This window comes from Fibrobacter sp. UWEL, assembly GCF_900142535.1.
In the GTDB taxonomy this organism is placed as follows: Bacteria; Fibrobacterota; Fibrobacteria; order Fibrobacterales; family Fibrobacteraceae; genus Fibrobacter.
On sequence record NZ_FRBE01000005.1, the window covers coordinates 115,343 to 173,013 of the forward strand.

Annotated in this window: 51 protein-coding genes and 2 tRNA genes (2 of these 53 running past the window's edge); 20 read left to right on the forward strand and 33 right to left on the reverse strand. The window is 49.6% G+C overall.

Translation table 11 applies throughout. The features are described from left to right. Both ispG and putP read right to left on the reverse strand, forming a co-directional pair. A protein-coding gene (gene ispG, locus BUB59_RS04920; RefSeq protein ID WP_073226383.1) for a (E)-4-hydroxy-3-methylbut-2-enyl-diphosphate synthase crosses the window boundary here: on the reverse strand, positions 1–631 show its start. Its footprint begins 1,109 nt before the window's first position; the window shows 631 of its 1,740 coding nt (coding positions 1–631); it begins with the start codon at positions 629–631; its stop codon lies beyond the left edge, outside the window. An 84-nt stretch (positions 632–715) separates the two neighbouring features. Continuing rightward, on the reverse strand, positions 716–2,260 hold the full coding sequence (putP, locus tag BUB59_RS04925) for a sodium/proline symporter PutP (protein WP_073226558.1): 1,545 nt from the start codon (positions 2,258–2,260) through the stop codon (positions 716–718). 100 nt (positions 2,261–2,360) lie between these two features. On the opposite strand from putP, the gene tsaA reads away from it, so the two are divergent. Next, complete coding sequence (gene tsaA / locus BUB59_RS04930) at positions 2,361–3,098, forward strand: tRNA (N6-threonylcarbamoyladenosine(37)-N6)-methyltransferase TrmO (protein WP_073226386.1); 738 nt, start codon at positions 2,361–2,363, stop codon at positions 3,096–3,098. On the opposite strand, the gene BUB59_RS04935 is transcribed toward tsaA, so the two are convergent. Both BUB59_RS04935 and BUB59_RS04940 read right to left on the reverse strand, forming a co-directional pair. Beyond that, the gene (locus BUB59_RS04935) at positions 3,055–3,939 is read right to left on the reverse strand and encodes a radical SAM protein (protein WP_073226388.1); all 885 of its coding nucleotides are present in this window, start codon (positions 3,937–3,939) and stop codon (positions 3,055–3,057) included. The genes tsaA and BUB59_RS04935 overlap by 44 nt on opposite strands. A 17-nt stretch (positions 3,940–3,956) precedes the next feature. After that, complete coding sequence (locus tag BUB59_RS04940) at positions 3,957–4,823, reverse strand: NAD(P)/FAD-dependent oxidoreductase (protein WP_073226391.1); 867 nt, start codon at positions 4,821–4,823, stop codon at positions 3,957–3,959. A 77-nt stretch (positions 4,824–4,900) separates the two neighbouring features. Here BUB59_RS04940 and BUB59_RS04945 point away from each other — a divergent pair, with 77 nt between their 5' ends. After that, on the forward strand, positions 4,901–6,013 hold the full coding sequence (locus BUB59_RS04945; RefSeq protein WP_073226394.1) for a glycosyl hydrolase family 8: 1,113 nt from the start codon (positions 4,901–4,903) through the stop codon (positions 6,011–6,013). Between the two features lie 17 nt (positions 6,014–6,030). Beyond that, complete coding sequence (locus tag BUB59_RS04950; RefSeq protein ID WP_073226396.1) at positions 6,031–6,945, forward strand: FISUMP domain-containing protein; 915 nt, start codon at positions 6,031–6,033, stop codon at positions 6,943–6,945. A 273-nt stretch (positions 6,946–7,218) separates the two neighbouring features. Here BUB59_RS04950 and argJ read toward each other — a convergent pair whose 3' ends face one another. Next, positions 7,219–8,436: a bifunctional glutamate N-acetyltransferase/amino-acid acetyltransferase ArgJ gene (gene argJ / locus BUB59_RS04955; RefSeq protein WP_073226399.1), complete on the reverse strand. Its 1,218-nt coding sequence runs from the start codon at positions 8,434–8,436 to the stop codon at positions 7,219–7,221. A gap of 101 nt (positions 8,437–8,537) precedes the next feature. On the opposite strand from argJ, the gene greA reads away from it, so the two are divergent. After that, the gene (gene greA / locus BUB59_RS04960; RefSeq protein WP_073226401.1) at positions 8,538–9,002 is read left to right on the forward strand and encodes a transcription elongation factor GreA; all 465 of its coding nucleotides are present in this window, start codon (positions 8,538–8,540) and stop codon (positions 9,000–9,002) included. 9 nt (positions 9,003–9,011) lie between these two features. Then, positions 9,012–9,977: a DNA polymerase III subunit delta gene (holA, locus tag BUB59_RS04965; RefSeq protein WP_073226404.1), complete on the forward strand. Its 966-nt coding sequence runs from the start codon at positions 9,012–9,014 to the stop codon at positions 9,975–9,977. 98 nt (positions 9,978–10,075) lie between these two features. On the opposite strand, the gene BUB59_RS04970 is transcribed toward holA, so the two are convergent. The 9 genes from BUB59_RS04970 to pyrR all read right to left on the reverse strand — a co-directional run bounded on the left by BUB59_RS04970 (position 10,076) and on the right by pyrR (position 19,864). Continuing rightward, positions 10,076–11,629, reverse strand: coding sequence for a secretin N-terminal domain-containing protein (locus BUB59_RS04970; protein WP_234979943.1), 1,554 nt, complete (start codon positions 11,627–11,629; stop codon positions 10,076–10,078). Continuing rightward, the gene (locus BUB59_RS04975; protein ID WP_073226407.1) at positions 11,629–13,566 is read right to left on the reverse strand and encodes a hypothetical protein; all 1,938 of its coding nucleotides are present in this window, start codon (positions 13,564–13,566) and stop codon (positions 11,629–11,631) included. The genes BUB59_RS04970 and BUB59_RS04975 overlap by 1 nt, the downstream gene beginning before the upstream one ends. Beyond that, the gene (locus tag BUB59_RS04980; protein ID WP_073226410.1) at positions 13,566–14,165 is read right to left on the reverse strand and encodes a type IV pilus inner membrane component PilO; all 600 of its coding nucleotides are present in this window, start codon (positions 14,163–14,165) and stop codon (positions 13,566–13,568) included. The genes BUB59_RS04975 and BUB59_RS04980 overlap by 1 nt, the downstream gene beginning before the upstream one ends. Before the next feature lie 2 nt (positions 14,166–14,167). Then, entirely contained in the window at positions 14,168–14,773 is a 606-nt protein-coding gene (locus BUB59_RS04985; RefSeq protein WP_073226413.1) for a PilN domain-containing protein, read from the reverse strand. Continuing rightward, complete coding sequence (gene pilM / locus BUB59_RS04990; RefSeq protein WP_234979944.1) at positions 14,773–15,906, reverse strand: pilus assembly protein PilM; 1,134 nt, start codon at positions 15,904–15,906, stop codon at positions 14,773–14,775. The genes BUB59_RS04985 and pilM overlap by 1 nt, the downstream gene beginning before the upstream one ends. A 113-nt stretch (positions 15,907–16,019) precedes the next feature. After that, a complete protein-coding gene (locus BUB59_RS04995; RefSeq protein ID WP_073226418.1) occupies positions 16,020–17,042 on the reverse strand; it encodes a PilZ domain-containing protein in 1,023 nt (340 codons plus the stop codon). A gap of 3 nt (positions 17,043–17,045) precedes the next feature. Beyond that, positions 17,046–18,359 (reverse strand): dihydroorotase, encoded by a 1,314-nt coding sequence (locus tag BUB59_RS05000; protein WP_234979945.1) that lies wholly within the window; start codon positions 18,357–18,359, stop codon positions 17,046–17,048. Beyond that, positions 18,346–19,305: an aspartate carbamoyltransferase catalytic subunit gene (locus BUB59_RS05005; protein WP_073226423.1), complete on the reverse strand. Its 960-nt coding sequence runs from the start codon at positions 19,303–19,305 to the stop codon at positions 18,346–18,348. Before BUB59_RS05005 ends, BUB59_RS05000 begins: the two co-directional genes overlap by 14 nt. Position 19,306: 1 nt before the next feature. Beyond that, the gene (gene pyrR / locus BUB59_RS05010; protein ID WP_073226428.1) at positions 19,307–19,864 is read right to left on the reverse strand and encodes a bifunctional pyr operon transcriptional regulator/uracil phosphoribosyltransferase PyrR; all 558 of its coding nucleotides are present in this window, start codon (positions 19,862–19,864) and stop codon (positions 19,307–19,309) included. A 236-nt stretch (positions 19,865–20,100) separates the two neighbouring features. On the opposite strand from pyrR, the gene BUB59_RS05015 reads away from it, so the two are divergent. The 4 genes from BUB59_RS05015 (at position 20,101) to BUB59_RS05030 (ending at position 22,783) form a co-directional block, all read left to right on the forward strand. Next, entirely contained in the window at positions 20,101–20,307 is a 207-nt protein-coding gene (locus BUB59_RS05015; RefSeq protein ID WP_073226430.1) for a helix-turn-helix transcriptional regulator, read from the forward strand. Beyond that, positions 20,300–20,620, forward strand: coding sequence for a HipA N-terminal domain-containing protein (locus BUB59_RS05020; protein WP_073156338.1), 321 nt, complete (start codon positions 20,300–20,302; stop codon positions 20,618–20,620). Before BUB59_RS05015 ends, BUB59_RS05020 begins: the two co-directional genes overlap by 8 nt. Further along, positions 20,617–21,657 (forward strand): HipA domain-containing protein, encoded by a 1,041-nt coding sequence (locus BUB59_RS05025; RefSeq protein ID WP_234979947.1) that lies wholly within the window; start codon positions 20,617–20,619, stop codon positions 21,655–21,657. The genes BUB59_RS05020 and BUB59_RS05025 overlap by 4 nt, the downstream gene beginning before the upstream one ends. Before the next feature lie 214 nt (positions 21,658–21,871). Next, complete coding sequence (locus tag BUB59_RS05030) at positions 21,872–22,783, forward strand: AAA family ATPase (RefSeq protein ID WP_143160231.1); 912 nt, start codon at positions 21,872–21,874, stop codon at positions 22,781–22,783. 481 nt (positions 22,784–23,264) lie between these two features. Here BUB59_RS05030 and BUB59_RS05035 read toward each other — a convergent pair whose 3' ends face one another. From BUB59_RS05035 to BUB59_RS05050, 4 genes are all read right to left on the reverse strand, one after another. Then, positions 23,265–24,185, reverse strand: a complete 921-nt coding sequence (locus BUB59_RS05035; RefSeq protein ID WP_143160232.1) for a fibrobacter succinogenes major paralogous domain-containing protein — start codon at positions 24,183–24,185, stop codon at positions 23,265–23,267. 39 nt (positions 24,186–24,224) lie between these two features. Then, positions 24,225–24,854 (reverse strand): hypothetical protein, encoded by a 630-nt coding sequence (locus BUB59_RS05040; protein ID WP_143160233.1) that lies wholly within the window; start codon positions 24,852–24,854, stop codon positions 24,225–24,227. A gap of 136 nt (positions 24,855–24,990) precedes the next feature. Further along, positions 24,991–26,883 carry a fibrobacter succinogenes major paralogous domain-containing protein gene (locus BUB59_RS05045; RefSeq protein WP_234979948.1) on the reverse strand — a complete coding sequence of 631 codons (1,893 nt, stop codon included), beginning with the start codon at positions 26,881–26,883 and terminating at the stop codon, positions 24,991–24,993. Then, positions 26,834–27,814 (reverse strand): hypothetical protein, encoded by a 981-nt coding sequence (locus BUB59_RS05050; protein ID WP_073226441.1) that lies wholly within the window; start codon positions 27,812–27,814, stop codon positions 26,834–26,836. Before BUB59_RS05050 ends, BUB59_RS05045 begins: the two co-directional genes overlap by 50 nt. Before the next feature lie 232 nt (positions 27,815–28,046). Here BUB59_RS05050 and BUB59_RS05055 point away from each other — a divergent pair, with 232 nt between their 5' ends. The 3 genes from BUB59_RS05055 to BUB59_RS05065 all read left to right on the forward strand — a co-directional run bounded on the left by BUB59_RS05055 (position 28,047) and on the right by BUB59_RS05065 (position 30,938). Further along, positions 28,047–28,592 (forward strand): peptidylprolyl isomerase, encoded by a 546-nt coding sequence (locus BUB59_RS05055; RefSeq protein ID WP_073156333.1) that lies wholly within the window; start codon positions 28,047–28,049, stop codon positions 28,590–28,592. A gap of 125 nt (positions 28,593–28,717) precedes the next feature. Beyond that, positions 28,718–28,790, forward strand: a tRNA-Ala gene (locus BUB59_RS05060). Positions 28,791–28,958: 168 nt separating this feature from the next. Beyond that, on the forward strand, positions 28,959–30,938 hold the full coding sequence (locus BUB59_RS05065; protein ID WP_073226444.1) for a M23 family metallopeptidase: 1,980 nt from the start codon (positions 28,959–28,961) through the stop codon (positions 30,936–30,938). Positions 30,939–31,203: 265 nt separating this feature from the next. Here the strand turns inward: BUB59_RS05065 and BUB59_RS05070 are convergent, their stop codons facing one another. The 4 genes from BUB59_RS05070 to BUB59_RS05085 all read right to left on the reverse strand — a co-directional run bounded on the left by BUB59_RS05070 (position 31,204) and on the right by BUB59_RS05085 (position 35,809). Continuing rightward, on the reverse strand, positions 31,204–31,785 hold the full coding sequence (locus BUB59_RS05070) for a 50S ribosomal protein L25 (protein ID WP_073226447.1): 582 nt from the start codon (positions 31,783–31,785) through the stop codon (positions 31,204–31,206). 38 nt (positions 31,786–31,823) lie between these two features. Continuing rightward, positions 31,824–31,895: transfer RNA gene (locus BUB59_RS05075), tRNA-Gln, on the reverse strand. A 34-nt stretch (positions 31,896–31,929) separates the two neighbouring features. Continuing rightward, a complete protein-coding gene (gene ispE, locus BUB59_RS05080) occupies positions 31,930–32,817 on the reverse strand; it encodes a 4-(cytidine 5'-diphospho)-2-C-methyl-D-erythritol kinase (RefSeq protein ID WP_073226449.1) in 888 nt (295 codons plus the stop codon). Between the two features lie 109 nt (positions 32,818–32,926). After that, the gene (locus BUB59_RS05085; RefSeq protein WP_234979949.1) at positions 32,927–35,809 is read right to left on the reverse strand and encodes a DNA translocase FtsK; all 2,883 of its coding nucleotides are present in this window, start codon (positions 35,807–35,809) and stop codon (positions 32,927–32,929) included. 278 nt (positions 35,810–36,087) lie between these two features. On the opposite strand from BUB59_RS05085, the gene BUB59_RS05090 reads away from it, so the two are divergent. After that, entirely contained in the window at positions 36,088–39,252 is a 3,165-nt protein-coding gene (locus BUB59_RS05090; protein WP_073226455.1) for a CHASE2 domain-containing protein, read from the forward strand. Between the two features lie 60 nt (positions 39,253–39,312). Here BUB59_RS05090 and panC read toward each other — a convergent pair whose 3' ends face one another. The 3 genes from panC to folK are packed head-to-tail and all read right to left on the reverse strand — an operon-like array spanning position 39,313 to position 41,325. Further along, positions 39,313–40,164 carry a pantoate--beta-alanine ligase gene (gene panC / locus BUB59_RS05095; protein WP_073226457.1) on the reverse strand — a complete coding sequence of 284 codons (852 nt, stop codon included), beginning with the start codon at positions 40,162–40,164 and terminating at the stop codon, positions 39,313–39,315. Next, positions 40,164–40,814 carry a deoxynucleoside kinase gene (locus BUB59_RS05100; protein ID WP_073226460.1) on the reverse strand — a complete coding sequence of 217 codons (651 nt, stop codon included), beginning with the start codon at positions 40,812–40,814 and terminating at the stop codon, positions 40,164–40,166. The genes panC and BUB59_RS05100 overlap by 1 nt, the downstream gene beginning before the upstream one ends. Position 40,815: 1 nt before the next feature. Next, positions 40,816–41,325, reverse strand: coding sequence for a 2-amino-4-hydroxy-6-hydroxymethyldihydropteridine diphosphokinase (gene folK / locus BUB59_RS05105; RefSeq protein ID WP_073226567.1), 510 nt, complete (start codon positions 41,323–41,325; stop codon positions 40,816–40,818). Positions 41,326–41,638: 313 nt separating this feature from the next. Here folK and rho point away from each other — a divergent pair, with 313 nt between their 5' ends. The 3 genes from rho to BUB59_RS05120 all read left to right on the forward strand — a co-directional run bounded on the left by rho (position 41,639) and on the right by BUB59_RS05120 (position 46,044). After that, complete coding sequence (gene rho / locus BUB59_RS05110) at positions 41,639–43,618, forward strand: transcription termination factor Rho (RefSeq protein ID WP_234979950.1); 1,980 nt, start codon at positions 41,639–41,641, stop codon at positions 43,616–43,618. A gap of 150 nt (positions 43,619–43,768) precedes the next feature. After that, complete coding sequence (proC, locus tag BUB59_RS05115; protein WP_073226463.1) at positions 43,769–44,575, forward strand: pyrroline-5-carboxylate reductase; 807 nt, start codon at positions 43,769–43,771, stop codon at positions 44,573–44,575. 116 nt (positions 44,576–44,691) lie between these two features. Continuing rightward, complete coding sequence (locus tag BUB59_RS05120) at positions 44,692–46,044, forward strand: sigma-54 interaction domain-containing protein (protein WP_073226466.1); 1,353 nt, start codon at positions 44,692–44,694, stop codon at positions 46,042–46,044. Between the two features lie 6 nt (positions 46,045–46,050). Here BUB59_RS05120 and BUB59_RS05125 read toward each other — a convergent pair whose 3' ends face one another. Genes BUB59_RS05125 through BUB59_RS05140 form a run of 4 tightly spaced genes read right to left on the reverse strand, consistent with a single transcriptional unit; the run spans position 46,051 to position 49,543 of the window. Beyond that, entirely contained in the window at positions 46,051–47,055 is a 1,005-nt protein-coding gene (locus BUB59_RS05125) for a TraB/GumN family protein (RefSeq protein WP_073226469.1), read from the reverse strand. Further along, entirely contained in the window at positions 47,052–47,786 is a 735-nt protein-coding gene (locus tag BUB59_RS05130) for an ABC transporter ATP-binding protein (protein ID WP_083540178.1), read from the reverse strand. The genes BUB59_RS05125 and BUB59_RS05130 overlap by 4 nt, the downstream gene beginning before the upstream one ends. Then, positions 47,786–48,745: a FecCD family ABC transporter permease gene (locus tag BUB59_RS05135; RefSeq protein WP_073226472.1), complete on the reverse strand. Its 960-nt coding sequence runs from the start codon at positions 48,743–48,745 to the stop codon at positions 47,786–47,788. The genes BUB59_RS05130 and BUB59_RS05135 overlap by 1 nt, the downstream gene beginning before the upstream one ends. A 15-nt stretch (positions 48,746–48,760) precedes the next feature. Next, positions 48,761–49,543 (reverse strand): hypothetical protein, encoded by a 783-nt coding sequence (locus BUB59_RS05140; RefSeq protein ID WP_073226475.1) that lies wholly within the window; start codon positions 49,541–49,543, stop codon positions 48,761–48,763. 71 nt (positions 49,544–49,614) lie between these two features. On the opposite strand from BUB59_RS05140, the gene nspC reads away from it, so the two are divergent. Next, on the forward strand, positions 49,615–50,742 hold the full coding sequence (gene nspC, locus BUB59_RS05145) for a carboxynorspermidine decarboxylase (RefSeq protein WP_073226478.1): 1,128 nt from the start codon (positions 49,615–49,617) through the stop codon (positions 50,740–50,742). 2 nt (positions 50,743–50,744) lie between these two features. Further along, positions 50,745–51,152 carry a tRNA (adenosine(37)-N6)-threonylcarbamoyltransferase complex ATPase subunit type 1 TsaE gene (gene tsaE / locus BUB59_RS05150; RefSeq protein WP_073226481.1) on the forward strand — a complete coding sequence of 136 codons (408 nt, stop codon included), beginning with the start codon at positions 50,745–50,747 and terminating at the stop codon, positions 51,150–51,152. Between the two features lie 62 nt (positions 51,153–51,214). On the opposite strand, the gene BUB59_RS05155 is transcribed toward tsaE, so the two are convergent. From BUB59_RS05155 to BUB59_RS05165, 3 genes are read right to left on the reverse strand one after another with little or no spacing between them, the layout of a single operon-like run. Beyond that, positions 51,215–51,739 carry a hypothetical protein gene (locus tag BUB59_RS05155; RefSeq protein ID WP_073226483.1) on the reverse strand — a complete coding sequence of 175 codons (525 nt, stop codon included), beginning with the start codon at positions 51,737–51,739 and terminating at the stop codon, positions 51,215–51,217. 8 nt (positions 51,740–51,747) lie between these two features. Then, the gene (locus BUB59_RS05160) at positions 51,748–52,206 is read right to left on the reverse strand and encodes a SufE family protein (protein WP_073226488.1); all 459 of its coding nucleotides are present in this window, start codon (positions 52,204–52,206) and stop codon (positions 51,748–51,750) included. A gap of 18 nt (positions 52,207–52,224) precedes the next feature. Next, positions 52,225–53,421 carry an NAD(P)/FAD-dependent oxidoreductase gene (locus tag BUB59_RS05165; protein WP_073226490.1) on the reverse strand — a complete coding sequence of 399 codons (1,197 nt, stop codon included), beginning with the start codon at positions 53,419–53,421 and terminating at the stop codon, positions 52,225–52,227. 127 nt (positions 53,422–53,548) lie between these two features. Here BUB59_RS05165 and BUB59_RS05170 point away from each other — a divergent pair, with 127 nt between their 5' ends. Further along, positions 53,549–54,961 carry a pentapeptide repeat-containing protein gene (locus BUB59_RS05170; RefSeq protein WP_234979951.1) on the forward strand — a complete coding sequence of 471 codons (1,413 nt, stop codon included), beginning with the start codon at positions 53,549–53,551 and terminating at the stop codon, positions 54,959–54,961. Positions 54,962–55,053: 92 nt separating this feature from the next. Here the strand turns inward: BUB59_RS05170 and radA are convergent, their stop codons facing one another. Continuing rightward, positions 55,054–56,448, reverse strand: coding sequence for a DNA repair protein RadA (gene radA, locus BUB59_RS05175; protein WP_073226493.1), 1,395 nt, complete (start codon positions 56,446–56,448; stop codon positions 55,054–55,056). A gap of 305 nt (positions 56,449–56,753) precedes the next feature. On the opposite strand from radA, the gene BUB59_RS05180 reads away from it, so the two are divergent. Next, a protein-coding gene (locus BUB59_RS05180) for a fibro-slime domain-containing protein (RefSeq protein WP_073226497.1) crosses the window boundary here: on the forward strand, positions 56,754–57,671 show its 5' portion. 858 nt of this gene lie beyond the right edge of the window; only the first 918 of its 1,776 coding nucleotides appear in the window; it begins with the start codon at positions 56,754–56,756; its stop codon lies off the right edge, out of view.

Genomic DNA, 57,671 nt, shown 5'->3' on the forward strand with positions numbered 1-57,671 from the left:
GGACCACCTGGTCAAAATGTTCAGCTTCGCAAACAGCCAAGTATTCAATGGCACTTTCCACCATGCCTTCCACGGTGTCGCCATAGCGGTAAATCATACGGGCAGAAAGAGAACCGTGGTTCACGCCAATACGGATCACACGACCCAGGCGCTTTGCTTCCTGAACGAAAGGCGTAAACTGTTCGGCAACCTTTTCCTTGCCTTCGTCAAACATAGCATCGGTCTGCTGTTCCAGGGTCAGGATACCAGTATCCACGAAGTTACCCGGATTGATGCGAACCTTTTCAACCCACTTAAGGGCTTCGAAAGCGGCCTTAGGCTGGAAGTGGATGTCGGCGGAAACCGGAACCTTGCAACCAGCGGCGCGGATACGCTTCATGACTTCTTCCAAGCCAGCTGCGTCTGCAAAAGTGGGAGTAGTAATACGGACAAGACCGCAGCCCACCTTGGCAAGATCCAAAGTTTCCTGGACGGTCTTTTCCACGTCCTTGGGCTTGGTGGTTGTCATGGACTGAACTAAAATGGGGGCACCGCCCCCAATCAATGCATCGCCAACACGAACCTGTACAGTTTCTCTACGGACTGCATTAAAGCGGTCAGCTACATACGGAAATTCAGAAAACTTAGTCATGCCCCAAATGTAAAAAATTAAGCGAAAAAAAAGAGCCCCCGACCATGCAGTCGAGGGCTTTAAATCCGTATTTAAAACTCTTGATTAGAGCTTCATGTCAGAAAGGCGAGTGTGTTCCACTGCGTCAAATTCGTCCTGGATTTCCTTGCTGGGCTGCTTGGTCAAGAGGCTAACCACAACGATGGTGGCAAAGCTAAAGACAAAGCCCGGAACCAGTTCGTAAATCTGGAAAATTTCGCCGCTAAGGCCAGAGAGATAGAACTTCCAGACGAAGGTGGTGATACCGCCCACCAGCATACCAGCAATGGCAGCAGGCAGAGTGGTGCGCTTCCAGAAGAGGGCGAGCAGAACCAGAGGACCGAAGGTAGCACCAAAGCCACCCCAGGCGAAGCTCACCAGGCTCATAACCACATCCAGGAAGCTCTTGCCTTCCTTAGCAACACCGTCTGCGGAAGGTGCGCCCTGGAGAGCGACGAGAACTGCGATAATTGCGATGACTGCCACAACCACACGGCTCACCCACATCAGTTCCTTATTGGAAGCATTCTTGCGGAACAGGTGCTTGTACATGTCGTTACTGAAAGCGGAAGCAGAAACCAGGAGCTGGGAGTCAGCAGTACTCATGATAGCGGCAAGAATTGCTGCCATCAGGATAGAAGCGATTGCCGGATGGCAGAGAGCCTGGCAGAGAACCATGAAGATACGTTCCGGATCCTGGAGGGTAAGGCCGTTAGCACTTACATAGTAGCGACCCAGCAAACCAATCATGATCACAGCGCCCAGGCAGATAATGACCCATGTCATGGCAATACGGCGAGAGTGCTTGATTTCTTCGGCATTCTTGATGGACATAAAACGCACCAGGATGTGGGGCATACCGAAGTAGCCAAGACCCCAGGAAAGGCTGGAAATCAAAGCAACAAAGCCGATAGCCTTACCGCTAGAAGCATTGGTAAAGAGGCTCATGAGGTAGGGATTCTGACCGTTCACGGCATCCATAGTAGCAGCAAAGCCGCCACCGGAAACGCAGATGATGGTAGGAATCACAAGTACTGCAACAAGCATCATGGAAGCCTGAATAAAGTCAGTCCAGCAAACGGCGAAGAAGCCGCCCATAAAGGTATAGCTCACCACCACCACAGCACCGATGATCAAGCCGGTAGTGTAATCCAAACCGAAGATGGTACCGAAGAGCTTTGCACTAGCAACGAAGCCAGAAACGGTGTAGAACAGGAAGAATGCCAAAATGAAGAAGGATGCAATCACGCGGATGACGCCCTTATTGTCGCGGAAACGGTTAGAGAGGAAGTCCGGCAAGGTAATGGAATCGCCACAGAAGTGAGAGTACTTACGGAGACGACGACCCACAATCTTCCAGTTGAAGTAGGTACCAATCACCAGACCGATACCAATCCAAGCTTCAGAGAAACCGCTGAGATAGATAGCGCCAGGAAGGCCCATCAGCATCCAGCCACTCATATCGGAAGCCTGGGCGGACATAGCCACCACCCACTTATTCATGCCACGATCGCCCAGATAGTAGGCGTTCAGGCTGTTTGCCTTTTTGGAGAAGTAGGCACCAATGCCCAGCATCATCAGGAGGTAAAGAATAAAGACTACAACAGTCATTTGTTCCTCTTCATTGTTATGGCGGATTCCCTTGGGGGAACACCCACCGATGTTAAAAATTCCACGCCCCAAGATAGAAATTTTTATATATGGTCATACCATGACAAATCCCGCTGAATACAATTTCAAGGTCATCGCAAAAATCAAGAGCGACTTTCCCGACAAGTTCGGCATTCCCCGCCAAAGCGGGATTCTCAAGGGCTTGCGTTCCGCCATCCGTTTTGAACCCGAATACAGAATTGCAGATGCGCTCCGCGGCCTTGAAGGCTTCAGCCATCTATGGATTCTCTGGATTTTTTCAGAAAATGTAAGACTTGACGAAAACGGAAAAAACAGTTGGAGTCCTACCGTACGCCCGCCCCGTCTAGGAGGAAACAAGCGCCTGGGTGTTTTTGCAACCCGCAGTAGTTTCCGCCCTAATCCTCTGGCCATGAGCTGCGTAAAAATCGAAGAAATTCATCTGAGCGTTACCGACGGAGATTACAGCGGTCCCGAAATTATTGTGAGCGGCGCAGATTTGATGGACGGCACTCCCATCATCGACATAAAGCCCTACCTGCCCTACGCCGACAGCATTGAAAATGCCACAGGCGGATTCGCTCACGAAGTCCTGAATAAAGGCGTCCAGGTGGAAATTCCCGACGAACTGCGCCAGAAACTTCAAGACGAAGGCGCACTCACCCAAGAGCAAATGAACGCGCTGATCCAGATTCTAGCGCAAGACCCGAGACCCGCCTATCAGAAGGATCCCCAACGAGTCTACGGTTTTGGATTTGCCGGCTATGAAATCAAATTTAAGGTCGAGAACGATATTCTGACCGTTCTGGATATTTCATAAAGCAGTGAGCGCACTGGGCAGCAGGTGCATCAGGATTTCCAAATCGTCTTTCCGGATTGGGACATTTCTGTTCGCTCCCATCAGGCAAGATCCATATTTCCCCATCAAAGGGGCACTCCCCCGCGGCACCATCCGCCGTTGAACCTGCAGGGTTCTGCGGGAAATACAAGCTCCCCCCGCATTTCAATTTCGTAGAGGTTAACGTTTCCCGCAGGATCTCGACGTCCCCCTCTTTCAAGCCATATTCCGCCACCAGCGATGGAGGCGCTACACTCAGGAATACAACCGGATTCCACTTAATGCGGTGAACGCCAACCGCTTCCGCCCAATGTAATAAGCCAGCAGCCTCAGAAACATTCTTCCCGTGAAGTGTAACCTGCAGGGAAACTGAGGAAAGGTCCCGCATTCCTTGGGATTCCAACATCCGGCGGCAATTCAGCAATCGCTCCACGTTCAATTTCCATTGGGCTTTATTCAAGTTCACGTTCTCTTCAAATGCTAGAGCGCTTATCTTGATGTCACTGCAAGAACAAAGAAGCAATTCCATTCCAGAATCAGTTTTCCACTTTCCAGGAAACGTTCCGTTGGTGGTCAAGTTCAGGCGAACGCCCTTCCCCCGACAAAAGTCAAGAAGATTATCAAATTGAGAATAAAGTAATGGTTCACCCATGGTAGAAGGAATCACTTCCTTCAATCCATCGCCGTACTTTTCAATAGCTGCGATTGCAACATCTAGGGGCATCTCTCCCCTATCCAGAGAATGTCCTCTCTGCTGTAAGAAGCAAAGAGGACATTTCAAGTTACACTTGTCCGGATTGGTCAGGAGCGTAATGCGACGCACGGGGCTTACACCAAAAATTATTCGCGATGTTCGCGCAAGTACTTAATGGCAGCAAGGCCTGCACGAGCACCTTCACCAACCGCTACAGAAATCTGCAAGGTACCGCCGGTGCAATCCCCAGCAGCGTAAAGACCCGGAATGGTAGACTGCAGGTCACCATCCAAAACAAGCTTACCTTGGTCAAATGCAGCACCAGCCTTCAGGGCAAGATCCGTTGCATTGGCACTACCAAGAGCAACGAACAAACCATCAAAATTCTGTTCAGCGCCATCTTCGAACTGGACGCCCTTAAATGCGCCCTCACCCACCAGGCCCTTCAGCTTGCGGGTTTCAATCTTAATGCTTTCCGGGAAAGCAGCAGTCAAAGGAGCACCGTTGGTCAGAAGGGTAACACTATTCACCACCTGCAAAAGTTCAGTAGCCTCGTGAAGGGCATATTCACCAGAACCCATCACAGCCACGTCCTTCTGCCTGTAGAAGAAGGCGTCGCAAACGGCACAATAGCTCACACCGTGACCTTCCATTTCTGCCATACCAGCAAGAGGCTGTTTCTTTCGAGCGGCACCTGTAGCCATAACGCAAGTCTTTCCGCGGTAGACGCCCTTCAAGCCTGTAGCCACAAAGCCGGTTCCATCAAACATCAGGTCCGTCACTTCGTCATCTACAATCTGGGCGCCAAGCTTCGCTGCCTGTTTCCTACCCACTTCCATCAGCTGTTCGCCTGTGAGGGGCGTTTCCAGACCATAATAATTTTCAATGAGATGTGCTTTCTGCAATGCACCCCCATCCTTACCAATCAAGGTAACCTTTAATCCTGCGCGCAAACCGTACAACGCAGCAGAAACACCTGCAGGACCATAACCTAAAATCAACATATCATTCATATAAACCTCACTACAAAGATACGAAAAAAGTTATCTTAAAAAAGGGTTGTGTGAAGCATCTAGTTTGAGGTTATTCTATGGAACGATATAAACCAAGGGATCTTTTCGTCGAAGTTGGGTACGGTCCCAATTTTGCACGTCAGCTTATACAGAATGGCTATAACAAGCTATTTGAAGGAGACCCCATCGACGACCGCGTCTGCTTCGATGCATCGGACGACATGTCCTACATCATCGACATCGGTCACGACGATATCCGTTCCGAAGGCATGAGCTACGGCATGTACATCACCGCACTCATGGGTAAGGAAAAACAGTTCGACAAGCTGTGGAATTTTTCCAAGCGTTACCTCCGTAACGACGACGGCCTCCATCAAGGTTATTTCGCCTGGCAGGTTTCCACCGCAGACTTTTCCAAGATGGATCCCGGTGCAGCTCCCGATGGAGAAGAATACTTCGCCATAGCCCTTCTCATTGCCGCAGAAAAATTTGGACGCCCCGACCTGAAGAAGGAAGCCATAGACCTTATCAACCTCATGCGTCACAAGCCCGAGAACGAACTGGTCGTCCCCATTATCGATCCAGAACGACTGGCCGTCCGCTTCTCCCCCGTAAGAGGCAACGACTTTACCGACCCCAGCTATCACACCATTGCTTTCTATCGCGCCTTTGCAGAAGCAACTGGCGATGAAACATGGAATACCATTGCTGACAACAGCGTAAAATACTTGAACAAGGCTGCTCATTACGAAACGGGCCTTTGCGGGGACTACTCCGAATTTGACGGTACACCCAAACGCATGGAATGGAACAAGGAAAGTGATTACTTCAGCGGCGACGCCTGGCGAGTCGCCTTGAATCTGAGCCTAGACTACACCCTGTTCCGCGGCGACGAAAGTGAAAAGGCCATTTGCGAACGTCTGCTGTTCTTCTTTGAAAGCCGCCGACCCTACCTATCCGACTACGCCGTAGATGGCGGTCCCTTCCCCAGACCAGGACGTGAAGCAACCCCGGGCATAATAGCCATGAACGCAGCCGCCACCCAGGTTCTGCCTCCGGGCGATTCCCTCATTAAGCCCTTCGTCAAGGACTTGGCCGGTCTTTCCGTACCCAACCGCCTGTGGCGCTACTACGACGGCATGCTGTATATGATTGGTCTTTTGGCCACCGCCGGAAAAATAACCTTCTAGTATTTTTGAGAAACATTATGAAGAAAATTCATCTTGTAGCAGGGGCAGTTCTTTCTACCCTCCTGTTCTGCGGTTGTGAAGACATCCGCACCGAGAAATATCCCAACGGGAATGTCCGTTTCGAGACCACCTACGTGGATAACCTTAAGAATGGCATAGAACGGGAATACTACGACAACGGAACACTCAAGAGAGAGACCAACTACGTAAACGACAAGCGCCAGGGTCTTTCCAAGGAATTCTACAAGGACGGAACTCCTGAATCCGAAATCAATTACGAAAACGGATTGATGGAAGGCACCATCATCCGTTATCACAAGAACGGCAAGATGGCATCTAAGGTTCCCTACAAGCAGAACAAGCAGGCTGCCTTCGGCGAATACTTCGATGAAAGTGGCGAACCTGCCACCAGCGGCGGCTACAAGGACCCTCGCGACAATTACGCCTACGAATGGATTCGCATTGGAGAACAGCTCTGGATTGCAGAAAACCTGAACTACGCAACCGCCAGCGGTTCCGTTTGCCAGCAGTGCAACAACTGGGGCAGACTCTACAATTTTGAAAATGCCCAGAAGGCCTGTATGGAAGGATTCCACATGCCCTCCAAGGCAGAATGGCAAACCCTTCTCAACTTCGTAGGAGACAAGCCCGGCGTAAAGCTGAAAGCAGGCTTTGGCTGGGATCCTCTGAAAAATTCCCTGCAATTCGGTAACGGCAAGGATGACTTCGGCTTTGGAGTCAAGGCTGGTGGAGCCCACTTCGCCAAGAGCGACGTTGCCTTAAAGGACCGCAAGTTCGATGGCGCCGGCCAGAAAGCCTACCTCTGGACCTCCGAAGGCGAAGTACTGGTATTCTTCTACGACAAGAACACAGTCAAGTTCGAGAAATTCAATCCCGAACACGGCGCAAGCCTCCGCTGCCTAAAAGACTAACAGCAACCCCTACAAGCTTATACAAACAAAAAGACCTCGGCTATAAACCGAGGTCTTTTTTCACCTTCAATCACCCGAGATTTGCGCAACGCCACCCGAGTGTACGCTCTAACAACAAAGCATCCTGAGAGTACGCGCTGTATTCCTGCTTGTAATCCGAGCGACCGGAGGTTTTATGTTCCAACGAACAACAAATACTCCCGAGTGTACGCTCTGTTCTCTCGATGGTAATTTTTGTGACCGGAGGTTTTACGTTCTAACGAACGACAAAAATTACGTTGTATACTCAGCGTTGATCTTCACGTAGTCATAGCTCAAGTCGCAGGTGAATGCGCTAGCGCTTGCATGACCAATGTTCAGAACTAGAGTCACCTTGTATTCGCGCTGGCGAACAACAGCGTGAAGAGCATCCTGCTTTTCCTTGGAAAGAATCACCGGGCGACCGCCATCCAGAACCTGAACGTCACCGAAGAACAGGTCCGTATGTTCAGCAATCATGTTGCAGCCACTGGAACCAGCGGAACTCAGGATACGACCCCAGTTAGGATCTTCACCGAACATAGCGCACTTGGCCAAGTTACTAGTACCAATGAAGCGAGCCATCTTCAGAGCTTCTTCGTGAGTTTCAGCCTTTTCGATGGAAAGCTCAATAAGCTTAGTAGCACCTTCACCATCGCGGACGATGTCCTTAGCAAGTTCCTTCATCACGAGCATCAAGGCGGCGCGGAATTCACCCTGTTCAGACAAGGTCAAGTCTTCGTACTTAATGCCACTCATGCCGTTTGCCAGCATGATGCAAGTGTCGTTGGTGCTGGTATCGCCATCAACGGTAATTGCGTTGAAGGAGTCTGCGATGTTAGCGCGGAATTCAGCAAAGAAGTCAATGGGCAAAGCCAAGTCAGTGGTAATGAAAGCCAGCATGGTAGCCATGTTGGGATGAATCATGCCACTACCCTTGCAGGCGCCACCAATAGTGACAATACCCTTTTCGGTCTGGATTTCAACAGCGTGAGACTTCAAAGCAAGGTCGGTAGTAAGAATTGCACGGCCAAATTCTTCGGAAGCATCTGCATGGAGGCCTTCCACCAGGCGAGGAATACCAGCTTCAATCTTGTCCATAGGCATCAAGTGGCCAATCACACCGGTGCTGCAAACCAGGACACTCTTGGGAGTCAGCTTCAAGGCTTCTTCGGTAAGGGTAGCCATGCGTTCTGCATCGGCCAGGCCCTGTTCACCCGTACAGGCGTTTGCGTTACCACTGTTGACCACAACAGCGGTTGCAAAATGAGCGTGTTCCAGGGCAGCCTTATCGTACTGAACCGGAGCAGCCTTCACCTTATTGGTGGTAAATACAGCAAAGCAACGTGCAGCCTTTTCGCTCTTGAGCAAAGCCATATCAGCATTGCCACTAGCCTTGATGCCAGCACAGATACCGGAAGCGGTAAAGCCCTTAGGAGAGCAAACGCCGCCTTTTTCCAACACAGTGTACATATTAACTCCTATTGTTTTTTACGCGCTAAATATACAACAAAAAAAGCGACTAAGCCACCCCATTCCTAATTTAGTCCCCCAAAAAATTCTAATTTAAGGCCATGGCAAAAACACCCTGTACTCAAGAAACTTACGACAAGCTGGTTGAACGCTACAACTTCCTCAAGAAGATTGAACGTCCCCGCGTAGTCGACGAAATGGAAGAAGCCCGCAAGCAGGGCGACTTAAGCGAAAACGCTGAATATCACGCCGCAAAGGAAATGCTGGCACACATTGACTTGGAACTGCCCAAGCTGGAAGACCAGATTTCCAATGCTATCATCGTAGAATTTGATGCAAATTCCGACACCGTCCGTTTTGGCGCCACCGTTACTGCAAAGAACCTGGCCACCAAGAAGGAAGTGGTTTACCAGCTGGTAAGCCCCGAAGGTGTGGATCCCATGAACGGAAAGATCAGCTTCAAGAGCCCCATGGGCGCTGCATTCATGGGCAAGAAGAGAGGCGAAACCGTAGAAGTTGTTACCCCCAGGGGCAAGAACAAGTTCGAAATCGTCGACTTCAAGTAAGCACTCTCTATGATTCTCGCCACCGTCGGTAAAGACCAGTTCACCAAGGACAGGATTACTGAAAAGTTCCTGAAGGATTCCCTAGGTGACCGCATTGACGACCCGCTGTCCAAGCAGGTGGTCTTTGCCAGCGATACGAACATTCCGTCCATTGCAGGTTTCATTATGGAAAGCTGTGGGTCGGTCTCCATGTTCGCACCGGAACAGGTGGTTGTGGTCCACAAGGCCGATGCAATCAAGGCTGACGAAGCCAAGGCTCTGGCTCGCTGGCTGAAGGACGCCCCCGATTGCAAGCTCCTGCTGGAATTCGATGAACTTCGCGCTACCTCGGAACTGTACAAGGTTCTGGCCAAGGTGGGCAAAATTGAAAAGTGCGAGGAACCTAAATCTTACAAGATGGCAGACTGGATTTCCGCCATGGTTCCCTCACACTTCCATAAGGCAATCGAAGCAGAAGCAAGCTTCTATCTGGCAGATGCTTTAGGAACCAACACCCGCCTGGTAGCTGAGGAAGTGGAAAAGGTCATCCTCTACAATCCCCAGTGCACAAAGATTACCAACGAACTGGTAAGATCCCTGGTGGTTCCCCAGCGAGAAATCCCGCCTTACGAAATTTGCAATTCCTTCGGCATGCGAGACGCAAACACTTACACCCGCATCCTCCATAACATTCTCTATGGTGGCGGTGAAGCAATTTCCTTGACCAACGCGCTCTACAATCATGCGGTAGACTTGCTGAACTTCAAGTCTCTCACCTCCAAGGGCATGGGCGCCGAAGAAGCCTGTCAAAAGCTGGGTAAGAACTTCTTCCTCTTCTGCAAGCAAGGCAACGCAGCCAAGTGCTGTACTCTCTGGCCCACACCGGTTCTCTGCCGAGTCATCCGTAGACTTGCAGACTTGAACTACGAATTCAAGAGTTCCTCCTGGAGTGTTACAAGCCAGGAACTCGCTCTCGCCGCACTGGTAGTGCGATAACTCCATCCTATTTCTGGAATAAACGCACTTTGAGTTTATTCTGCATATAAAAAGACCTTGCTTTCGCAAGGCCTTTTAAACATTCGGTATTTAACGAATTACCATTCGTCGTCTTCGCTTGCATCCGGTACGGGAGGAGCTGCAGGAGCTTCTTCTTCAGCAGGAGCAGAGTATGCCGGTTCCTCTGCTGGTTCTTCATAAGCAGGTTCTGCAGGCTGAGCCACGGGTTCTGCAGCGGGTTCTGCAGCAACAGGCTGTGCTTCAGGAGCAGATTCAGACTTCTTGGCTTCGGGAGCTTCATCAGTAGACTGTTCGCGAGTCGGTTCGGAAATGTTCACGTTACCGATGTAGTTGCGGATAATACGCGGGGTAACGAAGATAACCAGGTCCTTCTTCACCACAGACTTACGAGTATACTTGAAGAGGTTACCCAGCAGGGGAATATCCTTCAGGAAAGGAATACCACTTTCGGATTCCTGAGTTTCATTACGGGTAAGGCCACCGATCACCACAGTTTCACCATCAGCCACAACAGCCTTGGTTTCTGCTTCCTGCTTACTAATCACGATTTCACCCTTGGAGTCGTAATCGTAAGAGTTGTTTTCCGGATGGAGATCCAGTAAGATGCGGTTGTCGCCAGAAACGTGCGGAGTAACAGTCAGCTTAATACCAGTTTCCACCATCTTGGTAGAAGATTCACCACTGTCGTCAATCACACGAATAGAAACCTGGTCACCCATAAACACCTTTGCTTCGGTATTGTCCAGAGTAGAAACCTGGGGACTAGCAAGAACTTCAGTAGAAGCATCACCCATCAAGTTACTAATTGCAATCTGGAGGTTGTTATCCAGAAGGCTTGCAGAAATTGCGGAAGTTGCACCGCTAACAGCAGGTGTTGCCCCACCATGAGGATAAGACTGAATAGCAGCGCTGGTACGAGATGCGCCTGCACCACCAGTGCCACCGCCAGCGGTACCCGGAGTAAGGGTAGAAGAACCCATAGAGGCACTCCAGTCTACACCTAATTCACGAGCACGTTCGCTGTTCACCACCACCAGCTTTGCGGTAATCATGATCTGGAGAGTTTCCACATCAAGTTCAGTCAAAGCCATTTCCATCTGTTCGATCTTTGCATCAGTATCGTAGACGATGATGGAGTTGGTACGATCCACAGTAGTAATCTTACCGCGGCTGGACTTCATGCTTTCCAGAACCTTCACCAGTTCATCTGCCTTAGCATGCTGAATCTGGAAGTTCTTACGAACCAGAGGAGCGTTGTTTTCGGCCTGAGACTCTTCGTCAGCAAGCTTCTTCTGCTTAGCCTGGTAAGTAGCCAAACGCTGGATAGTAATGTACTTATCCTGAATGACCCAGGTAAGATCATTCATGTTACAAATGATATCCATGGTTTCCTGCCATGTCTTCTTTGTAACACGGAGAGTCATCTTGCCCTTTACATCCGGAGCAAGCAAGATATCTACGCCTGCAATGACAGACACAGAACGGAATACAGCTTCGTAATCCATGTTGACGAAGTTGAAATCATACAACTTCTTGTTGGGGGCAATGGATCCTTCGGCAGGAGCGCTCCAGGCAAAGGCGATGCCAAAGACAAGGAGAAGTACAGTTAGGATTTTAGTCATATTTTTCATTACTTGTTACCCCCAAACTTATCGGGCAGACCCATGGAGTAGCGACGGCTCACACCAAATTCCTGAATAAGGAAGAGCACATCAGTTTGTGTAATTTTAAGAACTTTACCGTTGAGAATCTTATCGCCTTCCTTAACGGTATAGGAAATGGTAGGATCCTTGGACTCAACCAGGATAGCCATAGGTACTTCGGATTCCCAGATAATACCCATCAATTCCACCTGATCCACGTTAATGCCTTCTTCAACAAGGCCCTTAATGTTCACAAAGGGATCTCGACGACCAAAAGAGCTGTAAGTTACACGGTCTTCATACAAGGCATCCAGCTGACTGCCAGCAACGGCAGTAGCAGAACCATTTTCAGTACCGCGATCCTTATCCACCTGTTTCAAGCGTTCAGCCTGTACAGAAGAAAGTTCGTCAAAGAAGCTTACCGCACGCTTATTCACATAGCCAATGCGATTGCCAGTCTGAACCTTTCGATAAAGGCCATTGATATCGAGACTAACCAGACGATCGCCAAAGACGAGACGCTGGAGCACCTGCGCATTTTCATTGGGAGCTGCATAGAACTCAATTTCATCAGCAACAACAATCAGTTCACGCAGCACCGGGCGGAGATGGAAAGACTGGGAACTAGAAACAATCTTCTTGCTCTCCCCTTCCCACTTCTTGACAAAGGCATCAAAGTCAGGCTTTTCTTCGGCGGACTTCATCCAGTCTCTGGAGAAAATTCCCTTGGGCTGCGCAGACCAGAAAATGAAGCCATCCTTCTTAATAGCAGTTTCAGCAACCTGAAGAATCAAGGCGCCTTCCTGAACCAGCATCACAGGGTTCACACCCTGCTGCAACTGGATGCGGATGCCATTTGCAGTCCATGTCACAGCCTTTACTAGGGAACCGGCGCCGACCTTAAACAACGGAGACTTCTTGGGGCCTTCAATACCGATGGTGATTGCAGAAGACTTGTCAGGTCCGGAGACCTTGCTCAAGGTAATGGGAGATTCAGTCACTATACGGAACTGTTCCATGCCAGAGCCAATCAGGACAGTCATTTCCTTAATGCCCGGAAGCAATGCGGAAGCACCACCTTCCTTCAAAGCCTTATCCAACTGCTTCTGCATTTCTGCGATACGCTTTTCTTCTTCGATAGCAGCCTTTTCAGCAGCTTTCTTTTCTGCAGCCAGACGCTTCTTTTCTTCGAGGGCAGCCTTTTCTGCGGCCTTCTTATCCAGGATAGCCTGCTTTTCTGCAGCCTTCTTTTCTTCGGCCAGGCGTTTCTTTTCTTCAGCAGCAGCCTTTGCAGCAGCCTTCTTGTCTAGAGCGGCCTGTTTTTCAGCAGCCTTCTTATCAAGAGCAGCCTGCTTTTCCGCGGCCTTCTTGTCCAGAGCAGCCTGCTTTTCAGCAGCCTTCTTCTCTTCGGCCAGGCGCTTCTTTTCTTCAAGAGCAGCCTTTGCTTCAGCCTTCTTGTCTAGAGCGGCCTGCTTATCAGCAGCCTTCTTTCGATCGGCAAAGATCTTGGACATGGTCCAGGACTTTCCACCCTTTGACTTCAGGGAAACAACGAAATCAGACTTGTTCATGGAAATGGCGTTCTTATCGGAATTGATAGAAGCACCCACGTCCATTTCAAATTTCAGGAATCTAGATCCGCGGAAAGTCTCAGAAAAGACTCTCATGGATTTAACGAACTTGGAACCTTTTTCAATGTCAAAGGAACCTTCACCAAGAGCAAAGGATGATTCAGAGAAAGCAAGTGTCAGTTTACCGCTCTTGGCATCATACTTCTGGAAGAATGTGGGCAGATCCTTTTCGGAAGCAAAAGCAAAAGCCATACGACAACCCTTGCTGTCGCAGGTAAATTTCACATCCTTAATCTGGGCAGCATAGCTAGACACTGCAGCGATCATGAAAATAAGAAGGAACTTAAGCTTCATTAATTGCCTGCCTTCTTAGATGTGTAAGTGGTCAAGTTGAAGGTCACGGACATGGTAATGGGAGTCCAGCCATGAGTTTCTGCTTTCTGGATTTCGTTAGCGATACCGGAATAGCGATTCAACTTCAAGTTACTAATTGCAGTGGGATAGTTGAAGTTTGCAATTTCTGCAAGCAAATATCCCAACATGTGATAACCGGAATTTACCGCAATGGAGTAGCGGTTTTCAATAAAGTGTTCACGTTCGGAACGGCCTTCCGGATTGAACTTCTGAATCTGAACGCCGGAGCTGCGGAGCACAGAATAAAGGTCCTGCAGACGCAGAGGAACCTTTTCTTCTTCCGGGAACATTTCCTTCAATTTTTCGAAGTCCTTTTCTGCCTGAACCAGCTGCATTTCCAATTCCTGGACACGATGCTTCTTGGCATTGATCTTATCCAGTTCGGCCTGAGCGGAACTTAGGTCAGATTCCAGAGAGGCGCGCTGGGCATCAAACGGATTCCAGACGTAATCCCACATGTAATAGGCCCCAAGCGCGATGATTGCAACAATCACGAGGGCGTATATGGTCTTTTTGTCTTTAAAGTCTATCTTACCCATAATTACTTCTCCCCAAGGTCTTGGTTCATAACCATCTTGATGGTGAAACTATAGGCTTCTTCCCCATCGACCTTAGTCGTGGCGATAGTAACCAGGGAAACTTTCTGCACGCTAACTTGCTTCTCCAATTTGACCATGTATTCAGCCACTTCGGAGAAATCAAATGTGGTACCCTTCATTTCCAGATCGGAATTACCAATCTGGTTAATGCTCGTAATCCACATGTTAGGCGGAAGGACGGAGGAAATGTTTTCGAACAGAACCACCCATCTCTTCTTGCTCACCTGAATAGACTTCAGGGAGTTAATCTTCGTATTGACAACGCCCTGTTTCTTTTCAAGATCACCAATCTTGGTAAGCAAGGGGCGCTGTTTTTCCACTTCGCTACGGACACGTTCAAGGTCGTTATTCAACTGTTCGATCGTAGTATCCACGAAGTCCATCACCATGACTGAGCAGATAATTGCAGCAATAAGTGCAATGGTCGTCCAGATGGTACGGCGATCGGTAAGCCAGGAGAAATCCTTCTGCTTCTTACGGAACTCCGTAGGCATCAAGTTGATGGAAATCGCAAGGGCGCTTCTCTGTGTAGTCTTCTTTGCAGCCATTAGAATTTCCTCAATGCAAGTCCCAGTGCAGGGGCGTAGATGTTGGACAGGGCTACAGAAATTCCGTTAGCGCCCAGGACCTTGGCATCACATTCCACAAGGCTGAAAGGATTAACTGTTTCTACTTCAAGACCCGTACGTTCCGCAATAAATTCCTTGAGGCCCGGAATTGCGGCGCCACCACCGCCCAGGAGGATTCGATTCAGAGACTTGGTATCTTCAGCAGAAGAGAAGTAACGAATACCGAAATCGATCTGAGCCATCAAGTCTTCGTAAGCATCCTTCAATGCAACTTCAACTTCGGATTCGGAGAACCCATCCACCACAGCCAGATCGCCGGTATCAAAAATTTCATGACATTTGTCTGCATTGATTTCCAGGTTAGCACAAGTCTTGCGAATCACCATATCCAGGGACCCGCCAGTCATGGCACGCATGGAATGGAACTTTCCGTCCTGCATAAAGGCTACGCTCATTTTCTTTTCGCCAATGTTGAAGATGGCGGTCGTAGCATTCAGGTCGTCTTCCTTTGCAGTTGCGTAAAATGCGTTAATTAAGCCAAAAATATCGACATCCACCGCCGACGGACGGACGCCACGACGAATGAAGAACTGAATCCAGGATTCCAGAAGGCCACTCTTTGCAGCCACAACATTCACCTTTACTTCTTCATTTTCGCGAGAAACGACTTCGTAGTCCACCACGTTGTCCTGGTCGTCGAAGGGCGGACGGGACTGGGCGGTCTGAAGGATAATTGCGGCTTCATTTCCATTTTTAGGAACTTTTACAGCCAGACGGTCCATAAGGACACCACCTGCGCCAGCGCCGCAGTTTACAGAAACCACCACATCACATGATTCTTCAATGGGATGTCTCAAAAGGAGCTTATTCAGGGCATCAGCCAGGAGTTCTGCACCATCCTTCTCGGACTTGTTTCCATCACCTTCAGAAGATTCGCCATCGCGAACCTGAATTTCACCATTGACGACAGAACCATCCGGAACCCTTTCCAGGTCGGCATCCACCACAATCTTTCCACCGCGGGAATTATGCAATACCTTAACAAGCTTGATGCTGTAGTGTCCAACATCAATGCCCACGGTCTCGCGTTCACCACGAATTTTCGCAATCAATCCTAAAGCCAAAATAAACTCCGATTGGAAAACATTACACCTAAATTCTACCTTTATAAAAGCCAAATGTCAAGCGAGAAATATCCCTAACTCGTTGAAAATGAACTAGTTAGCTAGCTTTTTCCACCTTTTTCACGAATTTCCTTGTTCTTTCTTTCCTTGCTCACTTCAAAAAGGTATTGAAGCACTCGTTCCTGGGTCCAACCAAACTTACCCGTAAATGAGGCTGTCAAACAGAAGAAATCCGGATATTCACGGCTCTTGTTACCAAGATTACGCAAAATCTCGATTTCCACATTTTCAGTTCCAAAGCTGGGCAATTCAAATTCAATATGGAGATGCTGCCCCGGTTCGCATGCCACAGGCAGCCCAATCATAATACCGCCTGCAGAAAGGTCTATCAGGGCACCGCCAATGGAAGCTCCATCGGGGAACGTTGCCTTCACGGGGAAAGACACCTGTTCACGGACCCAACGACGGAGCTGACGCTTATCCAGGTCGGAAGAATGGGGCAGAACAAGAGAATCTCCAGTGCAGGAACGAACCGCAAGAGTCGTTGAATAAACGGCATCCCCGGGACGAGTCCAGCGAACCAACACATCCTTATCAATAAAGAAGTTTGCAGGCCCGCAGGAACCATCGTAAGAAATAGCCCATTCCTTTTCGGTGCGCCAGACGATTTCTGAATGTTTAAACACGCGGCCACCATCCAGGAACAAATCAATGCGGTCGCCCACATCGAACTGTCTTGATGAATACACTTCCGTCAGGGGATTCTTTGCAGTAAAATCCATCTTGTTTCGAATACTTTCTACAGCGGAAAGCGTTTCTTCGCGAACGGAAAACACATCGCGATAATCATAGAAGTTCGTAACCGCCTTTTCGAAATGGCTGGATGAATTAATAACTGCATCCTTATTTTCAAAGGAAGACGCTCTGATCATCTTCTCAAGAGTCCTGCGTTCTTTGTCAGTAAACAGGAAGGCCTTCACCTTCTCATCGAAGGCGTCCGTCCCGTACATCACGTCATTTTCGCGCTTGTAGTTGATGCGATGGATTTCAATCAGCACCAACAACACGAGAAATGAGATTACAAAGAATGCAATCCAGACTAATTGAAGAGGATCAGGCAGCATAGGCTAGAACTCCGTCCAGACTCCGTTTACAAAAGTTCCCACGATGGATGCGGAAAGTTCCTGACCCATCAGCGGAGTATTGCAGACATGTCCAGCAAAATCCTTACGGGAAACCACATGGGTCTTGGAAGGATCCAGAACGACAACGTTAGCTTGTTTGTCAGAGCCGACTTCATAGGCAGGTTCTGCTTCAACCAACTTGGCAGGAGCAGTAGAAAGAAGTTCAATTGCACGAGCTTCACCCACGCGTTCCACAAGTTTGTTCCAAATTGCGGGAAGAGCAATTTCCAGGGACAGGGCTCCCGGTACGGAATCTTCAAAGTTCACATCGGCATCCTGACGGAGCACCGGAGTGTGGTTCATGCTGATGGCGTTTACGGTACCATCGGCAATGCCAGCCCACAGAGCTTCCTTGTCCTTTACAGAACGGAACGGCGGCAGAACGTGATAAGCGGAATCCAGAAGTTCCAGGCAGGAATCATCGAACAGCAAGTGATAGATGTTCACGTCGCAGGTAACATCCATACCGTTCTTGCGAGCGTTACGGATCAAGTCCAGAGTTTCGCCGCAGGTGACTTGCTTGAAATGAACAGGCACCTGAAGGAAACGAGCGGCTTCAAGAACCGTAAATGCGGCGATGGTTTCTGCAATGCGAGGAATGCCCTTCATGCCCAGCATGTCGGAGTAAGCACCTTCGTGAACGCAACCGCTCTTGCGAAGGGTCTTGTCCATGGGCTGGAAGAAGAAACGCTTGCCAGTCATCTTGCCGTATTCCATAGCGAGACGGAGGAATCGGGAATGAGGAATAGCGCCGTTGCCATCGCCAAAACCAGCTACACCTGCTTCTGCAAGTTCCATCATTTCGGCAAGGCTATCAGAGCCAAAGCCCTTGCTGTAAGCGCCCAGGAACTTCACATCGAAGTCGTTAGCGTTGCACTGTTCCTTGCCACCCACTTCAAAACGATTCACCATGGCGGTAAACTTGTCTGCATCATCAATGGGATTAGCGGAACTTTCGTAAAGACCACCGTAGAAACCACCCTTACGCATTGCTTCAAAGCCATCTGCGAAAGTGTAAACGTCATCGCGGAGCGGTTCCTTGAAGTCAAGTCCCAGACCAAACAAGGCGGGCATTACCAGAGCGCCGTTACAATCCACGACCTTGGCAGAAGCGGATACGTCACTGACAGCAAAGCCCTTCTGGCTATCCAGAACAAGCTGGTCGCGGGATTCAAACTTAGAGCCATTCCAGAACTTGACGTTCTTCAGCACCACCTGACTGCAGGTGTAATAATCACGATGATTAAGCATTTTCATTGTTGCGACCTCCAGCGAGAAGGAAGAGCACGGCCATACGGACAGCGACGCCGTTGGTCACCTGATCGAGAATAACGGAATGTTCTCCGTCGGCGATATCGGAATCCAGTTCCACGCCGCGGTTGATGGGACCCGGATGCATGATGATCACCTTGTCCTTGCAGCAAGCGAGAACCTCTTCGGTAATGCCAAAGAAGTTGCGGTATTCGCGGGTGCTAGGCAGGAGTGCGTCGTCCATACGTTCGTTCTGCAGGCGAAGAGCGATAACGGCATCGGCGTCGGCAACAGCCTTCTTTACATCGGTTTCCCAGCTGACGGAGCCCGCCAGTTCGGGATACTGCAGCAGTTCGGTATTGCGGGGAACCAGAGTGCTGGGGCCGCAAAGGGTCACGTGAGCGCCCATGGTGGTCATGCCCCAGATGTTAGAGCGGGCCACGCGGCTATGGCGGATGTCACCGATGATTGCCACCTTCTTGCCTTCGAGAGTGCCAAGCTTTTCTTCGATGGTGAGCATGTCCAGAAGACCCTGGGTAGGATGTTCGTGGGCGCCGTCGCCAGCGTTTACCACGATGGCGTTGCTGTGTTCAGCCAGGAACTTGGGAACGCCTGTTCCCTTGTGGCGGACAACCACGATATCAATCTTCATGGACTCAATGTTGCGAAGAGTATCCACCAGAGTCTCGCCCTTCTTCACGCTGGAACTTGCGGTAGTGAAGTTCACGGTATCGGCGGAGAGGCGCTTTTCGGCCAGTTCAAAACTAGTGCGGGTTCGGGTACTGTTTTCGAAGAACAGGTTCACCACGGTCATACCGCGAAGGCTCGGAACCTTCTTTACTGGGCGTTCCAAAATTTCACGGAACTGTTTTGCATGGTCCAAAATAGTGCGGATGTCCTGCTTGGACACGCCCTGGAGCCCGAACAAATGCTTGATTTGCAAAGCGCTCACTTTAAGCCTCCACTTCTACGAGAGTAACAGAATTTTCTTGATCAATAGGTTCAATCTTCACGCGGACTTCCTGATTCTGGGCGGTCTCTACGGAGAAGCCCACACAGTCAGGAGCAATAGGCAGTTCACGATGACCGCGGTCCACGAGAACGCAAAGGCGAATGGCAGCCGGGCGGCCAAGGTCCAGAATGGCTCGCATGGCAGCCAGAGTGGAGCGACCAGTATAAAGAACGTCGTCCACCAGAATCACGGTCTTGCCTTCCACGGAAGCAGGCATTTCAGTAATACGCATCTCGGTGGAAACGTGGTTGCGGTAATGGAAGTCGTCGCGGTAGAAAGTTGCATCCAGGCTACCGAATTCCACGGAGCCGCCGAACTTTGCGTCCAGGCGTTCCTTCAGTTTCTTTGCCAGAGGGATACCGCGGCTAGCCATACCGAGGATGACCAGGTCATTTGCGGAAGGATGGATCTTTGCGATCTTTGCAGCCATCTCGTCCAGGGCAAATTCCATGGCCTGGGCGCTGAGCAGTTCACGAATAATCTTGCAGTTGTCTTTCATATACAGGTACGAGGCCGGTCGCTTCGCTCCCTTTGAGGTTTGAGGTCGCTCGCGAGGCTCGCTTTGAGGTTACTTTTTCATGAAATTAGCATTTTCGGGAGGTTTTGGCGGGTTATGTTTGGGAAAGAGAGCTTCCATCTGCACAACCGCAACAACACGCAACATATTGCACATTCATTGACAAAGCCAGTGCATTTTTATATTTTGCAACTTAATTAAGCAATATATTGCACTTTATGGATAAAATTTTTGAAAATCTACAAAGACGACGGGAGTCCCTTGGATTAAGCCAAAGGGATCTTTCGGAAATGTCCGGAGTTTCACTGCGGACCATCAACGCCATCGAAAACGGCGGCGCAAACCCGTCCATCGAGGTACTTTGCAAGCTTGCGGAACAGCTGGGATTGAAACTTTCCTTAACAGAGAGAGTCGTCAATGGTTAAGCAGGCATCGGTTTTCTACAACGGCTTTCTAGCCGGGGCCTTGACCAAGACTAGGGACAGTTTCATTTTCACTTACGACGAAATCTACCTTGCGTCCAGGCGCCCTGCCATTGCACTGACATTGCCTAAGCGACAGGAGCCTTACAAGTCCAAAGAGCTTTTCCCGTTTTTTGAGGGTTTGCTGCCTGAGGGCGAAAACCGCAAACTTTACTGCATGTCCTTGAAGATAGACCCCAGGGATTCCTACAGGCTGTTGCTGAAACTTGCGGGAAAGGAAACCATCGGCGCCATCACCGTGATGGAGGACGTATGACAGGCGCCACCTCCCCCACCATGCAGAACCGTTGCCACAGCTGTCTCAAGGAGACGACCCGTGACTTTTGCCCGGCCTGCACCAAGCGGCTCTTTGGCGTAAAGAAGTTTAACGCCACGCTGGATTTTTCCTTACCCGAAATCAAGTCCAACAAAGGTTCCATTCGTAGGATTTCCATTTCTGGCGCACAGCCCAAGTTTTCGCTAATGGTGAACGAAGGCCGGCTGGAGCCTACCGAAAATGGCGGTACCTTCATCTTAAAGCCCGCGGTAGAAGGGCTGTTCGACAACACAAAAGACATGCCCGCCAACGAGCACCTGACCATGCAAATGGCCCGACAGATTTTCAAGATTGACGCAGCAGACAATGCGCTAGTTTATCTTAAAGACGGCACACCCGCCTACATCACCAAGCGATTCGATGTTCTACCCGACGGCAACAGAATCTGCCAGGAAGACTTTGCCCAGGTGGCTGGCCTCACCCCAGGCGAAAAAGGTTCCAACTACAAATACGATTTCAGCTACCAGCAAATTGCCGACCTGATGAAGCAATACGTAAGCACCTACCCTACCGATGTGGAAAAATACTTCAGGCTGATTCTGTTCAACTATCTGGTCTGTAACGGCGACGCCCATGTCAAGAACTTTTCCATCTATTCTCCAAATGCAGATGGAGTTTACAAGCTGACCCCCGCCTACGATTTGCTGAACACATCATTGCACGTTCAAGAACTTGGCCGAACCGCATTGGAGCTGTTCAGCGAAAACTCAGCTACAGACGATTCTCGCGATGATTCCGGCGCGGACTTTGAAACCGAATTTTTCAAGGTCAACGGATTCTACGGCAAGCCAGATTTTATGGAACTGGCCCGCCGCATCGGCATCAAGGAAATCCGTGCAGAACGCTTTATTGCAGAAACTTGCAGCCATTTAAGGGAAATGAACGCAATGATCGATCGGAGCTATTTAAGCGAGCCAAGTAAGGCGTTGTTCAAGGCACAGGTGAGAGACCGAGCAAAGGCCCTGGAGATGAGGTGAAAAAAGGCTACCATTCCGCGATAACGAGAAAGTATTGAACATCCCCCCACCTTAATGAACTGATGGGGGCGATTTTTTAAGGTCACCGAACTTGCTGAAGTGGGCTAAAAACATAGAAATTTAAATTTTTACACAATTTGCGTCACGCATTTTGCGTAACCTACACGCCTTCAACAAAATAAAGGAGCAGAACAAAAATGCAACCTGCTTCTATATGGATATTTTTCCGACAAGGTCCCTGGAGCAATTTACCGCTCTGTTCGGGAAAACTGTTTTAGGAACGTTGGACAGTCTCGGAAAGAAAGCGTTGAACACGGCAATCCAGGCGTTCAAAAGTTGCAAAGTTGTTGTTTCCGCAGACCCCATTACAGGGAGTCCTCAATCTGCCCTTGAATTCCTGCCTCAGCAAACCAAAAATACTTTAGATGAAATTTTTTCGTACCTAAAAAATTCAGACAAGGAATGCTTTATCGCCATTGACGAATTTCAGCAAATCGCAGAATATGACGACGAAAATGTAGAAGCATTGCTTCGCTCCAAAATTCAATTTTGTCCCAACGTGCATTTCATCTTTTCTGGCAGCAAGCATCACCTGATGTCAGAAATGTTCAGTTCCGTCGAGCATCCGTTCTATCGCAGCACCGAAATTGTCAACCTTCACGCAATCACTGAAGAAGCCTATTACGAGTTCGCAAATCACTGGATGAAAATAGCCGGAATCAAATTTCCTCGCGAGATTTTTTCAGCCTTATACCAGCGCCTCGAAGGCCACACCTGGTACATGCAAAGCATTTTAAACCGGCTCTATGAAATGCGTCCAGAGGAAATTTCGCAGAAACACATCAACGACTGCATTTTGCGAATCATCAACTCCGAAACGGATTCTTACCAGCGCTTGTTCAGTTCACTTACGGCAAACCAAAATCACTTGCTGACGGCAATCGCTCAAGAAGGAACCGTCGCAAACATCAACGCAAGTGCATTTATTGGCAAATACAAGCTCAAGGCAGCAAGCAGCGTAAACCGCGCTTTGGAACACTTGCTAGACAAGGAATTTGTGATGGACACCCCCAAAGGGTATGTTGTCTATGACAAGTTTTTTACCCTTTGGCTCAAGGGATTGTAAAAAGCAAAGGGGTGTTCAACATTCCCCTTTACGGAATTGGTGCGTTGATGAAGTGAATCACGCACAAAATACTTTGCGCATTGTTGTATGTTTCAATACATTTTACTCTGCGCACTATGCTGATAGATGGTGCGCGTCGAATTGGCAGAAGCTATGTCCTCGAAAAATTACACAACCACATCTCTACATGATTTCAAAAAGAAATTCGGAATACGAATCGGGCAATGCTAGATCATCCATCCGAAGACCTTCTCCAAAAGGAAAGATGGAATCATTTGCATTCCCCCATACATGACCATGTGCCTATAGAAAACGCCCCAGGGGATTGTTTCCCTGGGGCGATTGTTTTCAAGGCTTTGCTTCGCTAAGCCTTGGCTAAGATAACGCAGAGCGCTTCCTTAGTTAGAGGGCGCCAAGGCGCCCACGCTCATGCTCGGACATATAGACAAACAAGTTTGTCTATGCGTCACTCGCCATCGCTTTAGTCCTGGAGACAACGAACAGAGAGCGCGTGGGCCTTGTAGAAGTCGTAGAAGTCCGCGCCGTCGCCGCTGATTTTCAAGATGTAGGCGCCGCCGCTGCTGCTCTCCGTAGAAGACCAAAAGTAGGCGCGGCTGCCCATCCAGCGGGAATCCCCCTCGAATCTCCAGCCTGCAGGGAGCGCGGAGAAGCCGTAGGCGTCCGTTCCATTGCCATTTTCATTCCAATCACCAACAGATTTCAATTTAGTTCCTGCAACATCAGAACCGCCAACGGCATCTATAAGTGTTTCAAATTCAACCATGCTGGGCAAATGCCATCCTTCAGGACAAGCAACCAATGCGGCATTCCATTCATACAAACGACCATACATATCGCAGTTGAAAGCGTAATCAGCATAGCAATAAACCGATGCGTAATTCCATTTATACAGGCAACCATACTTGTCGCTGTTGGCCGCGTCATCTTCATAACAATAATAACTGATGTCAATTTTGTAATTTAAGTTCTCCGCCATCCAAGTTTGTTTTCCAATCTTTACGGTCTTGTAAATCCGACCATCACGAGAATCCTTAAGTTCCCCATAGCCGATGTTTTGCTGGACGGAAGAACCTCTGGAACTACTAGATGCCCCTCCTTTTTGACTAGAACTTGACTTCACTATATCCACAGCCTCATCATCACGGACCCAGTCGCCGCCTTTACAAACATAGCCTTCACCACTTTCAACAACAAAGCCCGTGGCGCCCTCCTTCTTTGATGTACAGTGAGGCAAATCTTCAAAATCGTCCGCCTCGTAGTCGGCATTGCTTATCGGGCCAGTCGGCTCGTTATCGGTTGCCTTGGTAGAATTGTCGTCACCACAGGCAACGAACAAAATGGAAACAGCAGCTGCCATTCCTATTTTCTTGAAAATTCCCATATTTTACCTCAGAAGACTTTATTTTATTTATCTTTTGCGCTATTTCACCAACACCGTTTCGACAAATTGCCAAGCATATACTTTCAACCGATAATCGCGGTCAACACCAGTAATCGAGGAAGGAATCTGAATATTCGACAGGATCGTCTTCATAACAAGCTGGCTTTTCTTAAACCAGGAATCACTTTTCTTAAAAGAATATCGAGACAAGAAATTTTCATCAACAAGCAACTCTAAAAAACGATTCATCAGGCCCGGAGAATAGATGTTGAAAAGATCGTTGTTGAAGACGCTGGTAAAGCGATTTGTACGAGCATAAAAATGCTTCCCGTATTCATCGCCGACAGCAGCTGTAAGAGATTGCCAATTTGCTTCAGAGGGATCATTAGCAACTTTTTTCAGGAATGGAAAACTCGAAGATTTTGTAGTCATTGGGCGATCTTTTGTCGGGAAACAATCCGCTTGGATTTTGCCACCCATAACCGTATCCTGGTCATTCCACAAAGCGAGCAGGTCTGCATCAGAAAGATTTTTTGCAGATATGTTACCCACAAGCGCAACATAGTTCGGTTGCACTTGTCTATAGAATGGTTCTGCAGCCCAGCAACCAGCAACCATATCGTCAAATAATTTTTGAAGATCCATTTTACATTCCTTTGTATTTTTCATCCTTGATCCTCGAGTTGAGTACACTTGGCCAAGGGCTGTGATTTATTTTACGCCTTTCCTTTTGCGCTATGCGCTTGGGGAAAGGCGGGTTTAAGCGCCCGCTGCTGCAGGCGCTTGCTAGTGGCGCTACGCGCCCCTAGTTAGAGTCCTGGAGACAACGAACGGAGCGACCGCAGTACTTATCGTAGTAGTACATGCTGGCAGTCTCGTAGCCGTAGTACAAGCGCATGTAATAGGCGTAGTAGCTACTGTCCTCGCTAGCAGACCAGAAGAGGGCGTAGTCGCCGGCACCGATGAAATAGCCATCGTCGTACCTGTAGCCCGCAGGGAGCGCGGAGAAGCCGTAGGCATCCGATCCGTTGCCATTGCTGTGCCAGCCAGTGGTGGACTTGAGAACCTTACCAGCAGTACTGGAACCACCAACGGCATTTCTTAGTGTATCAAATTCAGCCTCACTGGGCAAATGCCATCCTTCAGGGCATACACCTCGAACAGTTCCGCTAATAATACAAGTTTCTTTGTAGCCACAGGCCTTGCCTGCGGTAGAGAATACCGCCGCAGAATCTATTGCCGCAGACCAGGTATATAAGCGACCATACTTGGCACATGAATCCGCACTGTTATTATAGCAATAGCTACTGGCTGAACCCTCATTGTATTCATACCTCAAGTTCTCCGCCATCCAAGTTTGGGCTCCAATGGTAGTCATCATATATACTCTTCCATCTCTGGCATCAACAAAGGTTTCATGGGTAGAAAGAGTTCGAATAGAGTCCAAAGCATTCGCCACTCTAAACGAGTCTGCATCACACACATAACTCTTAACTGCGGTTGAATTTCCATACAACATCGCACTAATTTTTCCATCCTTGGTACAATTACCAAGTACCCATGCTTTGTCAACATTCCATGAACCATTAGAACAAGTGTATGTATGGATAGCATTTTTGAATTCAACTGAATTTCCGTCCAAATAGCTAACGCACGCCGTCCCCAAAGCACTATCCAAAGGAGTTGCTCTTACAAATTCATTGTTTGTGAATTTATAGAGTTTGCCATCGCTGAACTTTACGATTGATCCATCTTTATAGATCCAAGTTCCATTTTCACAAGTGAGAGAAATGTCTTTCAATTTCGATTCAACGCCATCCAAATAGCTAACACACCCCTTTTCTACAAAGGTTTCGAATTCGCTAGCCTCTCTAAACTTGTCTGCATCACACACATAGTATTTTTCATCGCTGAACTTGTTCAGTTTGCCATCGGTTGTGCATTCCGTGTAATACTTATCCACTTCGATATCAGTTGCTTCACGCCAGAGTAAATCACGAGAATTACGAGGATCAGTTGCACAGATGTAATACTTGTCCTTGTCAATATTTCCCGGGATAATCAAGCCTTCTACGTCGCAAACTTGGTTGCGAGTATTACGTTCAAACTCGTCGATATCACGCCAATAATAAACCTTTTCCGCATAATAATCCCCTCGCCGCTTAAATCCACTACTCCCAAATTGAGTGCTGTACCACAGGGTATCGCACAAGAAGTAATTTCCATTATGAACACTGGCTGCATTCTGGTTTTTCTTGATTGTACCAAAGCGGTCTTCGGTGCACTTGCCAACACCATATTCGCTGGCCCAGAAGTCATTAACATACTTTTCAAACATAGGTACGACTCTAGAAAGTTTCCAACCTTCCACATTCTTACGGTAGTTAGCAAACATCTTTGCGCTGTCGGCGGCAAAGGCAAAGTCTGCGATCACAGTGCGGGCAGACTTACCGGTCCAAGCACCGTCTTCCTTGATGTCTTCACGGAAATCCTTCATCATGGCCTTTACATCAAATTCGGTATTGGTAATTGCACCCTGAATCATGATGCTCACGGCAAGCAAGGCTCCATTGGCAGCGCCATCTTTCGTAATATCCAACTGTTCTGCAGAAAGCTTGTTCCCTGAGGCATCTACGGCAACATCGGCATCAATGTGGAACGCAGCAAGCACTTCGGTCAGGGCCCTTTTTTTTTGCACCGGCAATATTGTAGCCTTCGTTTTGCACCAAATATTTTACGCGTTCGTATTCAAGGTTCGTGAGCATGTTGATGTTTGCGCCTTTCTGCACATCTACGATGGCTCCAATGGTCATTTGCAAGTTGCTCTTGTTGCCTGTAAGTTCGCTACGGTAATAGCCGCTGGCCTCAATCATGGCAAACTGGCTGGGCATTTCCAAATCGCAAAAGGTATAGGTTCCAATGCTGTTGTTGAACGACTCGTTCAATGTATCGCCAACAGGGAGCAAGTTCTTGCCATCCAGCGGGATAATGCGGTAAGTGGAACCCTGCAGGTACGGGCCCTTCTGTGCCACACCTTCAATGGAACCGCCAGTAATTTTCACCGGGTCACGGTTCGTAAAGTCTTCTGCGTCGGCTTCATAGCTGGAGCTGCTCCAGATTGCCGTATCCAGGTAGCAATAGAGCGGAGCGTTCGGGTCTTCGGTTTTTAAGCAAATCACCTGAGTTTCTGTATCTTCGGGTGGATTTTCCACCGGATTCCAGAATCCTTCGTAGCACTTGTAGGTGGAGCCCTCGTAACCCATGTACTTTCCGTCAAAATCGGCGGCGCACTTGCGCAAGGTCACAGAACCACCACCAGAACTGCTGGACTCGCTGTTCTCTTTTTCGCCACTGCTAGACGACCCAGTTTTTTGACTTGAGCTAGACTTCACTACATCCACAGCCTCATCGTCGCGTACCCAGTCGCCGCCTTTACAAACATAGCCTTCGCCACTTTCTATAACAAAACCTGTAGCCCCCTCCTTCTTGGAGGTGCAGTTGGGCAAATCTTCATAATCGTCAACCTCGTAGTCAGCATCACTTACCGGGCCGGATGACTCGTTATTGCTCGCCTTGGTAGAATTGTCGTCACCACAAGCAACGAACAAAATGGAAACAGCAGCTGCCATTCCTATTTTCCTAAAAATTCCCATAGTTCACCTCTGAAAGGTTTTAATTTGCTTACCTTTTGCGGAATGTAAAAAAAAAAAACAGACGTCAATAAATTGAGACAAAGCTCCTATTTTTCGTTAATTTCCCTAAAATTTTTATGTATATTGCCTAGAAAACACCCCTCGAGTCCCACTTTTGGACCTCTTACCAGGTTCCTCGGGCCTCGAACCTAAATACAGGAGATATTCCATGGCTTTTAATCAGCTGGACAAGCCCCAGGCAGGCGAAACCATCGCCATTATGACCACCAACCACGGCGTGATGAAGTTGCGTCTTTTCGAAGAACGCGTCGGCGAATGCGCAACCAACTTCATTGAACTGGCCAAGCAGGGCAAGTACGATGGCGCCCCCTTCCACCGCATCATTTCTGGTTTCATGATCCAGGGCGGCGACTTCACCAACCGTAACGGTACCGGTGGCCACGCTGCAGGCGGTCCGGGCACCACCATCGGCGACAAGTACGACCCGTGCCTCACCCACATGCGCGGCGCACTCAGCTGGGCAAAGACCATGATGCCCCACTCCATCGGTTCCCAGTTCTTCATCGTCCACGGCGAAGACGTTCACTTCCTGGACCATCCGGCAAACGGTGGCCCTGCTGAAGGTTACTCCGTGTTCGGCCAGCTCTACGAAGGCTTCGAAGTTCTGGACGAAATCGCCGGCGTTAAGACCGACCGTCGCGACGCACCTTACGAAGACGTGATCATCGAATCCGTAAAAATTGAAAAAGCATAAGAGCTTTGAGCCTTGAGCTTTGAGGAAACGCAGGAGAAATCCTGCGTTTTTTCACTTTTCTAAAAAAAATGCACCACGCCCCTTGACAACATCCAAATAAATTTCAATATTTGGCGTACCCTAATGGGGTTATAGCTCAGTTGGTAGAGCGCCTGCATGGCATGCAGGAGGTCAGGAGTTCGACTCTCCTTAGCTCCACTGAAAAAAGAGGTTTGCTTTCTTATTAAGCGAACCTCTTTTTTATTCCCTCAATCATCCAGCCTATTTCGTAAATACAAGCTTATTATTCGGGACGATTCGTCTCATTCCTAAAAACTTGGTTCCTTTCGTTTTTTATATTTTGTTCGAAGAGAAGGAATTGGGAAAATGAGTATTTTGTTCAACAAGCTCAAATTCATTGCCACTTTTGGCATCGCTGTCGCAGCAACCTCCTTTGCCGAGGAATGCGACGAGAAGACTATGGACGCATTCGCCTACGAAGACTGCATCGCAGCTCAGAATGGCGCCGAGGTGGACAACACCGACTTTAGCAAGCGTCCCGCAGCAAATGCGGAGGTTAAGCCCGCTGTTGAAAAGTACAGCCCCTTCGGCAAGACCGCCTACCTCACCTCCTCCTTTGGCGAGAACCGCGGCACACGCTACCACATGGGCATTGACTATTCCACCGACATGGTAGAAGGCTGGGCAGTCCTCACTCCGGAAGACGGTTACGTGAAGGAAGTGAAGGTCTCCCCCTACGGATACGGCAAAGTCATGTATTACAAGGGCAACAGCGGCAAGACTTGGGTGTTCGCACACCAGAGCAGCTTCGGGCCCCACTTGGATTCCCTCCTAATCAAGAAGATGATCGCCTCCAAGAAGAACGATGTGTCCATCACGCCCAACACCGTTCATAAGAAAGGCGACACCCTGACCTTCGCAGGCAGCACCGGTATCGGCAATCCTCATCTCCACCTGGAAATGAAGATGAACGACAACAAGGTACTCTCTCCCTGCGGTCACGACGTCCTTTGCGGCGACTCCATCGCCCCTCAGGTATTTGCAGCAGCAGCCCTCTACAAGAATGATGTGGCATTCACCTCCAAAGAAGCTCTGGACCAGGGTTGCGTAGAAACTCCGATTCCCAACACATTCTCTAACGACGTGCCCGTGCAGGTCGCCTTCAAGATTGTTGACTACAGCCGTCTGCCCAAGGAAAACCCCATGGCAGTCCGCCGTGTTGACCTGTACCGCTACGACGAAAAGGTTTTCAGCAAGGTTCTGGACACCATTACCTTCCCCAATTCCGTTAAGATTCGTGACGAACTGCTATGGGCAGAAGAAGCAGACACCCTGGGCGACTGGCATTTTATCAAGATTGGGCTTCCGCCCCAGTCCTCCTACCGTCTGGAAGTGGAAGACTTCGTGGGGAACGTGACCACCAAGAAGTTCAACCTGAAGTCCAACTGCAAGAACAACGAGCCCTTCAAGAAGACTCACTATCAGGAAACTCCGCTGTTCACCTACTTGTCCAGAGCCATGATTGACTTCAGCAAGTGCAGCGAAGGTTACGATTTCGAAGTTTACGACAAGGAAGACAACCTCCTGTCTAGCAACCTCTGCAAGATGTATCCCAAGAAGTTCGCAACAGTCGCAAAGATTGGCGAAACCTTCCCCACCATCGCCTACATCAAGTACGGCAAGGGATCCCAGGCAGAAAAGATCTACGTTCACTACCAGGAAAACAAAACTTCTAACATCAACTGGAAGGCCCAAGTCGACGGCATGGAAATTCTCCAGAGAATCTCCGGAGCAACGAACATTAGCAATAACGGCAACATTGCCCTGGCCTTCGTGAAGCACCATACCGACAGCCTGGATTACTTTGAATTCCACCCCAAGGGAATGCAGTTCTTCGGCAAGTGGGACATTTGCATCGATGACAATACCGCCAAGGGCCCCCTGTACTGGCTTGGGGAAACCAGCCGTAACTGGTTTATCTTCAGCAAGCAGACCAAGGGCAAGAATCGTTGTGCAAGCGCTAACGAAATCCGCGATATTGCAGCCATTGATAATCCCAACGCCCCCACCCTGGGATTTGCCTACTGGGGCACCACCATCTTTGGCGGACTTCACGCACCGGCTCTCAAGATACCCGTCATGTACAAGTATGCGGGCATTGAAAACGGAAACGCAATTACCGTGAAGTACAAGAACAAGTGGATTCCGGTGGAATACGATTCCGAACCTAGGGAGCTGGTCATCCTTGGCGAACAGCTGCCCGAAGATAATGAAACCATTACCGTCCAGATCGTAGACGAAGCCGGCCACAGAGCCACCTACGACGTAACCATTCCCGAACTCTAAGAAACAAGTTTGAGATAGAAAAGAGCAACCCTAACGGGTTGCTCTTTTTTGACCCGCACAAAGCGGTCTAAGTGTGAGCAAAAAGGCTCTGGTATAAACCAGAGCCTTTTTAGCGAGAGTTTGCGCACAGCGTAGGTTTTATCCTAGATGCATTGCGCAAACGGTCTTCCCGTGAACAAAAGGCCCCGGCTTTTCGCCAGGGCCTTTTGTGAGAGTTTGCGCACATCGTAGGTTTTATCCTAGATGTACTGCGCAAACGGTCTAATTAAGCTTCTTCAGAAGCCTTTGCGCCACGCTTAGCGGTGATGTTGAAGATCACGACGCGCGGAGTGCAAGCCAGTTCCACACCTTCAGCCAGCTTGAGGTCCTTGGCGTAGAAAGTAGTGGGAGCAGGATAGCTGGAGATATCCATTTCGATCACGGTCGGAATGTTTGCCGGAGCAGCAGCCAACTGGATGTAGCGGTTCTGCTGAGCAAAGGTACCACCCTGAGTCTTAACACCAACCGGAAGGCCGTTCAGCTTAACGGGAACGCGAACCTTAACCTTGGTGGTTTCATCAATCTTCAGGAAGTCAACGTGGATGATTTCCTGAGTCAGGGGATCCTTCTGGTAGTTGTAAACAACTGCAGCATTGCCTTCCTTGCCATCGATAACGAGGTCAAGAAGGGTGTAGCGCTTGCCCGGGGCGAGGACCTTGCGAAGATCAGCAGCACTGATGCTGATGTTCACGTTTTCCTGACCCTTACCATAATAGGAAGCCGGAATCTGGCCAGCCTTACGAAGGCGTGCGTTGTCGCGGCTCTTGCCTAACACTCTCGAGGTTGCAACGAGCTTAGTGAGTTCCATAATTTACTCCATTTGAGTTTATGTTTTAAAAGAAAACATTGGGATAGCTGGACTCGAACCAGCGAATAACGGAATCAAAATCCGTTGTCTTACCACTTGACGATATCCCAATGGTGGCGCAAATATAGTATTTACGCCAGATTTTTAAAGGGCGGGCACCCAAAAGCGGGTGACTTTTTGGTAGCGAGAAATGTCTTTCATGGCATCCGCGGCCTTTTGCGCCTGATCCTTGCTAGCAAAGATTCCAAAGACGGAAGCCCCCGAGCCGGACATCAAGGTACACTTGGCGCCCAGACGGAGGAATTCGGCCTTCATTTGTTCTACCAGCGGGTGCAGGGGGAACACAGAACCTTCAAAGGCATTGAAGAAAGATTCCGGCTGGAGCAGGAATTCGGTGGCAGATCCCGATTGGGCGGAAGCCTTGTAGGCATCCCAACGGGCAGGTCCGGACTTGGCAACACCTGCGTAGGCATCCTTCGTGGGAACGGCGTCCTTGGGGGTACAAATCAGCAGATATTCACCTTCGGGAAGCTGCAAAGGGCTAATGAAAGTGAGCTTTTCGCCAATACCTTCGGCAAAAGCGGTACCACCACGAACCAGGAAGGGCACATCGGCGCCAAGCTTAGCGCCAATTGCTTCTAGAGTCTCTGCGGGGAAATTCACATTCCAGAGGCGGTTGAGGAGTCTGAGGGCCGCTGCAGCATCTGCACTGCCTCCCCCGAGGCCTGCGCCAAGAGGCATGACCTTTTCGAGGTAAATGTCAGCACCGAAACTATCGGCACCAGCCACACCCTGTTCCACCGCGAAAGCTTTGAGAGCCGCGGCAGCCTTATAGACCAAATCAGACTGAACGGGGTATTCCTGCGGATTATTGTAAGTCAGGACAATGTTACCATCATTACGAACTTCTGCACTGACCGTATCACCAGCGTCTACCGTCTGGAAGACCGTACCCAAATCATGGTAGCCGTCTTCACGTTTGCGAATGACATCAAGAAACAAATTAATCTTAGAAGGCGCGTATTCTTTCATTGTTCATCGTTCATTGTTTATTGATAACTAACGTTATCCATTAATGCTGCGGCTCGGTCATGTCAAAACTACGTTTTGCCGCGACTCTCGCCTTGTTATTAATTGTTCATTATCTAAAGGTTCCAGATCGTTCCATCTGCATCAGTTCATCCATCCCTACCAGCATGGCACGAGGTTTAGAGTTTCCCTTACTGGGGCCGCAAACGCCCAAGCCGTAGAGCTGGTCAACAATCTTACCGGCACGGCTATACCCCACACTAAAGTGGCGCTGCACTGCGGAAGTGGAAAGACCACTGACTTCAATTGCCCAGCAGGCCACGTCAAAGAGCAGGGGATCAAGCTTACCCAGCTGCTTGCCGCCTTCCCCATCGTCATCCCCATCCACACCTTCGGAAACATCGAAGGATTCGACCTGAGGATAGTAGACGTTCTGGTTAGAGCAAGCATCTGCCAGCTTTTCCGCTTCCTCATCGCTGAGGAATGCACCATGGACGCGAACCGGATCAGGATCGTTCACAGCCTTGAACAGCATGTCGCCACGGCCCAGCAACTTTTCGGCGCCGGCGTGATCCATCACAGTACGGGCATCAATCTGGGATGCCACCTTAAAGCTAATTCGAGTAGGCAGGTTGGCCTTGATAATACCCGTAATCACCTTCACAGACGGACGCTGAGTTGCAAGGACCAGATGAATGCCCACCGCACGAGCCTTAGCAGCCAGGCGGGCTACGGACTTTTCAATCTCCTTACCGGCAACCATCATGAGATCCGCCATTTCGTCGATAATCACCACGATAAACGGCATGCGATGGCCCTTGTCTTCGTCCGGAATATCATCGGGAAGTTCGCCCGCTTCAAACTTGGCGTTAAAACCACCGATGTTACGAACCTTTGCCGTTGCAAGCACTTCGGTACGGCGGTCCATTTCATAACAGAGCCATTGCAAAGCCTGAATGGCAATTTCGGGTTTGGTAATCACAGGCGCCAAGAGGTGCGGGATATTTTCGTACATCTTCAGTTCCACAGCCTTCGGGTCCACAAGAATCATGCGGAGTTCGTCGGGAGTCTTACTGAACAGCATACTTGCCATGAGAGCGTTAATACAGACGGACTTACCAGAACCCGTCTGACCAGCAATCAGCAAGTGAGGAGCCTTTGCCAGATCCATGGTGAATGCTTCGCCGGTAATATCCTTACCCAAGGCCACCTGAATCTTTTCCGGAGTGGGAGCGAACTTTTCGCTTTCGAACACATCCTTACTGAATACCGTCTGGAACTTACGATTGGGAATTTCAATACCTACGGCGGCCTTACCGGGAATGGGCGCCAGGATACGGACGGAGGACACACGCAGAGGCATGGCCAAATCTTCCTGCAAGGCGGTAAAGCGGCTTACCTTAACACCAGGACCCGGCTCCACTTCAAAGCGGGTAATCATGGGGCCCGTTTCGCAACCGATGACACGGCCCTTCACCTTGAAGTTTTCCAGCTTTTCTTCCAGCATCTTACCGATGGCGTTCAGTTCGTCTTCCGTATAATCGGCGGTCTGGGCTTCATGATCGTTCAGAATGTCGGAGATGGACGGAACCTTATACTCATCATATGCAGTAGGTTCCCGCGGGGGAATGCTAGCAGCGCGAGCTCCCGCCATGGAATTTCCGGAAGGAACCAAGGTCTTGTCCTGGAATTCCACGTTATCCTGAGGTTCATCATCGTCGGCGCCATAAACTACAGGCGCAAAAGTATCATCCTCATTTTCGGGAGCGCTTCTAAACTCAGTAGCGGCACCATCCCCACCCAGCAGGTCTTCTGCGTTAATCGCTGGCTTAGTATTTTCCACAGCAGGTTCGTCAGCAGCAACTTCGGCAGCCATTTCAGCTGCAACTGCACCATCATTCTTTCGAAGGATGTTCTTGCTCAAAACCGTATTGCGGCCCGTTACGGGACTTGCCCCGGCAGCCACAGGAGCGGCCATCGGCGCAGTCATTGGAGCGGCAGGTTCCTCGGACGCAGCCTGAGGTGGAACAGTCGGTTCAATAGCAGCGCCATCACGACGGACATCACCCTTTACCTGCATACGTCCCTTGCGGTCCTTTTCCCAGGCAATCAGGTCGCCGGCACGACGAAGGGCGGAAATCTTTTCCTTCACTTCCACAATTTCCAGAGCATTCATCTTGCGAATGTTCTGACGCAAATATTCTTCCAATCTACGGATTTCGGGGTCTTCGTTCTTGTCGTATTCGCCGCCCGCAGCGGTAGAACCTTCGGATGCTGCAGTAGCCATCGTTTCCGCGCCCTTTACGAAGGTGTCCTTATCCACGACCACTTCATCGCCAGGCATCCCGGAAACGCTTTCCAGACTCATATCCTGATCCAGCCAGTTCTTACGGCCATTGAAGGGAGCAAGAACTCCCTTGCGCTTGATCTTGAATTCGTCGGGTTCCAGGAAGACCGTATTGTCATCCATGTAAATACCCTTGCGGTTGGTTGCCACAGGTTCTTCGACGAACTCCTTGGACTTTTTGCGGTTAGGCTCCACGATGGTCGCTTCCACAGGTTCCACATCCTCAACGTCCTTTTTCCTTGCTAGACTAGACATCCAGCGGGATCCCTTTACCAGGAAGCTGAAATGTCTGGGGCGAAGGCCAAAGGAAAGGATGAGGATCAAGGCGAGAGTAAGGACAAGAATTCCCAGGGGGGCGGCAGCCGATGCCTTACCGAAAATGGAGTACCACACATTCTGGGTAAAGAACTGGCCCACAAAGCCGCCGTTTTCCAGGAGAACATCACTTTTTACGCCAGACAGGCCATACCCTCTGAGAGAAAGCAGGAACGAAATATTCAGAGTCAGAAAAGAAAGGCCAAGGGAATAACGCAGAATCTTGCCCGAGAAAGCAAGGGTCACGCCCCAGGCCATCAAGGCAAAGGTAAAGAGAATGACGGCAACCTTGCCAAACAGCATGGTTACAACATTGGGTACAATTTCTCCCAAATAGGGTCCTAGCCAATTGCCCCCTTCTCCACTATAGACAGAACTCACGCATCCTAAAAGAAGGAGGGCACCAATTGCTAGCAGGAACCAACCTGCAATAATCCGACCAAAACCCTGGTCTTCCGCCCCTTTTACTCCCCCGGACTTCGGCTTAGAACCTTTCTTAGCCGTTTTCTTTTTTTGAGTAGCCAAATCGCCTCCGATTTTTACTTCTCAAATATAGTCTATAATTTTGACGCTCAAATGACAAACGGGCTTATCTTATTATCTTTCCTTCTATGAAAGTCAAGTTGTCGAAACAAGTCAAGAAGGTTTTGTCCGGTATCATCGGCTCCTCCATTGTGGTGGTTTTGCTGATTGTTTTTGGAAGTTCCCAAAACGATATGACCGGATCCATCCGAAACGGAGCGGAAGCTCTCGAGAACCTTTTGTACGACCAGTTTTCGAAACGCATTACCAACACCAATCTAGATGAAGCCCTGGATGGCGATTACGAACTTACCGATGGCACATCCTCTACAGGTAGCGCCAAAATCAAGCTAGCCAACAATTACGACCCCAACATTCTGATTGTCGATATTGACGAACCTGCCCTTGCAAAACTGGGTCCCTACAACGAATGGGACCGATTTATCCATGCCGACGTAGTCAAGAACTTGAATAATGGCGGTGCATCTGCAATCGGCTTCGATATTATGTTTAAAACGGCGGACTTCGGAAAGCTGAAGACCCAGCAGGTACGAGAACTCCTGCACGACGTAAACGATACGGAAAACTGGGACTCCCTGGACTCCAGAATTCGCTCTTATTATAACTACGACTCCATGCTGGTATCCTCCGTTGCAGAAGGTGGCGTGTCCATCGTATGCGACATGTTTGACGATTCCAAGGCATACAAGTTTGAATCCCAATGGCGCCCCCTCAGTACAGAAGCTCGCGCTGCCGAAGTGGGTTACGGTTCCACCTTTGAATTAAGCCAGGCGGACAAGCCGGATAACATCGAAGCAAAGGACCTGCTGGATAACGTTTTCCCCGAATTGGCCAACGCAGGCGCAAGACTGGGTTCCGTCAACGCCTATCCCGACAACGACGGTGTGGTCCGCCGCATTTCCATGCTTTACAGATTCCCCAATCCGGATATCTTCCCCGAGGCGGACACCAAGATTTATTCCACCATGTCCCTCATGACAATTCTCCACCTGTTCCATCAGGACCCGAAAAAGGTGGAAATCAAGATGGGAAAGTACATCAACCTGGGGAAGCCCTTCGGTATCTACAAGGACCAGAAGGGAGAGATGCACACCACCTATCCCAACTTCAGTTACCCCATGTTCCTGGAGTTGAAGAAACGTCTTGCCGAAAAAGACATCAAGAAAAAAGCAACGCTTGACTTCCAGGATATTTCCTCCAAGATCATTGCCACCAAATTGGAAGAAGGGAACGTCAACTTCGAAATATTCGAAGGACAGGTTCTTTCCGACGAACTGTCCCGAGTACTCCCGGATGTGACACCTGAAATGCTTAAAAAGGTAAACGACGGCGAAGAAGTCACCGTCCATGAAGGTTTCACCTTGAAGCAGGATGAGGATGGTCCCAACCGTTACGTCCTTACGGATGAGGACAATGAAGACGAAGCCATTATTACGGACTACATCGTAAATACACTGCATTACTTCAAGGATTCCCTTCAGAATATCCCCGTCAACAAGCCCATCCATCTATCCCTGGACATGGACCTTCATTACAGCAAGGTCAAGAAAGCGTGGATGTCCAACATCGCCATTTTGTCGGACTACGTCATTCGCGAAATTCAGGCCATCAACGAAAAAGAAATCACGTCCCTGAAGCCCGGTGAAGAACTTCGCTTTGGCCGCGAAAAGAAAATTCCCATCAATAAGTACGGAAGTTTCCGAGTCAACTATAAGGGCAAGTACAACACAGACGAACCCAAGAGAACTTTCCAGCATCTTTCTTATTACGACGTCACCAAGAACCGCATTGACCCCGGTCTCTATCAAGGAAAAATCTTCATTCTAGGTTCTGCAGCACCGGCTCTATTCGACTTTGTGCACACCTCCCACGAAGAAAACTACCCCGCCGTGTTGATTCACGCCACCATCATCAAGAACATCCTAGAAGATGATTATCTGGTGGTAATGGATGACTACAGACAGGCAATCATCATCATATTCCTGGCCCTGCTCTGCGTTATCTTCGGTCTTTATTTCAAGGGATACGTTTCTGCCCTCATTTCCATTTTGATCATGAGCGCCTACATCTTTGTTGCCTACCAGTACTTTGGTCACGGCCTTTACATCGGCGTTTCCAGACAGTTACTCACGGTCATCTTTATTAACATCATCACATTGGTCGTTCAGTTCTATTTTGAAAATCGAGAAAAGAAGTTCATCAACAACGTGTTTAAACAGTACATCTCCCCGGAACTGATTGACAACATGGTGAACAACGAAATTATGCCCACGCTCGGTGGTGAAAAGTCTCACATATCCGCCTACTTTACTGACATTGCAAGTTTCTCTACCTTCTCCGAAAAAATTGGCGACCCGAGTAAACTGGTTACGTTGTTAAATGAATATTTGACTGGAATGACAGACACCCTGCTGGACAACAAGGGCACCCTGGACAAATACGAAGGTGACGCCATCATCGCATTCTTCGGCGCCCCGATGCCCTTGGAAAACCACGCCCAGAGCGCCTGTGATGCAGCAGTCGGCATGCAGAGAAAACTCATGCTGCTCCGTAAGACCTGGGCAAGCCAGGGAGACATGTGGCCCAAGGTTGTTCACGACATGCACATGAGAATCGGTATCAACTCCGGCGACATCGTGACGGGAAACATGGGTTCCAACATGCGTAAGAACTACACCATGATGGGTGACGCGGTGAACCTGGCCGCACGTCTCGAAAGTGCTGCCAAGCAATACGGCGCCTACATTCAAATAAGTGAAGACACCGAACGAATGCTGGAAACAGGAAGGTTCATTTACCGTTCCCTGGATACCGTCCGTGTTGTGGGTAAGAGCCTCCCCGTTAAGACCTTTGAAATTCTGGAACGTACCAGACGTGCCGATGACGAAGAAATCAACAAACTTCGTATCAAGCCCAAGCGTACGGACAAGGACCAGGAAAGAATTAGATTGCTTAAGGCCACAAGATGCGAACCCGAACAGGAAGAAGAACTCCTGAAGCTGGTGAAAATCTGGGAAGAAGCCCGCAAGTGCTATCTGGAAATGAAGTGGGACGAAGCAATCGAACTCTTCACCCAATGCCTAGACCTGGAACCCCACCATCCCGAAAGAGACCCCGGCAGCAAGCAGTGTCCCTCACAGGTATACATCAAGCGTTGTCAGCAGTACAAGATCAACCCGCCCGTAGCCCCCGGCGAACTCTGGGACGGCGTATTCACCGCTACTGAGAAGTAAATTTCAAAAGCAAAAGACCCCGGCTCTGCCGAGGTCTTTTGCATTTTCTTCGCAATAGAATCAGTTCAGCTCGATGTTATCGATGAGGCGAGTCTTCCCGAAGAAGGCTGCCACCAGGATTACAACCTTATCCTCATTCTTGAGCATGCCGTTGAACTTCTGCAAATCCTTCTGATTCACCACTTCCACAAACTGGACCTGTCCGCGATTAGCGAGAATGGACTTGACCACCAGATCACGAATGCGGACCACACTACGTTCACCCACTTCGTAAGCATCCTTAGCCAACTTCAGGCCAGCGCTAATACCCAGAGAACGTACACGTTCTTCTTCAGTCAAGTATTCGTTACGGCTAGAAAGTGCAAGGCCAGAACTTTCACGAACAATCTTTACGCGGTGAATCTGAATATCGAAGTTCAGGTCCTTCACCATACGTTCGATTAGGAACACCTGCTGGTAATCCTTCTCGCCAAAATAAGCATGATCAGCCTTGGTAATCAGGAACAGCTTAGAAACAACGGTAAGAACGCCACGGAAATGTCCCGGGCGATAGGAACCGCAATACATGCTCTCAAGCGTTTCGTCGCGGACCATGGTCAGCGGGTCTCCATCGGGATACATTTCATCGACGGAGGGAGCAAAGACAAAGTCTGCACCGATATTTTCAGCCAACTTGGCGTCAGCTTCCAGGCGCTTCGGATACTTATCCAGATCTTCGTTCTTACCGAACTGGATCGGGTTCAGAAACACACTGACCACGGTGACATCGCATTCCTTTACAGAAGCCTTGATCAAGGCACCGTGACCATCGTGAAGAGCACCCATGGTAGGCACAAGACCGATCGTCTTACCCTGAGCAGCTAACGGCTTCAGAGCTTGGCGTAAGGATTCGATAGACTTAATAACTTGCATTATTTACCTTCTGGAACAAAATAAGTCGTCTGCTTGGGACAAGATGCGATGGCATCCAGCACAAGCTGTAAGTGAGATTCATTGTGGACAAAATCAATATGGTCTGTATTGATGATCAAGACAGGCGCATAGGGATAATTCCAAAAATGATGATCGTAGCGGTCCATCAGGGCCTTCAGGTAGGACGCCTCGATGGACTTTTCCATGGCACGACCGCGACCGTGAATTCGGTCAAGTAAAGTAGGTACGCTAGCCTGCAGGTATACAACCAGGTCCGGATGAGGAACACCCTTATTCAAGGTATTTGCCACCTGTTCGTACATGGCGTATTCGCTTTCCTGCAGGTTCTGTGCTGCAAAAATCTGGTCCTTTTCGTAAGTATAATCGCTGACCAGCAGGTCGTGGAACAGGTCGCTCTGCAAGGCGGAGTTCTGCAGCTGCTTATGTCGATCCAGCAGGAAGAACAGCTGGGTCTGGAAGGCGTAAGCTTCCTTATTCTGATAAAACTTTTCCAGGAAGGGATTCTCGGCGAAGTTTTCCTCGATAAGCACAGCCTTCCAGCGTTCTGCGATGATCTGCGCAAGGGAGGACTTGCCGACGCCGATGACGCCTTCAATAGCCAAAAAATGAACACCTTTTTCAGTCAGCATACTAGGGTTCCTCCGAGGTAATCACGCGAAAGGACAGCTTTTCTTCTTTTTCAAGAAGGGACGCCAGCATGTTTCCCACGGAAAGCCCCGTCCTCGGGTCCATCCAGTTGGGAGCGATGTCATTCAATGGTACCAACACAAACTGCCTATTCGTTATTTGGGAATGGGGAACGATCAACCTTCCCTCGCAGGTCTGGCTGCCAAAATAAAGCAGGTCCAGATCAATCTCCCTTGAGTTCCAGTGTCCCCTATCCTTTCGACCGAGAATAAATTCCGAACCCTTCAGATAGAAGAGCATTTGTTCAGCAGTTCCAGAATACAGGAAGCTGACCACCTGGTTGAAATAGGGACCCTGACCTTCCGGACCTACCGGAGGAGTTTCGTAAATCGGGCTTTCCAGCCATTCCCCCGAAGACACCTTCTTCAACATTTGGCGACCTTCGCTCAAATGACGGGAACGGTTGGGAAGATTTGTCCCTAGAGCAACAAATACTCTTTCTAAAGAATTCACGCCCCCAATATAGCTTTTCAAGGTGCACATTTTTTGACACCCCGTCAAAAAAAACAGCCTCACGAGATCCAAATAAACGCCGTTATAAGTTTTTTCTAAAAAAGTTCAAAAAAAGGCCTCTTTTCGTGACAAATAGATTTTTTTTATCTATCTTATGACCACCCAAGGGTAGGGTTCATTTGCCCTTTTAACAAATAAATCGTTAATAATCAGATTAACATTCCAAAACAGCCAGAAATTCTCGTTTTCGAGAAATTATCTGTTTTTTATATTAAAAAGTTTCATCAACTCACTATATATATAGGACACCATTGTGGCGACCACAAAGAAAACCAAGACGACTCATTTGGCCGATCAGGAATCTACCGGAATAGAAGTACCCGCAGAACTGGCAGTAAATATCGACGCCCCTGCAGAACAGGAAGTCCAGGCAAAGCCGGCTAAGCGCACTGCAAAGCCCAAGGGCGAAAAGAAAGCCGAAGATAAAAAGTCAAAGAAGCATGCCGCCGAAGAAGTGATGGCAAATGCTGCAGAAGCCCCCGCCCCCAGCGCTGAAATTGTCGAAGCCCCCAAGGCAGAAACCGCTGTAGAAGTTACAGAAAATCAGCCCGCAGAAAAGGTCCAGAAGAACCCTTCCGAAGGCGCTGTCCCTGCAGAAGGCGCCGAAGCCACCGCAAACAATGCTGAAACAAATAATAGCGAAGCAAACAACAGCGAAGCTTCCGAAGGCGATGGTCAGCAAAATAATCGCAACCAGCAGAACGGTCGTTTCAACAAGTTTGACAAGAAGAACAAGTTTAATAAGTTCGACAAGAACAATCGCAACAACAACAATAACAACCGTCCCCAGCAGCAGGAAGAAGAAGACCCCACTCCGCTGCCGGAACCGGATTCCGAAGCCTGGTGCAAGGCTCGCGATTGTTGGGCCAAGTACCGCAAGATGACCATGAGCGACTTGCAGGAACTGGCTAGCCAGAAGGAAAACGTTGACTTCCGCCGTTACCGCAAGCAGTCCCTGGGTCTCTTGCTCCAGAGTCTGGAAAACGAAAACAACATCGTTTACGCCGAAGGCCTTCTGGAAGTCACTCCCCAGGGTCACGGCTTCCTCCGCAATACCGAATTTAACTACCAGCAGGGTCCCGATGACGTTTACGTCAGCCAGAACCTGATTCGCCGTTTTGGCCTGAAGGTGGGTGACACCGTTGCAGGTCTTGCACGCCCGCCCCGCGAAGGCGACAAGTTCTACGCCCTGCGCCGTGTAGACAAAGTAAATTTTGACGATCCCGAAAAGATCAAGCGTCGCGTAGCATTCGAATACTTGACTCCGATTCACCCCAACGAAAAGATTCGCCTGGAACATGATTCGGAAGAATTGACTACCCGCGTCATGGATTTGTTCAGCCCCATCGGTAAGGGTCAGCGTTCCATTATTCTCGCTCCTCCCCGTACCGGTAAGACCATTCTTCTCCAGAACATGACTCGCGCCATCGCCGTAAACCATCCTGAAGTAATCATCATGGTACTCCTCATCGACGAACGCCCGGAAGAAGTGACTGAAATGCGCGAAATCGTGGGTAAGCTTGTTGAAAAGAATCCGGCTTTGAAGGCTGAAGTGGTAGCATCCACTTTCGATGAACCTCCTGACCATCACGCCCGTGTGGCCACCATGGTTCTGGAAAAGGCCAAGCGCCTGGTAGAACAGCAGAAGGATGTGGTGGTTCTCTTGGATTCCATTACCCGTTTTGCTCGTGCCAACAACGTGGTGATTCCCCACTCCGGCAAGATTCTTTCTGGTGGTGTGGACGCCATGGCCATGCAGTTCCCCAAGAAGTTCTTCGGCGCCGCCCGTAAGATCGCAGACAAGCTCGGGGACTTCAAGAAGGATTCCAATGGTCAGGTCATTCAGACCATTTTCGGCGAGCCCGTTCGTGAAGTGATTCAGAAGAACGGTTCCCTCACCATTATCGGTACCGCCTTGATTGAAACCGGTAGCCGCATGGACGAAGTGATCTTCGAAGAATTCAAGGGCACCGGCAACATGGAACTGGTTCTTGACCGCCGTCTGGCAGAAAAGCGCACCTGGCCCGCTATCGACATCTTTAAGTCCGGTACCCGTAAGGAAGACCGCTTGCTCAGCCTCCGCGAACAGGACATTATCTGGAGCGTTCGTCAGGGCATGCAGAACGATACCGAAAACGGCGTTATGGATAAGATGATCAAGTGGATGAAGCAGTACAAGACCAACGATGATCTGCTGGAATTCCTCCGCAAGGCAAAGGACAGCGTGAGGTAAAAATCAACGAAGTTGATTTTTACCTAATTATGAATTATAAAGTACGAATTACTAGAACTAGCTAGGCGGCAGAGCCGCGATTATTCGTCTCGTAATTCATAATTCGTAATTTATAACTAAAAAATTTTCACATTTTTTTAACAACGAATTATGGTTAATAAAATTTTCTTCGCTGGCACCGGCAACATGGGCGGTGCAATTCTTCGCGGCCTTCTTCAGGCTGGTAACGACCCCAAGTCCATTTTCTTCTTTGACCCCAGCGATAAGGCTGCTGCCGAAGTAACTGCTCTCGGTTGCGTTCGCGTGAAGAACTTCGCCGAAGGCGTCAAGAAGGCAGACGTTACTTTCCTTTGCGTCAAGCCCCAGATCTTTAAGCTGGTCGCCACCGAATGGAAGAACGCTGTCAAGGCAATCAAGACTTCCAAGACTTTCATCAGCATTATGGCTGGCGTAACCCGCAAGGCTCTTACCGACGTTTTGGGCACCAAGAACCAGGTTCTCCGCGTCATGCCCAACCTCCCCCTCACTGTGGGCAAGGGTTCCGTAGGTCTCGCAACTGACGGTGTAACCGAAGAAACTTTGGCAACTGCAGAAAAGATCTTTGGCAACATCGGCGTTACCTGCCGCGTTGCAGAAAGCCTCATGGACGCTGTTACCGGTCTTTCCGGCAGCGCTCCGGCTTACGTATTCGAATTCATCGAAGCTCTTACCCGCGGCGGCGTTAAGGCAGGCCTTACCCGCGATGTAGCTTTGAAGCTGGCCCTCGGCACCATCGAGGGTAGCGTGGAACTGGTAAAGCAGTCCGGCAAGAGCCCCAGCGACTTGTGCGCAATGGTCTGCTCTCCTGCAGGCACCACTATCGCAGGCATCGACGCCCTGGAAGCAGGCGCTTTCCGCAGCACCGTCATCAAGGCTGTAGTTGCAGGCACCGAACGCAGTAAGGAACTGGGCAAGTAAGCTACGCTTATTTGCAATGAATGATGAATTATGAAATATGAAAAATAGAATATAGGCGGCTTCGCCGCGATTATAAATATTTTTTCATTCTCCATCCTTAATTTTTCATTTTTGCTATGCTTATCGATTTTTTCACTCAGGAAACGCAAACATCCTCCTTTATCCAGGATGTGCTTTCCTCCGTGAATTATGACGTGAGCGTTCATTCCACAACGTCGCAGATTACCTCCACAAGGAATCAGCGACCTCTTGCCTCCATTCTCCTGTGGGATCTGGATTCATTTCCTAACGAAAACGAAAAGAGCCTCTCCTACATTCGAGCCAATTCTCCGGACACCATGATTTTCGCTTATGCGGAAGATTTGTCCAACTATGGCTCTTCCCTAAACGGCCTTACAGACATCTGCATGAACGTGACGTCACTTCGCGTTCATCTTATGAGCAAGCTATCGGACCTGAAGCGCATTGTGCGCGCTAGGGAAACATTTAGAGACCGCATGTCCCACCTGGTGGGAAACAGCGTTCCCATGGAAAACCTCCGCAAAAGTATTCTAAAAGCCATGATCCACACCAGCCCCGTTCTCATTCAGGGAGAAACCGGCGTCGGTAAGGAACTCATTGCAAGAGCTGTTGCCTGCATGTACGACAAGTTCATTACGGTGAACTGCAGCGCCATTCCCGAAAATCTTTTTGAAAGCGAATTGTTCGGACACGTTCGTGGAGCCTTTACCGGCGCACAGACAGACCGTATCGGACTTTTTGAGGAAGCCGACGGAGGCGCCATCTTCCTGGACGAAATCGGTGATATGCCGCTCCACACTCAGGTGAAACTCCTCCGCGTTTTGCAGAATCGGGAAATTCGTCCTGTAGGCGCCAACAAGACGAAGCATATTAACGTGCGTATTATTGCGGCAACCAACCGAAACTTAAAGCAAGAGGTGGCCGAAAAGAATTTCCGCGAAGACCTTTACTACCGTCTGAACGTTATTCCACTTTCCGTTTCCCCCTTGAGAAAGCGCCCTGAGGACATTGCCGATCTGGTCAACTATTTTATTGGTCAATATCAAAACCCAGGCGACACACGCATTCTTTCTGCAGAAGCGCTCCAGAAATTACAACAGCACAACTGGCCCGGAAACATTCGCGAATTGGAAAATCTTATCCAGCGCACACTCTGTTTTACAAGCAATCCCGTCATTCAGCCGGAAGACTTATTCTTCGACACCGAAAATTCCTCTGGAATTTCAATGACTGCAGATAGCATCACTGCGCTTCCGGCCAACTCAATTGCAATGACCTACGATGAATTTCGGGAAGCCCAGCTGGAACAGGAACGCGTCTTCCTGAAAAAGCGAATCGTCCAGAACGGCGGTTCCGTAAGCACCACGGCAAAGCAGTTGGGTCTCATCCGCACCGCCCTCTACAACAGGCTTCGCCGCCTGGAAATGGACGTGAAGGATCTTTCCTAAAAACAATTAGAAACGTTCAACCTTGTAGCCCATCTTTAAGAGAAGGTCGATAACGTTGTTTCTTTCAAGAGCCAGGTGAGCCGTTCCCACCACCACAAAAACCTTTCGGTCATCCGCCAGGAATTCAGCCACATTCTCAGCCATCTTGGCATTCCGATTATCATAGAGACGGGTCTCGATTTCATTCTTCAACTTGGCGTCGCTTTCGCAATCATCCTCCGGGCGACATTCACCCGTTTCCACATCCAGAAGGATTTGCATCAAGGAATCATTCCCTGTTTTCCAGGAAGTCATAATTCCTGCGATCATGGAATCTAGGCTGGAAATTTCACGAAGGGTATTCTTCAGGTAGTAAATTCCGGCGGAGTCCGAATTCTCGGAACCGGACAGGGCGTCCACTTGCTCTTCCACCGTTTCCAACCCAACAATGACTTTTCCCTCTTCCACCGCACGGCCCATCAGAACGTTATCGATACCATATTCTGGATTAATACCCGTGCGCATAATCGCGACAGAACTAATCATCATGGCAGCAAACCAGGGGCGCAGATGCATCAACATGGACACAGGATAATTCCAGGCGGAGCAAAGACTATCCAGAGAATTCCAAAGCTGTCGGGGCAACACCTGATTCAAGGTTTCTCCCTTAGGAAGCACGCCCTGCTCCATAGATAGCTTTCCAATTTCAGCCGAGACAGAATCATCGCTGACGTCAATTTCTACGCCCAGCTCTTCCGCCCAGACAAACGCATTCTCAACGACAGAATCCAGCGGATAAAAAGAGGAATCTGCAAAATGGATACTTCCCAGCAGCCACACATAAGAATTGTCATCGGAAACTCTCCAGAGGAAATGACGATTTCCATTTGAAGAATCAATCATCACTGAAGCTTGATTTGCGGCGGGTTCAGAAACAGCCTTTGTTTCGGATACACTTTCATTTTTGGATGAAGCGCAGGATGCAAGAGCCAGTAATAAAAAGGCGATTAGGAATACAAGTATCTTTCTCATTCGGTCCAGTCCAGCAAACCTTTTTCACGGGCATCGCAGGCTTTTTCAACGCCAACGTTTCCATCGCAAATGACCATAATGCGATCGCAGTACCGTTCCGCATACTCCACGGAATGTGTAGAAACCACAATGCCCATGCCCCTTTCTGCCGCAAGCATTCTCAGGAGCTTAAACAGCTTATGACTGCGAGGAATATCCAAAAATGCATTGGGTTCATCCAGCAACAAGATCTTTACCTGCTGGGCCACCGCTTCCGCCAGGAACACACGGCTCCGTTCACCGTCACTGAGACTTGCCACCATACGGTTTTCAAAGTCTTTCAGTTCCAACAAGCTGATGGCATCGTCAATTGCTTTTTCATCTTCTCGGGAACGTCCGTCAAAAAGCCCTGCATAAGGAGAGCGGCCCAGGCTCACAAATTCACGAACTGTCATGCGGTCAGGAGTAATGCCACTCATACGAACAAGAGCAATACGCTTCGCCAGTTCCCGGGCGTCCATATTTTTCAGACAAACTAATTCTTCCCGAGAATCATTTTGCAACAAGGAAACGGATCCATCCAAAGCAGGAATCTGCCCCACCATAGTTTTCAGCAGAGTGCTTTTACCGCAACCGTTCTCCCCCATCAAGGCAACAACTTCACCCGACTGCAATTCAAAATCCATAGAATCCGCAAAGGCGGACTTTTCATAACCGAACTGCAAATGTTCGCACTTCAACAGAGCCGTCATTAGCGCACCCTCCCGCCGCGAATAATCACCCACAGCACCACAGGCACGCCCACCAGACTCAATACCGCATTCAAGGGCAATGTCTGGAATAAGGAAGCCGCAAGGCAAAGTACTGCACCGCACAAGGCAGAACCAGGCAACAGCACTCGATGGTTACTGGTCCTGAACAGCATATAGGCCAGGTGAGGAACCGCAATTCCCACAAAGGCCACAGGTCCGCAGAAGGCCGTGGAGGACGCCGCCAGGATGGACGTCCCCAGCAGGATAAGGATTCTACCCAGCTTCACATTCACTCCAAGACCGCGGGCAAAATCATCACCCAGGCGAACCGCGTTTAAATAACGCATGGAGCACGCCACCAGCAAAAGGCCAACCACCGTCACAGCGCCAAAAGCCCCCACGCTATCGCAAGTCAAGCGACCGAAGCTACCCATGCCCCAGCTCACATAAACGCGTAAGGATTCCGCATCGCTATGGACAATCAAAAGGCTCACGATGGCATCGATGAAGTAGCCCACCAGAAGTCCCACCACAAGAAGTACCGTAGAGTTATTGAAGCGGGTAGAGACGGCCATCACGATGGCGGTTACCCCAAAGGCGCCTACCGCAGCAGAACTCAGAACACCAAAATGACCAAAGCTGAATCCAGCCAGAAGGGACAGTGCCACCCCAAGGCTGGCACCGCTACTAATCCCCAGAACGAAGGGGCCCGCAAGGGGATTGCGGAACAATGTCTGGAGGGAAAGTCCAGCCACCGCAAGACTGATTCCAGAGAGGACAGCCGCCACCAGTCGGGGGAAGCGAATCTCCCAGAAGATCCGACTAGCCATGCTGGAGCTGTCACTTGAAAATAGATTTGACCAGGAAATCTCAACCGAACCGGAGGTCAAGGTCAGATACGAAAAAAGAACCGCGAGCGCGGCTAATATCAGGAAGCCTACTCCGGTTCTTAAATTCATAAGGAGAATTGAGCCTTACTTCTTCTTTCTCTTTTCCCAAGCTTCGTAGGACTTCTTCATTTCTTCGGAAGCCTTCGCGTCGTGGCGATAAACTTCGGGAGGAATGTTGTCGAAACCCTGAAGGGCATTGAGCCAGTTATCGTTCAGGTCGCGGAATTCCAACTTGTTCAAGTTGTAGACCAGAGAGTCACCAGCCAGGTCGAAGGAGATGAAGTCCCAGCGGACCACCTTACGGTCGGTGAAAACTTCGCGACTGACCAGGGACTGGTCGGAATCGAAGCGATAACGAGCCTTGAAGGTGTATTCGCCAGTCATCTGGTAGCGACCGGAGTCGGAATAAGTGCGGGTCACACCAACCAGGGTGTCATTGGGAGTGAAGCGGAGCTCTGCATCGCGGAAGGCATGGCCGTGAGCGATGATAGGAGTGCGCCACACACCGACCATCTTTTCCTTCATGGCCTTCTGGAGAGTGGTATCCACGTTCCAGTGGTCGAAGTTCTTCTTGTCGTACTTGGCACGCTGGACGTACTTGCCTTCCTGGATCAGCTTACGAATGCTGTCAGCCTTAGCCTGGGCAAGACTGTCGGAATTGCGGGTACCTACCGCGGTGGTGACACGATTAATGGAGTCAAGCTTTGCCTGAATCATTTCATCGAGGGTTGCGGTTGCACCACGAGGGGTAGCGACGACCTGAGAATTAACTTGCACTCCCTGGTTAGCCGGCTGGGCCATAGCCACCTGGAAGAACGCTAAAGACAAAGCTGTCAAAACAATATGCTTATAAGAAGAGAAACTCATCACTCTAAATCTAGTTAATGGAAAGTAAAAAAGTAGAAGAAAAATGGTAAAAAAAGGCTATCTTTGGGCATATGTTAGACTATTCTCAAGTTCCTTCCCCCTGTTATGTCCTGGATGAAACCCGTCTTCGTAAAAATATGGAGACTTTGGACGAAATTCAGAAGAAAACTGGCGTTAAGATTATCTGTGCCCTGAAGGGTTACAGTTTCTGGAGATCCTTCCCCCTGGTGGGCCAATATTTGGCAGGAGCAACCGCAAGTTCCCTGAACGAAGCCAGACTGGCCAAGGAAGAAATGGGAAAGGAAGTTCACGTTTTCGCACCGGTATACGAAGACGATGAAATTGACGAAATTTTAAGCTACGCCGGCCACATTAGCTTCAACAGCTTCAGCCAGTGGCAGCGTTTTAAAGACAAGACCTTGAAGGCTGGTGTAAGCGCAGGCATCCGCGTCAACCCCCAGTTCTCCACCGTAGACACGGATCTTTACAACCCCTGTGGCAAGTTCAGCCGTCTAGGTGTGACCGAAGCAGAATTCAAACCTGAACTCCTGGATGGAATTGATGGTCTGCACTTCCACGCCCTGTGCGAACAGGATGCCGACGCCCTGGAAGGGGTCCTGAAGGCATTCGAGCAGCACTTCGGCAAGTACCTCCCCCAGATGAAGTGGGTGAACTTCGGCGGTGGCCACCATATTACCCGTAAGGATTACCACCGTGATGAGTTGGTTCGAATCCTGAAGGACTTCATGGGTCGCTATCCTCACCTGACCGTAATTATGGAACCGGGTGAAGCCGTGGGTTGGCAGACGGGCGAACTGGTAGCCTCCGTCGGTGACATCGTTCACAACGAAATGGACATCGCAGTTCTGAACGTGTCCATCAGCGACCATATGCCGGACTGCCTGGAAATGCCCTACCGCCCCGCCATTACAGGCGCAGGTATGCCCGGAGAAAAGAAGTTTACATACAAACTAACAGGAAATTCTTGTTTGGCAGGTGACCAGCTGGGAGACTTCTCCTTTGACCATCCTCTTGAAGTCGGGGAAAAGATCATCTTTGAAGATATGATTCACTACACCATGGTGAAAACCACATTCTTCAACGGAGTACGTCACCCCAGCATTGGTAAGTTCGACGAACAGGGCAAGTTCCATTTGTTGCACAAGTTCACCTACCAACAATTCAAAGACAAGCTGTAACAATGAAATTTACATCGGAAGAAGATACTTACAGCTGGGCGGTGGAGTTCGGGAAGAGTCTACAGCCGGGAGACAAGGTGGCCATGTTCGGAAACCTTGGGGCGGGAAAGACGGTGATTAGCCGTGGGGTCTGCAAGGGCCTGGGATTCGAAGGATCCGTCTGCTCCCCCACCTACACCATCCTTCACGAGTATCCTAACAACCCGCCTATTTTCCACTTTGACCTTTACCGTCTAGAAGGTGGAGCAGATCTTTACGAAGTTGGCCTGGACCCGGATTATCTTTCTCAGGGAATCAGCCTGATTGAATGGCCGGAACGTCTGGAAGGTAACGATCCCGGTCTAACCCACATCATCCGCATCGAGATCTTGAACGAGACCGAACGAGAAATCACGCTGGAAAAGATTTAACTCCCTTAACGGAAAAGTCCTCGGCAAAGCCGAGGACTTTTCGTATCAAACACTAGCGGAAATTACTTGCCGAGGGATTCAATCTTTTCCCATTCAGCCTTTTCGCCAACGCCATTCAGCAGCATGGCACCCTTGTATTCCTTGAGAGCCTTCACTGCAGAAGTGGTATCGCCATCCTTCAGGAAGGACTTGGCGTCTGTAAGGAAACCCTGCTGGATAAAGCGCATGGAGTCCACTTCCACCAAGCGGTTCTGACCCAGAATTTCCAGGGAGTCGCTGGTGAAGCTCAGGTCCATGGTTCCCTTGTAGCATTCTTCCATTTCAATGTACTTGGAAGCATCGGTAGCACAAGCTTCGTAAAGAGCCTGGCACTGGGCATAGACTTCGGCAGTCTTATTCTTGGCATACTTATAATACTGATAACCGCCAACCACAGCAGCGATAATCACAATCAGGAAGACGCCATCGGACCAACCCATGACGGGTGCCTTGGGCATCTTGGGCTTGCCGTTAATGGTTTCGCCTGCTTCCAGGCGTTCTTCTGCTTCGTCAAAAGGACTCTTTCCGTTCAAGAAACTAAAAGCCATTTTTCACCTTACTTTTTAGAAATTGCGTCATAGACGCGTGCGTACAAATAAATCTGCTTCAGGAGGCTGGCAAAGCCATTGGAACGTGTGGGAGAAAGCCCAACGTTCAGGCCAATGTCCTGGAAAAACTTCGGGTCCACCGCAAGGATATCGGCGGGAGCCATATCGTTGTAGATGCTCAGAGCGAGAGCGCCTAGACCGCGGCTGATCAGCGGGTTGGTGGTACCGCCTTCTACATCCATCTCGAAATGGATGGCGCTACCCGTAAACTGAGGAACAAGGTACATGGTGGCGGCACAGCCTACCACGATGAACTTTTCATTCTTCAGAGATTCGTCCATACCCTTGTGAGCCTTTGCCAGACCAATGATATAATTCCACTTGTCATCGGGATCTGCACCAGGGGCAGTGAAAGTCGCGAACTTGGCGCGGACTTCTTCGAGACGTTTTTCAATGACTTCGGACATGATCAATCAACCTTCTTACTACCAATGCAGGAAAGAACGCATCTTCCAGACTAGCGCGGGGCTTGCCCACAGAACGTTAAAGAAAATACGGAAAATAGTCTGCTTCTCGCGGGGCAGCTTGGAAAGACGGAGCGCCGCCTTATCAAACTGATCGTCGGTAATCTGGTTGAAGCCATCCTTACCGCGGGCAATCTGCATATGGGAATTCCCCATTTCCTTCATCCAGCGCTTGGTGGCGTTCTCTTCGATCGCAGAACGATTTGCACCGGAATCATTCAGCCATTCAAAGGCAGCCTCGGCAACAATCTTGCCGCAAAGCAGAGATTCCGTAATGCCGGAACGGCTAATGGGATTTACGCAGCTGGCGGAATCGCCGGCCTTAAAAAGACCGCACTTGGCAATAGGCTTGTTGGACTGACCACAGGCGATCTTACCACCATAAATTCCCTTTACCGTAGCACCCGGATAATCCTTAGCGATAAAGTCCAGCAATCTCTGACGCAGGGAAATATCGTTTTTAACGTTCTTTCCAAGGACGAGACCAATATTCACTTCCTTGCCATCACGGGGGAAAATCCAGCCATAGCCATCCTTGAATTCGCTACCGAAGAACAATTCGATATGTTCACGGCTATGGGGAATGCCCTCTGCCACTGCAAAAATGGCAGGTTCCAGGTCCGTAGCACCATCTTCCATCCCTTCCAGGCAGGAAATGTTGCGGGTAAGCTTAGCACCCGGGCCCGTAGTGTCTATTATAATAGTGGAGTGGATTTTTTCTTCCACGCCCTGCCTAGAGACCACCAGGTCCCAGCTATCCCCAACACGTTCAATCTTCTGGACAGCCGTGTCAAAATGACATTCCACACCGGCCTTGACACATTCGTCAGCAATGTTCTTGTGCAGAATAGAGCGATTCAGCTGCAAACCGCAATTTTTGCTGTAGAATTCGGCGCGGTAACGCTTGGGGGATGTAAAGTAGATACCGGAGAGATTTCCACGAACAAAGGAGGAATCCACCGGCCAAAGTGCGCTTAGGCGACGAGTAGACACGGCTTCTGCACAGAAAATAGGCTCTTTCCAGGGTTCTTTTCTGTCTAAGAACAAAATCCGTCTAGCACCGCTGGTCAATCTTCCCAGGGTACAGGCAGCCATAAGACCGGCAGGACCGGCCCCACAAACCACTACATCGTACTGATTTGACGCAAAAAAACTCATTTCGACCTACAAGTTAGCTTTTATTTAAAGACTTTTTTTAAATCTGTTGCAGTTTTACAAATTTTTTAGTTATTTTAGGGCTATCCGTTATTTGGTTTTATCCTTAAAGGGAAAATTGTATATGAATATGAAGAGAGTATCTAAGTTTGGCCTCTGCCTGGTCAGCGCCCTGGCACTGAATGCCTTCGCCCAGACCGATTGGGCAGGCAAGGACCTGAATGTTTCTTTTAGTAACAAGAAAATCGACGGTTTTGACTTCTCCAAGTCCAAGGCTGTGAAGAACACCACCGACTTCCGTCGTGCAACTGGTGAAAGCCCCAAGTTCGCAAAGGCAAACCTTCCGGAAGTATCCTTCCAGAACGCTGTGATTACCAGTGCAAACTTCGAAGACGCAAACCTCCAGAAGGTCGTCATTAGCGGTGCAGATATTCGTAACTCTTCCTTTGAAGGTGCAAACCTGGAAGGCGCAAACCTTTACCGCGCCACCCTCCTTGGTAGCCAGTTCCCCAAGACCAACATGAAGAATGCTCGTCTGGACGCTATGAAGGTGGACGAAAATACCGACTTTAGCAAGGCTGACCTCTCCATGGCTTCCGTTATGGACGTTGACCTTACCGGTGCAGATTTCACTAAGGCAAACCTCACCAACACTAACTTCTCCCGTTCCTTGATGGCAGGTGCAGACCTCCGTAAGGCAACTTTGGTGAAGACCGACTTTACCGCATGTAACCTCATTGCAGCAAAGTTCAAGGGTGTTGACCTGATCGACGTTAACTTCGCCAAGGCAGGTCTTTCCCAGGCTGAATTCGGCGGTGCAGATTTCAAGAACGTGAACCTGCAGGAAGCAGACCTTTCTCTGACTACCTTTAACGATGTTGACCTTTCCAAGACTCAGCTCCAGAAGGCCAAGTTCGCTCAGTCCACCGTCAAGAACATGAAGTTCTCCGGCCAGGACCTGACTGGCGTGGTATTCGATAAGGGTTCCGTTTCCAAGAGCGAATTCACCAAGAGCAAGCTGAACAAGGCTTCTTTCTACGATGCAACAGTGGAAAAGAACGAATTCCAGGGTGCAGAACTGATGAAGGCAGTGTTTGACGGTGCATTCGTCCGTAAGAACATCTTCGATAAGTCTGACCTGACCAAGGCAAACTTCGCAAACTCCACCATCGAACGTTCCGACTTCATTCTCGCCCAGATGGGTGGCGTAAGCTTCGCAGGTGCTAAGCTGGAAATGGTGAACTTCACCAATGCCAACATGCAGGGTATCAAGATTGACGCCGACACCAAGATGAACGACGTTGACTTCTCCGGTGCAAATCTGGAAGGTGCAAAGATCGAAAAGTTCACCGCTAAGAAGGTGATTTACGATAACAAGACCGTCTTCCCCTCCGGCTTCGATCCTCGTCAGTACGGTTTCACCAAGCGCGGTGAAAAGGCTGCAGACATTAAGGTTTCCGGCTCTGGCAAGGGCAAGGTAGCCGACGACGCAATGCCGAAGAAGAAGAAGAAGCGTAAGAAAGCCGACGACGACGAAGATTAATTCTTCCCTTTTAACGGATTATGAGAAAAGGCACTCGAGAGAGTGCCTTTTCTTTTTTTCCTTTTTTTGCTATTTCGATTTCTTTTAGGGGCTTATTGCTTATCCATCAGCCAGGAGATGGCCTCCCCCAGGGTTTTGACTCGAGTCACCTTCAAGGAGCTTTTGGAGTCTGCCGGAATGTTTCCGCCAGCGGGAACGATGGCCTCGGTCATCCCCAGGCGACGAGCTTCCTTAAGGCGCTGGTCCAAGAGGCTTACACTACGGATTTCTCCGGAGAGGCCCAGTTCCCCGATGGCGATAGTCTGACGGGAAAGTGGAATACCCAGATGGTTGCTGGCGATGGCCAAGGCCAGAGCCAAGTCCGAGGACGTATCGTTTACCTTCATGCCGCCAGCGATGCTTGCAAATACATCGGAAGCCCCGATGGTAATGCCCCCAAACTTTTCCAGCAGGGCAAGAATGATGGTGAGGCGTTTGGCATCGATACCGGCGGCCACCCGCTGGGGTACCGCGAAGGTAGATTGATTGACAAGAGCCTGCGTCTCGAACAGGAGTGCGCGGGAACCTTCCAGCGTGCAGCAGACCACACTGCCCGGTGTAGGCGGTACGCCCTCCTGCAGGAATACCTTGCTGGGGTTGGGAACCGAGGCAAGCCCGTGGCTCGTCATCTCGAAGACGCCGATTTCATCTGTCGCTCCAAAGCGGTTCTTGATGGTACGGAGGAGGCGGTACTGATGGTTGCGGTCCCCTTCGAAGTAGACCACCGTATCCACCATATGTTCCAGAATGCGAGGGCCGGCAATCTGACCGTCCTTTGTGACATGGCCGATCAGAACCGTGATGCACCCGCTATTCTTAGCCCACACCATCAGGTCCAGAGTACATTCCCGAAGTTGGGCAGCAGAGCCCGGGGTTCCATTCAGGTCGCCTTTATAGACGGTCTGGATGGAGTCGATGACCAAGATCTGCGGTTTGATTTCGTTTGCCTGCTGGATGATTTTTTCAAGACTTGTCTCGCACAGCAGGAGCATGTCCGAGCCTGCAACATCTAGACGTTCGCTGCGAAGCTTGACCTGGCAGGCGCTTTCTTCGCCACTTACATACAGGGCCTTGACTCCGGCGGCGTTCATGGTAGCAAGAGTCGTCAGAACCAGAGTGGATTTGCCAATACCGGGATCGCCGCCAATGAGGACAAGGCTTCCGGGAGCGAAGCCACCGCCCAGCACGCGGTCGAATTCCGTATTGGCAGTACTTAACCGTTTCGTATCTTCGGTAGCTACATCCTTGAGGGAAACCACCTGATGGACAGGACCGCCCAGGCCTCGTCCACCGCGACCTGCGGCCACATCCAACTTTTCTACCACATGTTCCTTAAGGCTACTCCAGGCCCCACAGAAGGGGCACTTGCCCGCCCATTTAGGAGTGGTGTTACCGCATTCCGTGCAAAGGAATTCAATTTCTTTCTTGTTTTTATTTACTGCTACCATGAGCACCAATATAGATAAACCCTTCTGACACTTTATGTCAAAAAATAAAAATAGTGCTCAAATTTTCACTTTTGCAAAAGACACTGTATACCCACAATGTTTAAATCCTACCCAAATGTTGCCCCAAGTTTACATTTAGGCGGTTTTGGGAGAATTTGCGCTTGAACTGACCCTACTTGACTGCGGTTTGACTGCGGATGGTCATAAACACGGAAAGTATACAGTGTCATCGGAGTTAACGGCAACTGGGAAACAGTTCGGCAATTACGCTCATTCCTCTGGCAACTTTTTTCAAAGAGTACGATGTGGACACCTTGTACTTTGTTCCTGATCAGGAACAATTCCTCACCGAAGGCGATGATGGTTGGTATACCCAGTTCCCTGAAGGTGCAGAAGGCGTTTGCAAATATGACATTCCCATGGTCGTTTACGATACTGACGCAAAACTGCATCCCGCATTCTCCTGCTATGGAATGACAGGGGAAGGATGTCAGAAGGGAGCCCAGGGAATCAGCGCAAGCGAGGCTCTAAAGGCAACTGACGCTTGTATAGGCATCACAACCGGCCTGGTAGAAAACACCCTGGACGAAACCGTCAATCAGTTCAAGCGCAAGCCTAAGTTGACTAAGAAGGGTACAGCATGTTTCTTCAGCGAAGAACTCTTTAGCCAGCTCTTTAATGCGACTCAGGATGTAAACGAAGCCAGCTGTACTACTCTACCCTTAATAAGATCAAGCAACTATGGATGGGGTTTTGAGTCCGACTTCTTCCAAAGCCCTGGTGCAAAGGATCCTGGCGGATTCTTCCCGGTAGAACAATCTACAGACGAAAGTATTAAGGCAATGGGCTCAACACCCTTGGCAGATGCCCGCGTAAAGCGCGCTGCAGATGGTCCTATTTTCTACGGATCTGAATTGAGAAAGATCAACGAAGCTACCGGTTACGCAAACATCAAGACAGTCTGTAACGGTCCCGGCTGGGATGGTGGCAAGGATTGCGAAGGCGTATTTGGAGATGGAGACAAGACCGAAGCGCTTATCCAGAGCATTTACCGCGATGCCAAGTGCGTAATCGGCTGGTCCTGCCCTGATCAGGCACCCGAAGAATGGATCTTCTTTAAGGACGGTACAGAAACAGCATTGTCTTCCAGCGAAAACAAACTTTCCGGATCGTCCCGTTGGACCGGCGAACGTAACCAGCACTTCTGTACAGAATCTCACCTT

Bases quoted from the DNA above. Each gene is read 5' to 3' on its own strand.
- putP (WP_073226558.1), bottom strand. From the start codon at position 2,260: ATGACTGTTGTAGTCTTTATTCTTTACCTCCTGATGATGCTGGGCATT.
- tsaA (WP_073226386.1), top strand. From the start codon at position 2,361: ATGACAAATCCCGCTGAATACAATTTCAAGGTCATCGCAAAAATCAAG.
- BUB59_RS04940 (WP_073226391.1), bottom strand. From the start codon at position 4,823: ATGAATGATATGTTGATTTTAGGTTATGGTCCTGCAGGTGTTTCTGCT.
- BUB59_RS04945 (WP_073226394.1), top strand. From the start codon at position 4,901: ATGGAACGATATAAACCAAGGGATCTTTTCGTCGAAGTTGGGTACGGT.
- BUB59_RS04950 (WP_073226396.1), top strand. From the start codon at position 6,031: ATGAAGAAAATTCATCTTGTAGCAGGGGCAGTTCTTTCTACCCTCCTG.
- argJ (WP_073226399.1), bottom strand. From the start codon at position 8,436: ATGTACACTGTGTTGGAAAAAGGCGGCGTTTGCTCTCCTAAGGGCTTT.
- greA (WP_073226401.1), top strand. From the start codon at position 8,538: ATGGCAAAAACACCCTGTACTCAAGAAACTTACGACAAGCTGGTTGAA.
- holA (WP_073226404.1), top strand. From the start codon at position 9,012: ATGATTCTCGCCACCGTCGGTAAAGACCAGTTCACCAAGGACAGGATT.
- BUB59_RS04970 (WP_234979943.1), bottom strand. From the start codon at position 11,629: ATGAAAAATATGACTAAAATCCTAACTGTACTTCTCCTTGTCTTTGGC.
- BUB59_RS04975 (WP_073226407.1), bottom strand. From the start codon at position 13,566: ATGAAGCTTAAGTTCCTTCTTATTTTCATGATCGCTGCAGTGTCTAGC.
- BUB59_RS04980 (WP_073226410.1), bottom strand. From the start codon at position 14,165: ATGGGTAAGATAGACTTTAAAGACAAAAAGACCATATACGCCCTCGTG.
- BUB59_RS04985 (WP_073226413.1), bottom strand. From the start codon at position 14,773: ATGGCTGCAAAGAAGACTACACAGAGAAGCGCCCTTGCGATTTCCATC.
- BUB59_RS04995 (WP_073226418.1), bottom strand. From the start codon at position 17,042: ATGCTGCCTGATCCTCTTCAATTAGTCTGGATTGCATTCTTTGTAATC.
- BUB59_RS05000 (WP_234979945.1), bottom strand. From the start codon at position 18,359: ATGAAAATGCTTAATCATCGTGATTATTACACCTGCAGTCAGGTGGTG.
- pyrR (WP_073226428.1), bottom strand. From the start codon at position 19,864: ATGAAAGACAACTGCAAGATTATTCGTGAACTGCTCAGCGCCCAGGCC.
- BUB59_RS05015 (WP_073226430.1), top strand. From the start codon at position 20,101: ATGGATAAAATTTTTGAAAATCTACAAAGACGACGGGAGTCCCTTGGA.
- BUB59_RS05020 (WP_073156338.1), top strand. From the start codon at position 20,300: ATGGTTAAGCAGGCATCGGTTTTCTACAACGGCTTTCTAGCCGGGGCC.
- BUB59_RS05025 (WP_234979947.1), top strand. From the start codon at position 20,617: ATGACAGGCGCCACCTCCCCCACCATGCAGAACCGTTGCCACAGCTGT.
- BUB59_RS05030 (WP_143160231.1), top strand. From the start codon at position 21,872: ATGGATATTTTTCCGACAAGGTCCCTGGAGCAATTTACCGCTCTGTTC.
- BUB59_RS05035 (WP_143160232.1), bottom strand. From the start codon at position 24,185: ATGGGAATTTTCAAGAAAATAGGAATGGCAGCTGCTGTTTCCATTTTG.
- BUB59_RS05040 (WP_143160233.1), bottom strand. From the start codon at position 24,854: ATGAAAAATACAAAGGAATGTAAAATGGATCTTCAAAAATTATTTGAC.
- BUB59_RS05050 (WP_073226441.1), bottom strand. From the start codon at position 27,814: ATGGCAGCTGCTGTTTCCATTTTGTTCGTTGCTTGTGGTGACGACAAT.
- BUB59_RS05055 (WP_073156333.1), top strand. From the start codon at position 28,047: ATGGCTTTTAATCAGCTGGACAAGCCCCAGGCAGGCGAAACCATCGCC.
- BUB59_RS05065 (WP_073226444.1), top strand. From the start codon at position 28,959: ATGAGTATTTTGTTCAACAAGCTCAAATTCATTGCCACTTTTGGCATC.
- BUB59_RS05070 (WP_073226447.1), bottom strand. From the start codon at position 31,785: ATGGAACTCACTAAGCTCGTTGCAACCTCGAGAGTGTTAGGCAAGAGC.
- ispE (WP_073226449.1), bottom strand. From the start codon at position 32,817: ATGAAAGAATACGCGCCTTCTAAGATTAATTTGTTTCTTGATGTCATT.
- BUB59_RS05090 (WP_073226455.1), top strand. From the start codon at position 36,088: ATGAAAGTCAAGTTGTCGAAACAAGTCAAGAAGGTTTTGTCCGGTATC.
- panC (WP_073226457.1), bottom strand. From the start codon at position 40,164: ATGCAAGTTATTAAGTCTATCGAATCCTTACGCCAAGCTCTGAAGCCG.
- BUB59_RS05100 (WP_073226460.1), bottom strand. From the start codon at position 40,814: ATGCTGACTGAAAAAGGTGTTCATTTTTTGGCTATTGAAGGCGTCATC.
- proC (WP_073226463.1), top strand. From the start codon at position 43,769: ATGGTTAATAAAATTTTCTTCGCTGGCACCGGCAACATGGGCGGTGCA.
- BUB59_RS05120 (WP_073226466.1), top strand. From the start codon at position 44,692: ATGCTTATCGATTTTTTCACTCAGGAAACGCAAACATCCTCCTTTATC.
- BUB59_RS05125 (WP_073226469.1), bottom strand. From the start codon at position 47,055: ATGAGAAAGATACTTGTATTCCTAATCGCCTTTTTATTACTGGCTCTT.
- BUB59_RS05130 (WP_083540178.1), bottom strand. From the start codon at position 47,786: ATGACGGCTCTGTTGAAGTGCGAACATTTGCAGTTCGGTTATGAAAAG.
- BUB59_RS05135 (WP_073226472.1), bottom strand. From the start codon at position 48,745: ATGAATTTAAGAACCGGAGTAGGCTTCCTGATATTAGCCGCGCTCGCG.
- BUB59_RS05140 (WP_073226475.1), bottom strand. From the start codon at position 49,543: ATGAGTTTCTCTTCTTATAAGCATATTGTTTTGACAGCTTTGTCTTTA.
- nspC (WP_073226478.1), top strand. From the start codon at position 49,615: ATGTTAGACTATTCTCAAGTTCCTTCCCCCTGTTATGTCCTGGATGAA.
- tsaE (WP_073226481.1), top strand. From the start codon at position 50,745: ATGAAATTTACATCGGAAGAAGATACTTACAGCTGGGCGGTGGAGTTC.
- BUB59_RS05155 (WP_073226483.1), bottom strand. From the start codon at position 51,739: ATGGCTTTTAGTTTCTTGAACGGAAAGAGTCCTTTTGACGAAGCAGAA.
- BUB59_RS05160 (WP_073226488.1), bottom strand. From the start codon at position 52,206: ATGTCCGAAGTCATTGAAAAACGTCTCGAAGAAGTCCGCGCCAAGTTC.
- BUB59_RS05165 (WP_073226490.1), bottom strand. From the start codon at position 53,421: ATGAGTTTTTTTGCGTCAAATCAGTACGATGTAGTGGTTTGTGGGGCC.
- BUB59_RS05170 (WP_234979951.1), top strand. From the start codon at position 53,549: ATGAAGAGAGTATCTAAGTTTGGCCTCTGCCTGGTCAGCGCCCTGGCA.
- radA (WP_073226493.1), bottom strand. From the start codon at position 56,448: ATGGTAGCAGTAAATAAAAACAAGAAAGAAATTGAATTCCTTTGCACG.